At 49.4% G+C, this 56074-nt stretch carries 56 protein-coding genes, 2 pseudogenes and 2 riboswitches; of the genes and pseudogenes, 37 read left to right on the top strand and 21 right to left on the bottom strand.

Features of this window, described 5'->3' with window-relative positions:
* Window positions 1-89 precede the first annotated feature (89 nt).
* The 5 genes from ATH33_RS12135 to ATH33_RS12155 form a co-directional block, all read right to left on the bottom strand.
* Entirely contained in the window at window positions 90-713 is a 624-nt protein-coding gene (locus ATH33_RS12135) for a hypothetical protein (protein WP_147437078.1), read from the bottom strand.
* Between the two features lie 339 nt (window positions 714-1052).
* Window positions 1053-1733, bottom strand: a complete 681-nt coding sequence (locus ATH33_RS12140) for an NTP transferase domain-containing protein (protein ID WP_121874464.1) — start codon at window positions 1731-1733, stop codon at window positions 1053-1055.
* Window positions 1730-2719 (bottom strand): DMT family transporter, encoded by a 990-nt coding sequence (locus tag ATH33_RS12145; protein WP_121874465.1) that lies wholly within the window; start codon window positions 2717-2719, stop codon window positions 1730-1732. The genes ATH33_RS12140 and ATH33_RS12145 overlap by 4 nt, the downstream gene beginning before the upstream one ends.
* Window positions 2716-4581: a phosphotransferase gene (locus ATH33_RS12150; protein WP_121874466.1), complete on the bottom strand. Its 1866-nt coding sequence runs from the start codon at window positions 4579-4581 to the stop codon at window positions 2716-2718. Before ATH33_RS12150 ends, ATH33_RS12145 begins: the two co-directional genes overlap by 4 nt.
* A gap of 293 nt (window positions 4582-4874) precedes the next feature.
* Window positions 4875-5714: a LicD family protein gene (locus ATH33_RS12155; protein WP_062843285.1), complete on the bottom strand. Its 840-nt coding sequence runs from the start codon at window positions 5712-5714 to the stop codon at window positions 4875-4877.
* A 188-nt stretch (window positions 5715-5902) separates the two neighbouring features.
* Here ATH33_RS12155 and ATH33_RS12160 point away from each other — a divergent pair, with 188 nt between their 5' ends.
* The 3 genes from ATH33_RS12160 to ATH33_RS12170 all read left to right on the top strand — a co-directional run bounded on the left by ATH33_RS12160 (window position 5903) and on the right by ATH33_RS12170 (window position 8551).
* Window positions 5903-6130 carry an AbrB/MazE/SpoVT family DNA-binding domain-containing protein gene (locus ATH33_RS12160; RefSeq protein WP_062843286.1) on the top strand — a complete coding sequence of 76 codons (228 nt, stop codon included), beginning with the start codon at window positions 5903-5905 and terminating at the stop codon, window positions 6128-6130.
* A 170-nt stretch (window positions 6131-6300) separates the two neighbouring features.
* Window positions 6301-7554 (top strand): alkaline phosphatase, encoded by a 1254-nt coding sequence (locus ATH33_RS12165; RefSeq protein WP_049720565.1) that lies wholly within the window; start codon window positions 6301-6303, stop codon window positions 7552-7554.
* 145 nt (window positions 7555-7699) lie between these two features.
* On the top strand, window positions 7700-8551 hold the full coding sequence (locus tag ATH33_RS12170; RefSeq protein ID WP_062843306.1) for a DegV family protein: 852 nt from the start codon (window positions 7700-7702) through the stop codon (window positions 8549-8551).
* Window positions 8552-8603: 52 nt separating this feature from the next.
* Here ATH33_RS12170 and ATH33_RS12175 read toward each other — a convergent pair.
* Window positions 8604-9606, bottom strand: a pseudogene (locus ATH33_RS12175) (S66 family peptidase).
* A gap of 211 nt (window positions 9607-9817) precedes the next feature.
* Here ATH33_RS12175 and ATH33_RS12180 point away from each other — a divergent pair.
* From ATH33_RS12180 to ATH33_RS12205, 5 genes and pseudogenes are all read left to right on the top strand, one after another.
* Entirely contained in the window at window positions 9818-10660 is an 843-nt protein-coding gene (locus tag ATH33_RS12180) for an ABC transporter ATP-binding protein (RefSeq protein WP_037993040.1), read from the top strand.
* Entirely contained in the window at window positions 10614-11519 is a 906-nt protein-coding gene (locus tag ATH33_RS12185; protein ID WP_062843287.1) for an iron-hydroxamate ABC transporter substrate-binding protein, read from the top strand. Before ATH33_RS12180 ends, ATH33_RS12185 begins: the two co-directional genes overlap by 47 nt.
* A 64-nt stretch (window positions 11520-11583) precedes the next feature.
* Window positions 11584-12591: a FecCD family ABC transporter permease gene (locus ATH33_RS12190; protein WP_037993036.1), complete on the top strand. Its 1008-nt coding sequence runs from the start codon at window positions 11584-11586 to the stop codon at window positions 12589-12591.
* Window positions 12588-13595, top strand: coding sequence for a FecCD family ABC transporter permease (locus tag ATH33_RS12195; RefSeq protein ID WP_037993034.1), 1008 nt, complete (start codon window positions 12588-12590; stop codon window positions 13593-13595). Before ATH33_RS12190 ends, ATH33_RS12195 begins: the two co-directional genes overlap by 4 nt.
* A 441-nt stretch (window positions 13596-14036) precedes the next feature.
* Window positions 14037-14222 (top strand): annotated as a pseudogene (locus ATH33_RS12205) (phospho-sugar mutase); the annotation flags it as partial.
* 40 nt (window positions 14223-14262) lie between these two features.
* Here the strand turns inward: ATH33_RS12205 and ATH33_RS12210 are convergent.
* Entirely contained in the window at window positions 14263-15393 is a 1131-nt protein-coding gene (locus tag ATH33_RS12210; protein WP_121874467.1) for an NAD(P)/FAD-dependent oxidoreductase, read from the bottom strand.
* A gap of 135 nt (window positions 15394-15528) precedes the next feature.
* On the opposite strand from ATH33_RS12210, the gene ATH33_RS12215 reads away from it, so the two are divergent.
* The 4 genes from ATH33_RS12215 to ATH33_RS12230 all read left to right on the top strand — a co-directional run bounded on the left by ATH33_RS12215 (window position 15529) and on the right by ATH33_RS12230 (window position 19324).
* Window positions 15529-16707: an NAD(P)/FAD-dependent oxidoreductase gene (locus ATH33_RS12215; protein ID WP_121874468.1), complete on the top strand. Its 1179-nt coding sequence runs from the start codon at window positions 15529-15531 to the stop codon at window positions 16705-16707.
* A gap of 2 nt (window positions 16708-16709) precedes the next feature.
* The gene (sigJ, locus tag ATH33_RS12220) at window positions 16710-17600 is read left to right on the top strand and encodes an RNA polymerase sigma factor SigJ (RefSeq protein ID WP_309485141.1); all 891 of its coding nucleotides are present in this window, start codon (window positions 16710-16712) and stop codon (window positions 17598-17600) included.
* Between the two features lie 323 nt (window positions 17601-17923).
* Window positions 17924-18535, top strand: a complete 612-nt coding sequence (locus ATH33_RS12225; RefSeq protein WP_121874469.1) for a nitroreductase family protein — start codon at window positions 17924-17926, stop codon at window positions 18533-18535.
* Window positions 18536-18739: 204 nt separating this feature from the next.
* Complete coding sequence (locus ATH33_RS12230; protein ID WP_052186595.1) at window positions 18740-19324, top strand: N-acetylmuramoyl-L-alanine amidase family protein; 585 nt, start codon at window positions 18740-18742, stop codon at window positions 19322-19324.
* Window positions 19325-19383: 59 nt separating this feature from the next.
* Here ATH33_RS12230 and ATH33_RS12235 read toward each other — a convergent pair whose 3' ends face one another.
* The gene (locus ATH33_RS12235; RefSeq protein WP_049720560.1) at window positions 19384-19821 is read right to left on the bottom strand and encodes a peptidylprolyl isomerase; all 438 of its coding nucleotides are present in this window, start codon (window positions 19819-19821) and stop codon (window positions 19384-19386) included.
* 63 nt (window positions 19822-19884) lie between these two features.
* On the bottom strand, window positions 19885-20154 hold the full coding sequence (locus tag ATH33_RS12240; protein ID WP_121874470.1) for a hypothetical protein: 270 nt from the start codon (window positions 20152-20154) through the stop codon (window positions 19885-19887).
* 217 nt (window positions 20155-20371) lie between these two features.
* Here ATH33_RS12240 and ATH33_RS12245 point away from each other — a divergent pair, with 217 nt between their 5' ends.
* Together ATH33_RS12245 and ATH33_RS12250 are read left to right on the top strand one after the other, a co-directional pair.
* The gene (locus ATH33_RS12245; protein ID WP_062843289.1) at window positions 20372-20815 is read left to right on the top strand and encodes a CidA/LrgA family holin-like protein; all 444 of its coding nucleotides are present in this window, start codon (window positions 20372-20374) and stop codon (window positions 20813-20815) included.
* Window positions 20739-21428 (top strand): LrgB family protein, encoded by a 690-nt coding sequence (locus ATH33_RS12250; protein WP_037993021.1) that lies wholly within the window; start codon window positions 20739-20741, stop codon window positions 21426-21428. The genes ATH33_RS12245 and ATH33_RS12250 overlap by 77 nt, the downstream gene beginning before the upstream one ends.
* Before the next feature lie 37 nt (window positions 21429-21465).
* Here the strand turns inward: ATH33_RS12250 and ATH33_RS12255 are convergent, their stop codons facing one another.
* On the bottom strand, window positions 21466-22686 hold the full coding sequence (locus ATH33_RS12255; protein WP_037993018.1) for an MFS transporter: 1221 nt from the start codon (window positions 22684-22686) through the stop codon (window positions 21466-21468).
* Window positions 22687-22820: 134 nt separating this feature from the next.
* Here ATH33_RS12255 and ATH33_RS12260 point away from each other — a divergent pair, with 134 nt between their 5' ends.
* The 7 genes from ATH33_RS12260 to ATH33_RS12290 all read left to right on the top strand — a co-directional run bounded on the left by ATH33_RS12260 (window position 22821) and on the right by ATH33_RS12290 (window position 32151).
* The gene (locus tag ATH33_RS12260) at window positions 22821-23699 is read left to right on the top strand and encodes a LysR family transcriptional regulator (protein WP_121874471.1); all 879 of its coding nucleotides are present in this window, start codon (window positions 22821-22823) and stop codon (window positions 23697-23699) included.
* A 173-nt stretch (window positions 23700-23872) separates the two neighbouring features.
* On the top strand, window positions 23873-24850 hold the full coding sequence (locus ATH33_RS12265) for a DUF3048 domain-containing protein (protein ID WP_037993201.1): 978 nt from the start codon (window positions 23873-23875) through the stop codon (window positions 24848-24850).
* 82 nt (window positions 24851-24932) lie between these two features.
* Window positions 24933-25250: a YerC/YecD family TrpR-related protein gene (locus ATH33_RS12270; RefSeq protein WP_037993013.1), complete on the top strand. Its 318-nt coding sequence runs from the start codon at window positions 24933-24935 to the stop codon at window positions 25248-25250.
* Between the two features lie 121 nt (window positions 25251-25371).
* Window positions 25372-26082, top strand: coding sequence for a heptaprenylglyceryl phosphate synthase (pcrB, locus tag ATH33_RS12275; protein ID WP_037993011.1), 711 nt, complete (start codon window positions 25372-25374; stop codon window positions 26080-26082).
* A gap of 4 nt (window positions 26083-26086) precedes the next feature.
* Window positions 26087-28270 (top strand): DNA helicase PcrA, encoded by a 2184-nt coding sequence (pcrA, locus tag ATH33_RS12280; protein ID WP_121874472.1) that lies wholly within the window; start codon window positions 26087-26089, stop codon window positions 28268-28270.
* On the top strand, window positions 28248-30317 hold the full coding sequence (gene ligA, locus ATH33_RS12285) for an NAD-dependent DNA ligase LigA (RefSeq protein ID WP_121874473.1): 2070 nt from the start codon (window positions 28248-28250) through the stop codon (window positions 30315-30317). Before pcrA ends, ligA begins: the two co-directional genes overlap by 23 nt.
* 142 nt (window positions 30318-30459) lie before the next feature.
* Window positions 30460-32151: a transglutaminase domain-containing protein gene (locus ATH33_RS12290; RefSeq protein WP_147437079.1), complete on the top strand. Its 1692-nt coding sequence runs from the start codon at window positions 30460-30462 to the stop codon at window positions 32149-32151.
* Window positions 32152-32193: 42 nt separating this feature from the next.
* On the opposite strand, the gene ATH33_RS12295 is transcribed toward ATH33_RS12290, so the two are convergent.
* The 4 genes from ATH33_RS12295 to ATH33_RS12310 are packed head-to-tail and all read right to left on the bottom strand — an operon-like array spanning window position 32194 to window position 34981.
* Complete coding sequence (locus ATH33_RS12295; RefSeq protein WP_082240532.1) at window positions 32194-32943, bottom strand: ABC transporter ATP-binding protein; 750 nt, start codon at window positions 32941-32943, stop codon at window positions 32194-32196.
* The gene (locus ATH33_RS12300; protein WP_037993005.1) at window positions 32940-33704 is read right to left on the bottom strand and encodes an ABC transporter permease; all 765 of its coding nucleotides are present in this window, start codon (window positions 33702-33704) and stop codon (window positions 32940-32942) included. The genes ATH33_RS12295 and ATH33_RS12300 overlap by 4 nt, the downstream gene beginning before the upstream one ends.
* Window positions 33691-33990 (bottom strand): thiamine-binding protein, encoded by a 300-nt coding sequence (locus ATH33_RS12305; RefSeq protein WP_037993003.1) that lies wholly within the window; start codon window positions 33988-33990, stop codon window positions 33691-33693. Before ATH33_RS12305 ends, ATH33_RS12300 begins: the two co-directional genes overlap by 14 nt.
* A gap of 1 nt (window position 33991) precedes the next feature.
* Window positions 33992-34981: an ABC transporter substrate-binding protein gene (locus ATH33_RS12310; RefSeq protein ID WP_037993002.1), complete on the bottom strand. Its 990-nt coding sequence runs from the start codon at window positions 34979-34981 to the stop codon at window positions 33992-33994.
* Window positions 34982-35057: 76 nt separating this feature from the next.
* Window positions 35058-35168, bottom strand: a riboswitch (TPP riboswitch).
* 151 nt (window positions 35169-35319) lie between these two features.
* Here ATH33_RS12310 and ATH33_RS12315 point away from each other — a divergent pair.
* The 3 genes from ATH33_RS12315 to ATH33_RS12330 all read left to right on the top strand — a co-directional run bounded on the left by ATH33_RS12315 (window position 35320) and on the right by ATH33_RS12330 (window position 39121).
* Window positions 35320-36234, top strand: coding sequence for an RluA family pseudouridine synthase (locus ATH33_RS12315; protein WP_062843291.1), 915 nt, complete (start codon window positions 35320-35322; stop codon window positions 36232-36234).
* Window positions 36235-36461: 227 nt separating this feature from the next.
* Complete coding sequence (locus tag ATH33_RS12320) at window positions 36462-38066, top strand: esterase/lipase family protein (protein WP_062843292.1); 1605 nt, start codon at window positions 36462-36464, stop codon at window positions 38064-38066.
* A gap of 293 nt (window positions 38067-38359) precedes the next feature.
* Window positions 38360-39121: an SDR family oxidoreductase gene (locus ATH33_RS12330; RefSeq protein ID WP_037992996.1), complete on the top strand. Its 762-nt coding sequence runs from the start codon at window positions 38360-38362 to the stop codon at window positions 39119-39121.
* 116 nt (window positions 39122-39237) lie between these two features.
* Here ATH33_RS12330 and ATH33_RS13645 read toward each other — a convergent pair whose 3' ends face one another.
* Window positions 39238-39399, bottom strand: coding sequence for a hypothetical protein (locus ATH33_RS13645; RefSeq protein WP_156097693.1), 162 nt, complete (start codon window positions 39397-39399; stop codon window positions 39238-39240).
* 151 nt (window positions 39400-39550) lie between these two features.
* Between ATH33_RS13645 and ATH33_RS12335 the strand changes: the two genes are divergently transcribed.
* From ATH33_RS12335 to ATH33_RS12345, 3 genes are all read left to right on the top strand, one after another.
* Complete coding sequence (locus ATH33_RS12335; RefSeq protein WP_037992994.1) at window positions 39551-42103, top strand: transglycosylase domain-containing protein; 2553 nt, start codon at window positions 39551-39553, stop codon at window positions 42101-42103.
* 90 nt (window positions 42104-42193) lie between these two features.
* Window positions 42194-43237 carry a YkvI family membrane protein gene (locus ATH33_RS12340; protein WP_147437080.1) on the top strand — a complete coding sequence of 348 codons (1044 nt, stop codon included), beginning with the start codon at window positions 42194-42196 and terminating at the stop codon, window positions 43235-43237.
* Between the two features lie 31 nt (window positions 43238-43268).
* Window positions 43269-43826 (top strand): glycerol-3-phosphate acyltransferase, encoded by a 558-nt coding sequence (locus ATH33_RS12345; RefSeq protein WP_037992992.1) that lies wholly within the window; start codon window positions 43269-43271, stop codon window positions 43824-43826.
* Window positions 43827-43832: 6 nt separating this feature from the next.
* On the opposite strand, the gene ATH33_RS12350 is transcribed toward ATH33_RS12345, so the two are convergent.
* The gene (locus ATH33_RS12350) at window positions 43833-44627 is read right to left on the bottom strand and encodes a DUF2797 domain-containing protein (RefSeq protein ID WP_037992990.1); all 795 of its coding nucleotides are present in this window, start codon (window positions 44625-44627) and stop codon (window positions 43833-43835) included.
* A 142-nt stretch (window positions 44628-44769) separates the two neighbouring features.
* On the opposite strand from ATH33_RS12350, the gene ATH33_RS13440 reads away from it, so the two are divergent.
* Together ATH33_RS13440 and ATH33_RS12355 are read left to right on the top strand one after the other, a co-directional pair.
* On the top strand, window positions 44770-44961 hold the full coding sequence (locus tag ATH33_RS13440; protein ID WP_147437081.1) for a hypothetical protein: 192 nt from the start codon (window positions 44770-44772) through the stop codon (window positions 44959-44961).
* A 20-nt stretch (window positions 44962-44981) separates the two neighbouring features.
* Window positions 44982-45857, top strand: a complete 876-nt coding sequence (locus tag ATH33_RS12355) for an SDH family Clp fold serine proteinase (protein WP_052186590.1) — start codon at window positions 44982-44984, stop codon at window positions 45855-45857.
* A gap of 250 nt (window positions 45858-46107) precedes the next feature.
* Here ATH33_RS12355 and ATH33_RS12360 read toward each other — a convergent pair whose 3' ends face one another.
* The gene (locus ATH33_RS12360; protein WP_037992988.1) at window positions 46108-46428 is read right to left on the bottom strand and encodes a metal-sensitive transcriptional regulator; all 321 of its coding nucleotides are present in this window, start codon (window positions 46426-46428) and stop codon (window positions 46108-46110) included.
* Between the two features lie 38 nt (window positions 46429-46466).
* Window positions 46467-47321 (bottom strand): alpha/beta hydrolase family protein, encoded by an 855-nt coding sequence (locus tag ATH33_RS12365; RefSeq protein ID WP_170151265.1) that lies wholly within the window; start codon window positions 47319-47321, stop codon window positions 46467-46469.
* A 74-nt stretch (window positions 47322-47395) separates the two neighbouring features.
* Window positions 47396-47587: riboswitch (cobalamin riboswitch) on the top strand.
* A gap of 137 nt (window positions 47588-47724) precedes the next feature.
* On the opposite strand from ATH33_RS12365, the gene ATH33_RS12370 reads away from it, so the two are divergent.
* The 8 genes from ATH33_RS12370 to ATH33_RS12405 all read left to right on the top strand — a co-directional run bounded on the left by ATH33_RS12370 (window position 47725) and on the right by ATH33_RS12405 (window position 53160).
* The gene (locus ATH33_RS12370) at window positions 47725-48681 is read left to right on the top strand and encodes an ABC transporter substrate-binding protein (protein WP_037992985.1); all 957 of its coding nucleotides are present in this window, start codon (window positions 47725-47727) and stop codon (window positions 48679-48681) included.
* A complete protein-coding gene (locus ATH33_RS12375; RefSeq protein ID WP_121874477.1) occupies window positions 48678-49703 on the top strand; it encodes a FecCD family ABC transporter permease in 1026 nt (341 codons plus the stop codon). The genes ATH33_RS12370 and ATH33_RS12375 overlap by 4 nt, the downstream gene beginning before the upstream one ends.
* A gap of 13 nt (window positions 49704-49716) precedes the next feature.
* Window positions 49717-50517, top strand: a complete 801-nt coding sequence (locus tag ATH33_RS12380) for a heme ABC transporter ATP-binding protein (protein ID WP_037992984.1) — start codon at window positions 49717-49719, stop codon at window positions 50515-50517.
* Window positions 50514-51071, top strand: a complete 558-nt coding sequence (locus ATH33_RS12385) for a cob(I)yrinic acid a,c-diamide adenosyltransferase (RefSeq protein ID WP_037992983.1) — start codon at window positions 50514-50516, stop codon at window positions 51069-51071. Before ATH33_RS12380 ends, ATH33_RS12385 begins: the two co-directional genes overlap by 4 nt.
* 53 nt (window positions 51072-51124) lie before the next feature.
* Entirely contained in the window at window positions 51125-51481 is a 357-nt protein-coding gene (locus tag ATH33_RS12390; RefSeq protein WP_037992981.1) for an arsenate reductase family protein, read from the top strand.
* A gap of 96 nt (window positions 51482-51577) precedes the next feature.
* Window positions 51578-52024: a TlpA family protein disulfide reductase gene (locus ATH33_RS12395; protein WP_231564551.1), complete on the top strand. Its 447-nt coding sequence runs from the start codon at window positions 51578-51580 to the stop codon at window positions 52022-52024.
* 16 nt (window positions 52025-52040) lie between these two features.
* Entirely contained in the window at window positions 52041-52430 is a 390-nt protein-coding gene (gene gcvH / locus ATH33_RS12400; protein ID WP_037992979.1) for a glycine cleavage system protein GcvH, read from the top strand.
* Window positions 52431-52734: 304 nt separating this feature from the next.
* Window positions 52735-53160, top strand: coding sequence for a hypothetical protein (locus tag ATH33_RS12405; protein WP_037992978.1), 426 nt, complete (start codon window positions 52735-52737; stop codon window positions 53158-53160).
* A gap of 28 nt (window positions 53161-53188) precedes the next feature.
* On the opposite strand, the gene udk is transcribed toward ATH33_RS12405, so the two are convergent.
* The 3 genes from udk to ATH33_RS13650 all read right to left on the bottom strand — a co-directional run bounded on the left by udk (window position 53189) and on the right by ATH33_RS13650 (window position 55897).
* Window positions 53189-53869: a uridine kinase gene (udk, locus tag ATH33_RS12410; protein ID WP_329605873.1), complete on the bottom strand. Its 681-nt coding sequence runs from the start codon at window positions 53867-53869 to the stop codon at window positions 53189-53191.
* A gap of 129 nt (window positions 53870-53998) precedes the next feature.
* Window positions 53999-55576 carry a phosphoenolpyruvate carboxykinase (ATP) gene (gene pckA / locus ATH33_RS12415; RefSeq protein ID WP_037992975.1) on the bottom strand — a complete coding sequence of 526 codons (1578 nt, stop codon included), beginning with the start codon at window positions 55574-55576 and terminating at the stop codon, window positions 53999-54001.
* A 180-nt stretch (window positions 55577-55756) separates the two neighbouring features.
* Window positions 55757-55897 (bottom strand): hypothetical protein, encoded by a 141-nt coding sequence (locus ATH33_RS13650; RefSeq protein WP_156097692.1) that lies wholly within the window; start codon window positions 55895-55897, stop codon window positions 55757-55759.
* Between the last annotated feature and the right edge of the window lie 177 nt (window positions 55898-56074).

A 56074-nucleotide genomic window follows, 5' to 3' on the forward strand; every position in this document is an offset into this window, starting at 1 on the left:
GAATTTGGAATTTTTGGCACCCATGATCAGTTTTTGCCCGATGCCGCTGGCCAAGCCCCGGGAAGCTCCTGCCGTGATGCCTCCTCCGATCAATCCCAAGAGGCCGCCAATGGCTGCTTCAAGAAGGTCATTTTGTTAATTTCCCAACCATTCAGGGCCATACTGATCACAAATGACAAAGCCATACCACTGAGTACGGCAATCCCTAACGGTGTGGCAAAGATGCACAAGACAATGCCCAAAATCAGTACGCCGGCAAACGCTATGTATTCTTTAAATTTGACGATCCAGTCCCAAACTGCAGACAGTGTATCAATTACGACTTCTGCTATTTTGGAGCAAATTTCAGTAAACCAATCCCAAAAGGCAGCCGCTTTCTCTTTGGTCCATTCCCATGCTCCTGAAATTTTGTCCCCGAACCAATCCGCAGCTTCTGACAATGGTTCGGTTATGGAATCAAGTAGTCCTTTCTTTTCTTCAACCGGAGGGGACGATACCGGCTGTTCTTTTTGTACGGGAGTTTTTTGTTCAAATTGATTGAAATCATCATTGATTTCAGGAACTTGGATCCCTCCGTCGGCATGGACAATGTCATTTCCCCAGATGCTAAATCCTGCAAAGATGAAAAGCAGGATAAGTATAAGTTGAAAAAATTGTTTTCCCATACGTTCAGTTACGGGTTCCGTAACTCGGTTTCCTCCTTTTTCATTCATAATAAGCTATAAAACAATTATAATTATAAAAATATTATAAATCAGATGCATGTAAAATTTTAAAAAAAATTTAACGATTGGAGGCTTTGTGTTTTTTAGCCAGGAAAAATTACATGACCTAGTTATATTGGAAAGGGTTAAGAGGAAGGAACGGGTGGGGGATCCTCCGGGGTGGCAGTGCCAAAGGGGAGAATAAAACAAATGAAAATGGTGTTTTGGGGGTGGGGGGATAAGCCGGTGAAAAGATGGGTACGGGATTTCCCTGCTCCGGGCGGAAGAAATCTGCATCCGTAAGGTTTTTATCGGGGAATGTCGGGTTCTTGGGTTGAACCCGGCTTTTTAAAATCCTTCCCGGTGCAGACGTTTTAAGTCTTCCAGTCTGTCGATTTCATGGGTGTCCCGGGCATCGATTTCTTGTAAACGGACATTCAAATCCCGGATGTTTTCTTTGACGATATGATCCCAGTATTTGTTTTGGAAATCTCCGTTTGCGACGGTTTCTTCCAGTTTTTTGACCAGTTTCCGGCCGTCTGGTTCGCTCCAATAGGAGATGCCGCACAGGATGTAATCATTTCCTTGTTCCTCGATGGTGATGTTTTGGATCCGGTTTTGCGAGTCCATGTGGAGGACCCATTCGTTGACAAAGGGTTTTTTGGCGCTGAAATACAACGAGGTGGACGGCTTGTCCAAAAGAAAGTTGCGGCGCAGATAGTTGTCGGCGTCGATGACATAAGCGCCGGGCAGGTATTCCCGGGCCAGGTACATGGAATAGAGGTTGTTGTACCGGTCATAGTACGGGTTGCTGATCAGCGTGACGGCAAATTTCTTTTTTAAATAAGTGAATTTTTCGTGCAGGTATCCTGTCACCACCGCGATATCCCGGACACCGGTTTCCCTTAAAAAACGGATTTGCCTTTCCAACAGCGGTTCACCGTTGACGGTGATGAGGGATTTCGGGGTGGTCAGCGTGAGCGGGCGGAGCCGGGTCCCCATTCCTGCCGCCAGCAAAATGGCTTTCATCGTCTCACCTCCTTCACGGGCCGGTTCCGGAATTTTTTCAAAAAGTGCGTGAGATTGAATTCATCTTTTTCAGCCACCGTCAGCACGGAACCCAGGATGATCATGAGGCTGTAACCAATCATCTTCAGAGAGAGGGCTTCACCGAAAAACAGAAAGCCGAAGAAGATGGACCAGCCGGAATACGAGATGTTCAGTCCCATGGCCTTGGCGGGACCGATGGCCCGGATGGCTTTGTAATAAAACAGGTAGGAGACCGATCCGGCCAAAGCAACGAGAGCGAGAAAGAACAGTTCCTTTTTGGCCATGACTCCGGCGGCAAAGTGCCAACCGCCAAAGAACGGAAGAATGACGGAACAGTAGGTGACCGTTGAAACCAGTTGGCGCAGCAGGATGGATTGCTCCGGGGAAATTTGTACTTTTTTCATTCCATAAGCGACCAGGACGCATTCCAATCCCCAGCAGATAATGCACAGCAGGACATACAAGAATCCGAGCCGGGATGGAACGGAAGCATCCTCTGATCCCGAGGAGCCGAGCAGGATGATGAACAAAATGCTGATGCAAAGCCCAAACCAGTTTTTGGGGCGCAGACGGTCTTTCAAAAGCAGAAAAGAGAAGAAGGCCCCGACGGCCGGATAAACCGCGGAGAACGAAGCGGCATAGGAGGAACCGAGGTGGTGGATGGAAAGCACATAAAAGGTCATTCCGAGCGGACCGCCAAGGATCGAGCCCAGAATGACAAACCGTCCGCCGTCCGTTTTGATGTTTGCAAGTGCTTTCTTCAGTTCCCCCTTCAGGGATAAGTATCCGGTGATCCACAAGCCCGATGTCGCGTCATGCAAAAAAGTCCCCACCAGCGGGGCGAGGAACAATGCCTGCCCGGAGGAGACAAACAGATCGCGGGAGAGGATCGCCCCGATGAATACCGTGTCCAACGCCCACATGATCCCCGACAAGAGTCCGTAAGCTGCACCGGCCCGTTTCATGCCGACACCTTCTTTGACAAGAAGAACTCAATGTTGGCAATGGCCCGGTTGTAGCGCATGATGCCGTAATCCCCGAAGTTGTCCCCTTTGGCTTCTTTGTAGATGGTCCACAAACTCCAGATGTAATCTTGGAAAATCTTGTGCATCAGCATGCGCATCCGGATTTTTTCGGTGATCTCTCCGGAGAAATAATAGGACAAGAAGAGATCTTCTTCCCGTCGGGTCAGGGAAGATTCCAGCGAGTAGGCAGCCAAATCCCAGACGGGATCATTCAACCCGGCATATTCCCAGTCGATCAGGTAAAGCCGGTTGTCCCCGCTTTTGATGAAGTTGTCCGGCAAGGTGTCATTATGGCACGGGACGAGCGGAACCTGCATGGCGTCAAACATCAATTTGATCTTCAACACTTCTTCTTTCAATTTGCGGAAGTTCGGATAAAAATAACCTCCGTTCACCTCGTCGACCAGCCGCTCATACTTGGTTTTGACCTGTCCGATGTCAAATTTGTTTTTCATCGGCGCGTTGGAGGTGTGGAGCTTTTTCAAAAGGTTGGCCACCAGCCGCATGTTTTCTTCGCGCCGGGCCATTTTGGGAGTGAGCGTTTCCGCATCCGGAATCATCTCAGAAATTTTCACGCCGTTTTTTTCATCAAAGTAGAGGGTTTTGGCGTTAATTCCGAGATCGCCGGCCAGCATGGCGTTTTCCTTTTCGAGGTGGCGGTCGATCATTTGGTCTGTCCCGGCGCCCGGAATGCGAAGAACATATTCCTTTCCTCCGGCCACGCTGATTTTGTAGTTTTTGTTCGTCATGCCTCCCAACGGGACAGCCCCGGTGATGTCATCCTCCGGAATTCCGATGGCGGATGAAACCGTATCTTTTAATTGATGGATGAAATAGGTTTCTTCTTTCCGCTTCAATCGCGGGTGCACCAAGTTCAAAATGCGGATATAATGCTCCTTCGTGTCGATGTCGGACCAGATCAAATCATTGATTTTCAAATAACCGATTTTGTACTGGCGGGAAACATCCAACAGCAGGTATTCATAATCGAGATAGGGATTCTGGTTGTTTTTGTATTCTTCCAGCATCAGTTGATAGACATCATACGAGATTTTGTTGATGCCCACCATTTCGCCGTCAATCCGGTTCAATTGGTGAAGATCTTTGGAAATTTTGAAGATACTCTGGTTGCGGAGTTCCACATAGGCCTCGTTGCCTTGCCCGCTTTCGGTTGCAATCAGCATGCAGTCGCGTTCTTCATTGTGAATCAGCTGCTTGAAGGCTTGTTCCTCCGCCAGAATATCGTGGTCGAGAACGATGAAATCCCCGGAAACGGCATATTTGGCACAAGCCAGGGAGGACATCGACCCGGTCCATTGGTAACGCGGGTTATCCACGAACACGATTCCTTCTTGATCAGTTAACGATTGGAAGGCTTCCTTTTGGTATCCGGTGACGATGATGATTTTTTCGATTCCGTGCTTTCTCAAAATGTCAATGTTGCGTTGTAACAGCGTGGTGCCGTTCAGCGGCAAGAGACTTACCGGAAGATTGAATTCATCGTTTTCGCCGGCGGCCAAAATGACGGCTTCTTTCACTTTGGTTGTTTTCCCGCCGTGAAGATCCACTTTTTTGTTTTGGTAAGAAGCATACCGGTTTTTCAAAAGGCGGATGCCTTCTTTGGTGAGGTAGTATTGGGTGCTGCGTCCATGTTTCCGTGTGTCGATCAGGCCTTTTTCCATCAAATCGCGGATCAGGTAATTGACTTTGCCGGCGGAAAAATGGCAGAGTTGCCCGATCGATTTTTGATTCACCTGCACATGTTTGTTGATGATTTCAAGCACTTTGAGTTGATCTTCCATGGACATCCCTCCTGCTGGATGGTGTGATGAATCGGTTGTGGCGGAGTGTGGCAGACCGGGATGAAAACGTATGGACAAGATGAATCGAGAAACATATTCAATTTTTGAATACATTTATTTTAGCATAACTCTCTTTTTTTGAGAATTTGATGTGGGATAAATGGGGAGGGATTCAATAGGATCCGGCTTTTAAAAGGAATTTTTTGTGCATTCATGGGCCATGAAAAAAAGAGGGAAGCTTTCGTCGGTGAAAGTCATCCCTCTTTTTTGGTCAAAAAATGAATAAAAAATCTTCATAATTGTAATTCGGTGAAGGTGTGTTTGGGCTTTTGCTTTTCTTCGGGAGGCAATTCCATGTAATGGTCCCCGTAAAGCGTCCGCAAATAGCGGTCACGGTCTTTGATTGCCAGGAAAGAGTGTCCCTCGAACCGGATTTCTTCGAGGTCTTGAAAAATCCTGACGGGCAAAATCATGGATTCTTTAATCTCGGTTGGAACCAAGATGGAATTGTCTCCGTAAGTATATTCAAATTTTGAATGGTGATTGTATTTGGTTTTGATGCGGGTTTCCCATTGATTGAGCCGGTGGACGCCCAGCGCCTTGCCAAGCGGCCGGAGCAAGCGGCTTGCGATTTTTCTCATGCGGCTGTGGCTTTTCTTTTGGAATTTCAGTGTGACCGAATATCGGGTGAAGTAGATGAAAGTGAGACAGATCCGGTCGAGTGTGCGGAGAATCCGGCTTTCGGGGATGCGGTCGATGGGGAAGATATCGATAAAAACACCCCGTTTGATATCCGATTGGGAGGTAGTGTGCTCGACAAGGCGGGTGCGCGTGTCCACAATTTTGATAAAGTTGTGCGGATAATCGCGGTCAGTTTCATAGTGTTGGATGAACAAATAATCCGGCAAGTGTTTTTGGCCTTCTTTCCAAAAGCGTTCGTAATCTTCCCGGAGCATCGCCACATCCGCGTCGTCATCCCATGGGATAAACCCGCCGTGACGGACGGCCCCCAACAGGGTTCCGGAAGAAAGGGTATAGGAGAGGCCCATTTTTCTGGCCGCTTTGTCAAATTCCAGCAAAATCTCCAGTTGTTTTTTCTGCAGTTGTCGGATTGTTTCTGGTGAGAGTTTCACTTGCAACCACCTCAACACTAAATTGTAGCACAGAAGTCCGTTTTTGGGATTCGGGCGGAAGGGTGGAAGGGTTCCGGTTTTGAAAAACGGGAAGAGTTTATTAAGATAATATTGAGGTTCAATGAATGGAAACAAAGTCAATGGTTGATCGTTTGGGATCGGTTTATGATAAAGACAAGGAGGAATCTATGAATCAGAAGAAGAAAGGACCGGTTGGCAAATACGCCGGAACCGCAAAGGTCGGAACCAAGGGCCAGATCGTGATCCCCAAGGAGATCCGGGATATGTTTGACATTCAACCGGGCGAAACCCTGCTTTTGTTTGCGGATGTTGAAAGAGGGATTGCTGTCATGAAATCCGACGCATTGGAAGATGTGTTTGAGACGGTTCCGCAGTGGTCGAAAAAAGATGAGTGAAAGTCTGATGCAGGCACCTCAAAAACGAGGTGCTTTTTGTTTTGAATGGTAAATTTACCGTCATTTAAAAAGGAATTCGTCTCATTTATATATAAATATTTTAGAATATAAATGAATTTTTTGTATAGTGTGTAAACGTAAAACGACTTCTTTGGAAAGGATGATTTACCATGAACAAACGCGGTTGGTTTGGGGCGGCTTTGGCGGTGGTTGTCGCGGTTTCTGCCGTCTCCTTTTCCAAAGTCTGGGCCGGACAGGAGGAAGTGGCAAGAAAGCAGAAGCCGCAGCCGAAGAATGTCATATTGATGGTCGGAGATGGGATGGGCAGGGCCCAACGGGATGCCATCCGGCTGTCCAGTGTCGGTTTGCACGGTAAAACGGCCATGGATGACATGCCGTATACAGGCTTTGTACACACCAATTCCGCAGACCCCGTAGAGTTTGTAACCGACTCGGCCGCAGCGGCGACGGCGATGGCCACCGGCGTGAAGACCTACAATGGAGCCATCGGTGTCGACCTGGATCAAAAGCCGGTGGAAACAGTGTTGGAAACAGCCAAAAAACGGGGGAAAGCGACGGGGCTGGTCACCACCGCCCAAGTCACGGATGCAACCCCGGCGGCATTTGGTTCCCATGTGAAAGACCGGGAGGACCAGAGCAAAATCGCCCGGCAGTTTTTGGAGAAAAGCCGTCCTGACGTGATCTTGGGCGGAGGAGAAGATTACTGGTATCCGAAAGGGAACCCCGGCCGTCATCCGGATCATCCGGCGGAAGACCCCTCTGAAGAAAGCAAAGGAACCGAAGGAAATCTGGTGGAACGGGCCAAAGATCTGGGATACCAGTATGTCGCGAACCGGGAAGAGTTGCAAAAAGCAAACGGTTCCAAAATTCTCGGCTTGTTTGCCAACGAAGAGATGTTCCAATATGATACCGAGGCCGGGGATCGCTATGATCCGTCGGTGTCTTTGACCGAGATGGCGGACAAAGCCCTTCAAACGCTGTCCAAAAACAAAAACGGATTTTTCCTGCTGGTGGAAGAAGAAGGGATTGACGCCATGTGCCATGTGAACAACGCCGAACTGGCCATCAAAGCCGGCAAGGAGTTTGACAAAGCGGTGGCGCATGTCAAAGAATTTGCCAAAAAACGCGGGGATACCCTGGTCATTGTCGTCGGTGACCATGAAACCGGCGGATTTACGATTGAAGGATTGGATGACTCCGACGAGTCGGGGGACGGCGTGTCTGCTGAAGACGGTCCTTTCCCGGTAGCCGGTTCCGATCAGCAGTTTATGGTGGATTGGACAACCGGGGGACATTCGGCGGTAAGCATTCCTTTAACCGCCATGGGACCGGGAGCCGAGTTGTTGCAGGGGGCTTATGAGAACACCCGCATCCATGATGTGATTGTGCAGTTGATGAAATAAGAAACAATAGCTCGGAAGCGCCTTCCGTCCGGGAGGCGCTTTGGTTTTTGACAAGAAAAAACAGGGTATTATAAAATCGTTTTGACTGAATGGTCAGGAAAGAAACCGGTTTGAACGGTTCAGACAGCAAAGAGTGGTGATGAAAATGATTAAGATCACGGCAGACAGCACTTGTGATCTGTCTCCTGAAATCTTAAACGCGATGGATATCACGCTGGTGCCCTTGAATGTTTTGATTGATGACAAGTCATACCGGGACGGGGTGGACATTACGCCGGCCGAGATCTTCCGGTATGTGGGCGAGGAAGGGAAAACCTGCAAAACGGCAGCGGTGAACACCTATGAGTACGAGAAGGTTTTTGCCGAACTGTCCCACAAATATGAAGCCGTCATCCATTTTTCCCTCAGCGCGGAATTTTCCTCGACTTATCAAAATGCGGTGTTGGCGGCAGAGAACTTCTCCAATGTCCATGTGATTGACACACGCAATCTTTCCACGGGCAGCGGACATCTCGTATATGATGCGGCGCTCATGGCCAAGGAAGGTTTAAAAGCGGAGGAGATTTGCGAAAAAATCAAGGAGACCATTCCCAAAGTGGATGCCAGCTTTGTGATTGACCGCCTCGATTATCTGAGAAAAGGCGGACGCTGTTCGGGAGTGGAAGCGTTGGGGGCGGCCTTGCTCCGGATCAAGCCGAGCATTGAAGTGGTCGACGGCCGGATGGAAGTCGGGAAGAAATACCGGGGCAGTTTTGAACGTTGCCTGGAACGTTATGTCAAAGACAAATTATCAGGTAAACAAGAGGATATCGACCGGAGCCGGATCTTTATCACTCATTCCAAGTGTTCGGAAGAAACCGTGGCCAAAGTCAAGGAAGCCGTCCGCCGTTATGTTGATTTTGATGAAATCATCGTCACCGAGGCCGGCTGCACCATCTCAAGCCATTGCGGCCCCAATACACTCGGGATTTTATTCAAACGGAAAAGCAAAAAATAATCGGTTGACCAAAGGAAAACCTGCCTGTGAGGGGCAGGTTTATTGGATTTGGTCATATGAAATGCTGCCGGATACTGCCTTTTCCGTTTTCGGTTTCCACCTCGGCAAAGGCTCCGTTGATGAAGGTCATCTGCGGCGGGACATGGCCGCAATCGACATCGTAAATGACCGGGATTTGAAGTTCCCCGGCAAGCTCTTGGTAAACATCTTCCACGGTGTAGTTTTGGACCGGGTGATTGGCTTGGCTTCGTCCGAACAGGATCCCAGAGCATGCGTCAAACCAACCGGCCAATTTCATCTGCATGAGGGACCTTCTCAAATCCACCGTTGTCAATTCGCAATTTTCCAGATACCACAACACCGGTTCTCCATCCAGATGGGTTTTTCACATCTCCGTAAGGCGTGCCGGCCAAATGCCGGATGGTGTCAATGCATCCGCCGAGCAGCCGGCCTTTGATGATTTCTTTTTGGTTGGAAACGGTTTTCCAGCAAGTCGGCTCCGTCAGATGAAAAACGCAGGGTGTCGGGCGGTCGTGCTGCCATTTCTTTTGATAATATGCGGAAGAGCGCTGCAGGACGGAATTTCCCTTTCCCGCGGCCAAAACGTTTTTCCACATGGCGGTGGTGTCATCCCAGTATTCCCCCCGCAAATCCACAAAGTTGGGGCCGTGGGCCGTGGCGATCCCTGTATTCAAGGTGATGGCCAACAACAAAGTGCTGGTATCGGAATAGCCCATCACCCATTTGTTTTTGATTTTTCGAAAGTCGGTATGTTCAAGCATCTCAATCAAAAGCTCCCCGCCCCATGGCGGGATAATAACGTGGATTGCATCGTTTTGCATCATTTCATGGAATTCCTCCGCCCGTTTCCGGGCAGGGGCTGATTTTGCTTTATGCTGGGTCCGGACGGTTTCCCCGCAATGGATCTGAAAACCTTTTTCTTCCATCTGCCGGCATGAAAGTTCAAACATGGCATGCAATTCCCGCGGCACACCGGATGACGGCGCGGTGACCCCGATGGTTGCGCCTTCGGTCCACAAAGGATATTGAATCATCGGGTTTCCCCCCTTTTTGTTTTATGGAAAGCCAAAACCGGTTGTTATGTATATTTAGGGAGCGGCGCGCTAAATCCTGTTTACAGGAAAGAACTGTTGTGGGAAAAGGTTGTTTTTTTATTGACGCTGATAAGAAAACGATTTATAGTATTATTGGACTTGAATTGATAATCATTATCAATGATAAATTAAAGATGTTGGGGGCATCAGGATGGGGCGCCTTTATACCGAACATTTGCAGGTTGGTTATGGGGAGAAAGCGATTGTCCGTGATTTGACGATTCAAATTCCCGATCATCAAATCACGGTGATCATCGGGCCGAACGGATGCGGAAAATCGACCTTTTTAAAAGCAATGTCACGCATCATCGCATATCAGTCGGGGTCGGTGATCCTGGACGGGAAAAGTATTGTGCAGGAAGACACAAAAAGTTTAGCCAGAAAAATGGCAATTCTTCCCCAAAATCCGGAAAGCGCGGCCGGGCTCACGGCCGGGGAACTGGTTTCTTACGGGAGGTATCCTTACCAAAAAGGGTTTGGACGCCTGAGCAAAAAGGACATCGAGGTGATTGACTGGGCACTTAAAGTCACCGGTACAGAGCGCTTTAAATATCATCCGGTGGATGCTTTATCCGGCGGCCAGAGACAGCGGGTTTGGATCGCTTTGGCCATTGCGCAGGAAACCGATATCATTTTCCTCGACGAACCCACCACTTATTTGGATCTGGCCCATCAGCTCGAGGTTTTGGAGCTTTTGCAAAAGCTCAATAAAGAAGAAGGGCGCACGATTGTCATGGTCCTGCATGATTTGAATCAGGCAGCCCGTTTTGCGGATTTTCTCGTGGCGATGAAAGACGGGAAAATCATAAAAAGCGGAACCGGTGAAGAGGTCATCACCCGGGATGTGCTGAGGGAAGTTTTCCATATTGATGCAGAAATCGGAAAAGATCCGCGCACCGGTAAACCGATGTGCTTGACATATAATCTGATCAAAGGAGAAGACGCTTATGAAGAAAATCTGGCCGTTGCTGCTCGGACTGGCACTGTTTCTTAGCGGGTGCGGCGGTTCGGCGGACGAGAGTGCAACAAACGGTTCATCCAAAACCGTGACTTACCAATCGGAAAACGGACCCGTCGAGGTTCCGGAACATCCCAAACGCATTGTGGTGCTTTCGCAGTTTGCCGGGAACGTGATGGCACTTGGCGGCAATATTGTCGGGGTGGATTCCTGGGCAAAAGACAATCCCCGTTTCAAAGACAAGCTGAAAAGTGCGGAACTGGTCAGCGATGAAGATTTGGAGAAAATCATCGAGTTGAATCCGGATCTGATTATCGGTGTTTCCACAACGAAAAACGTGGATAAACTGAAACAAATCGCTCCCACCGTCACCTATACCTATGGGAAATTGGACTACCTGACACAGCATCTTGAAATCGGGAAGCTTCTCAACAAAGAAGAGGAAGCCCGCAAATGGATTGACCAATTCAAGGCGGAAGCCAAGAAAACCGGAGAGGAAATCAAAGCCAAAATCGGGGAAGATGCAACGGTTTCCGTGATTGAGAACTTTGATAAACAACTGTATGTTTTCGGGGATAACTGGGGAAGGGGAACCGAAATCCTTTATCAGGAAATGGGCCTGAAAATGCCCCCGAAAGTGAAAGAGAAAGCGTTGGGACCGGGCTATTATGCCATCTCTCCCGAAGTTTTGCGCGATTTTGCCGGGGATTATGTGATTTTCAGCAAATACAAAGATGCGGACACATCGTTTGAGAAAACCGAAACTTACCAAAACATCCCGGCGGTGAAAAATCATCGCGTGTTTGAAGTCGATGCGAGAGGTTTCTTCTTCAATGATCCCCTGACTTTGGAATATCAGCTTGATTTCTTTAAAAAGTCCTTTTTAAACCAGTAACATGCGGGGAAGAGGGGCCCTTGGACAGGGTGCCTCTTCCTGATGATAGAAAGATGAGATCAACATGTTGAAAAACCAAAGTTCTTTCCCGTTTGTTTTGAAATTGACGGCCGGGGTGGCCATTCTTTTTCTCTCTTTTGTCATCGCCATGGTGATGGGTGCGGCGGATACCAGTCTCAGGGAAGTGTGGCTGGCGATCACCGGCGGGGAAAAGACGGAGACGGTCACGATGATCCGGGAGATCCGTTTGCCCCGCGAAGTGGCGGCTGTTTTTGTCGGAGCGGCACTATCGGTGGCCGGCGCTGTCATGCAAGGGTTGACAAGAAATCCGTTGGCCGATCCCGGATTGCTGGGCCTGACGGCCGGCGCCAATGCCGCATTGGCTTTCCTGCTTGCTTTTTACCCTTCTGCCGGATACTTTGTCCTTACCATAGCCTGTTTTGTCGGGGCTTTTGCGGGGGTGTGTCTGGTGTTCGGCATCAGCGCGGTGAAAAAAGGCGGTTTTTCGCCTTTTAAAATCGTGTTGGCGGGTGCGGCGGTGACGGCCTTTTTGCAAGGGATTGCGGAAGCCATCGGGTTGTATTTCAAAATTTCCAAAGATGTGTCGATGTGGACGGCCGGCGGACTGATCGGAACTTCCTGGGAACAGCTTCAGGTGATCATTCCGTTTATTGCAGCCGGCATTTTGATCGCTCTTTATCTCTCCCGGCAGTTGACCATCCTCAGTTTGAATGAGGAGGTGGCGGTCGGCTTGGGGCAAAAGACCCGGCAGATCAAAGCGGTTTTGTTCATGGTGGTCACCATCCTCGCCGGCGCCGCGGTGGCGCTTGCCGGCAACATGGCTTTTATCGGCTTGATGGTTCCCCACATCGTCAGGGCGGTGGTGGGCACGGATTACCGTTTTGTTCTTCCCATGTCTGCCGTGTGCGGGGCTGCATTCATGCTTTTGGCCGATACGCTGGGCCGGACGATCCATGCCCCGTTTGAGACACCGGTGACGGCCATTGTATACATACTGGGGCTGCCCTTCTTCCTGTTGATCGTGCGCAAAGGAGGGAAAACCGTTTTATGATCCATCCTTCCGTGTTAAAGAAACAAAAAATCATCATCGGGATCTTGCTTGTCCTGACGGGGATCACCATGGTCCTCAGCCTGGGGCTTGGCCGTTCCTCGGTCTCTTTCGACCGGATTTTGCCGATTCTCTTGGGGGATGGAACCTTTAAAGAAGAATTTGTCTTCTATTCGATTCGCCTGCCGCGGATCGTGGTGACCCTCCTTGCCGGAATGGCTTTGGCTGTGTCCGGAGCCATTTTACAGGGAATTACGCGCAATGATCTGGCTGACCCCGGCATTATCGGCATCAATTCCGGCGCCGGTGTCGGAGTGGCCGTCTTTTTTCTGTTTTTTCCGGTGGAAGCCGGATCGTTAATCTATTTGCTGCCGGTCGTGGCTTTTTTATCCGGCATTTTGACCGCCATCCTTCTTTATCTGTTTTCTTATCAAAAGGGGGCGGGGCTCCAGCCGGCCCGTTTGATTTTGACGGGTGTGGGATTTTACATGGCTTTTTCCGGGGCGATGTTGGTCATTATTTCCTCGGCTGAGCGCGAAAAAGTGGATTTTATTGCACGATGGCTCAACGGGAATATTTGGGGGGACGATTGGCCGTTCATCTGGGCGCTCCTCCCCTGGCTGTTGGTGTTTATCCCGTTTACCTTTTATAAAGCCAATCAATTAAATCTGTTAAGTTTTAATGATCCGGTCGCCATCGGAGTCGGAATGCCCCTGCAAAAAGAAAGGATGTTCCTGCTGCTTGCGGCTGTGGCGCTTGCGGCTTCCGCCGTATCCGTCACCGGCGGGATTGCTTTTATCGGCTTGATGGCTCCCCATTTGGCGAAAGCCTTGATTGGACCGAGAAATCAGCTGTTTTTGCCGATTGCCCTGTTGATCGGAGGCTGGTTGCTTTTGACGGCCGATACTATCGGACGCAATCTGTTGGAACCGGACGGCATTCCGGCCGGAATTGTGGCATCGCTGATTGGCGCGCCTTATTTTGTTTATTTGTTGCTTCGAAAATAGGAGCCATTTTTTCCGTTGGCCTCGTCCTGCGGGCCCGTGAGAGAAACCGTGCTTTTGTCCCGGGAGGGATGAAAGTGCGGTTTTTTTTGAAGGGAAATTTCAGTTTCAGGCCGGATCATGAAAATGATTTGGGGAAAAAGGCGGTGAACCCGCCATGATGAAACCATTGGCGGGAATCAAAATATTGGTTGTGGATGATGAGCCCGACATTATTAAAGATCGGTCTGCAAAATGAAGGATTTGAGGGCCGGACGGCACAGGATGGGATGGAGGCTCTGCAACTCATGAAGTAGTTTCTCCCGCATGTGGTGCTGCTGGATATCATGAAGGGACGGTTCTTTGCCATCTTGAATGGCACGGAAGAAACAGGGCTGCCCCAATTGGAGGGCTGGCGTTATTTGGAGGCTTGGCAGGAGGAAAAGCGGCATCCGGATTACCTGTGTGCTGAAATTTGTGCTGGAGGATGACTCTTGGGTGGCCGCCCGTCCCTCGGGGACCGAGCCGAAGCTGAAGTTTTATTTTGGAGTTAAGGACACCGGAATGGAGAATTGCGAACGGAAAATGGAAAGGTTTAAACAACATCTTTTCCTTCGGGTCAGAGAGGCCATCCAGCAAACAACCGCGTGAGTTTTTTGTGAAGAGGCGATGCCGTTCAGGAGCACCGGAATCAAGGTTCCAGTGCCCCTTTGACATCATACAGGGACAGATCGATGTCCAGTTCCAATCCCAATGCCAGTTTGGCCAGTTGGTTTCCGATAAAAGGTCCCATCGTCAGTCCTGAAGCTCCCAGTCCATTGGCCAACAGGATGCCGTCCCATCCGGGAAGCGGGCCGATGACCGGAAGGAACCCGGGAGTATAGGGACGGAAGCCGACTCTGGTCTCCAGCAAGGTGCTGTGTTCCAGTCCGGGAGCGACGTCCAGCGCTTTTTGAATCACTTCGAACAAGCCGCCGGCAGTGACCCGGGTGTCAAAGTGATCCAAATCATTTTCGTGGGTTGCCCCGACAATGATCCGGTGATCCTCCAGGGTCAGCATGTACTGATCATTGGGCGGCATGATGACCGGCCAATGGTTGGTGGGCGTGTCAGGCAATTGCAAATGGACGATTTGCCCTTTTTGGAAAGTGCCCAAAAAATTTACTCCCAGCGGGGCAAGCAATGATTTTGCCCATGCTCCCGCGCAGACAATCACGATATCCGCCGGAATCACCTCTTTGTCATTTACCCGGACGCCGGTCACCTTTTTTCCCTGGTGCAAGAGCGAGGCGCTTCCCCGGATGAACGATGCACCGTTTTTTTGTGACGCACGGAGCAGGGAGTCGCGGAGGGCGCGGCCATCCACGCGGGCCGCCCCTTCCACATGCAGGGACGAAAAATGGCTGGCAAGCGGAGGAAACCGTTCCCGTGTCTTTTGGGGTGGCAACGGGGTGAGCTTGCCCATTTCCGGTGCGTCCTGCCGGCGTTTTTCGGCCCGTTCTTCCACTTTGGCGAGCCTTTTGGCATCCGTATGAATGCGTAGCGCGCCGACTTTTTTGTAACCAGTTTGTTTTTCCCCGTCTTTTTCCAACCCGGCGATCAGTTGCGAATAAAAACGGGCCCCTTTTTTTGCCAGTTGATACCAGGCTTTGTTTCGCCTCTGTGACAACCAAGGACAAATGATTCCGGCGGCGGCGTCGGTGGCTTGTCCCGGATCTTTGCGGTCGATGATCGTAACCTTCACATCGGCACTCAGTTTGGTCAATTGGTACGCGGCGGAGGCGCCTGAAATTCCGCCTCCGATGACAATCACTTTTTTCATGGTCAACCCTTCTTTTTCAGGATTCGTTTTCCATTATACCGGTTTGGGGAAACAAACTTGAGTCGTGGTGGAGTCTGTCACAAAAACACCGTCTGTTTCGTTTTATTATTAAACAGGGAAAAGGGGATGGGCGGAATGAAGGAAATCACTTGTGTCGTGACAGGGGGCGGGCATGTGGGCCTTCATGCTTTAAAAGAGATCGGTCAGGCGATGAGAAAAGCAGGCAAACCCTTCCGGTTGATTTTGATTGATCCCAAGCCGTTTTATGTACAGAAAGTCCTGTTATTTCAACCGGTTGCCAGAGCTGAAAAGATTGCCTTGGCTTGGGAAGAGGTTCTCCCGGAAAGGGTGGAGCGCATTCAAGGTGAGCTTGTAACCATCGAAAGCCAGGAAAAGCGGATCTTTTTTCGTGATGCAGAGAAAAAGGAGCAATCATTGGACTATGATCTGTTGGTCATTACCGTGGGAAGTGTGGTGAAAAGGCCGGATCCGGAACAAGGCGGAATTTCATTGCACGATTTATCCGCATCGGAAGAGATACGAACCAAGTGGCGCCGGCATTTACAAAAGGCGGTAAACGAGCAAGACCCGGCCGAACGAAAACGATTGCTCTCTGTTGCGGTGGCAGGTGCCGGAATCAGTGGAGTGGAGACATCTGCGGAATTGGCACAGGCCATGCGTTCAGAAGCAGCTCGGTTGGGCATGGATCCCGCGTTGGTCCGGGTTTTTTTGATCAATGCGGAAGAAAGGTTGATGATGAACGGACCAAAGAAATTGGGCCGGAAATTGGAAGCCAAGCTGAACAATTTAGGTGTTACGGTCCTCCATCAACGCAAAGCTTTGTATGAGAAAGACGGAAAGCTGGTACTTTCCGATGGCACGCAACTTTCTGCCGGGTTCACCATTTGGACCTTGGGGCTTGAGCCCCATCCGGTTTTGCGCCAATGTCAACTGCCGCTTACTTTGGAGGGAAAAGTGAAAGTGGATGCTTCTTATCGGGTGTCAGGGAAAAGTGCCATCTACAGTATCGGGGATTGTGCACATGTTATCGATCCGGAGAATGGAAAAGCAGACGGGATGACTTGCAAAGAAGGAATCCTGCAAGCAAAACGACTGGGAGAAGTTATTAAAGCTGATTTGAAAAAAAAGCCTGCTCCGATTCATCGGAGATGCCGAAATTTTTTTTGTATCAGTTTAGGTCAAAAAGAAGGTTTGGTCTGGGCTGAATACTGCGGAATCGATTGGATCCTGGCGGGGAAAATCGGCAGGTTCATCAGAAAATGGACATGGAAGAAAGCAAGTAACGTAAAATAAAAGTGAAATGGGGGCACAGGAGGGGAGAAGGATATGGGGAAACAATAAAACAACTTTATGAAGAATACAAACCTTTGCTTTGCACCATTGCATATCAATTGACCGGTTCGATGGCTGATGCGGAAGATCTGGTGCAAGATCTCTTTGTCAAACTGACCGGTTTGGATCTCAAGCGCTTGTACGATCCCAAGAATTATCTTTGTAAAATGATCGTCAATCGTTGTTATGATTATCTGGGTTCTGCCCAAAAAAGGCGGGAGCAATATACCGGTCCCTGGCTGCCGGAACCGGTCCCCACAGATGTTGCAGATCCCGGTGCCATGTTACTTAAAAAGGATATGTTGTCTTATGGGATGTTGGTGTTGTTGGAACGGTTGACCCCTGTTGAAAGAACGGTTTTTGTTTTGCGGGAAGCATTGTCTTTTGATTATGCCTCAATTGGAAAAATCGTGGAGAAAAGCGAGGGGAATTGTCGCAAAATTTTGAGCAAGGCGAGAAGGAAAGTGGGAAATCCGGGGAAAGCGATTCGCCGCCGGCAAAACCAAAGAGTATGGATTGAACAGTTTCTTGAAGAATTGCGTCGAGGAAATGTAGAAAAAATCCTTTCCCTCTTGGCGGAAGATGTCATTGTAACATCTGACGGCGGCGGAAAAGTGACGGCTGCCCTCCGGCCGGTCATTTCTGCCGAAAAGGTGGCACGGTTCTTGTTGGGATTGTTGAGAAAATATCAGGGTGTGCAATACAGGGTGATCGGGATCAATGCAGAGGACGGACTGTTGATCCGTGCGGGTGGACAAATGACTGTCGCCTTGTTTCAACTGGAGGGAGGGAAAATGAAGAAACTTTATCTGGTGCGGAATCCGGAGAAACTCACATGGTTTAAAAACCTCTAGGCCCCGGCTGCCATTTACCGGCTGGCCGGGGATGTTTTTTCAAATGATATCCGATGTGCCACGATGCCGGCGGTTGTGCCATGGCAGGGAAGATCGGCCATCTGCCGGGCAATGGAGGGCGAAAGGAACGGAGAGATCTGCCGCCATTGCATCCATCAGGGATCAGATGGACATGATATGATTTGTTGGGGGTTGACTGGAATCTTGATGGAAATGGCCTGTTGTCAAGTTGTTTATCTTGACATATAATTTTTTGATATATTAAGTAATATGAAAGTATGTTTATCTGTCTAATTTCTATTTAAATTAATCGGGGTGATTGAATGTCAACAACAAAAACCATGGATGCGATTGAAGTGATGAAAGCGCGTTCCACGGTTCGCAAATATGATCCGAATGCAAACATTCCGGAAGAGGAATTGAATGAACTTCTGGAGATTGCCATCCAGGCTCCTTCTGCCTGGAACTTGCAACATTGGCGCTTTCTCGTCATTACATCCAAAGAGATGAAGGAAAAACTGTTGCCCATTTCATACAATCAAGAGCAAGTGGTCGAGGCGGCAGCCACCGTGGCTGTGTTGGGAGACCTGCAAGCGAATGAAACCGCCAAAATCGTCTATAAGGATGCCGGAAAAGACATTTACGATTTAATGATCGGCCAAGTGGAAAAAGCTTATCAAAATGACCGGTTCGCCCGGGATGAGGCTTTTTTGAATGCCGGATTTGCCGCCATGCAGCTGATGTTGGCAGCCAAAGCCAAAGGGTATGACACTTGTCCGATCGGAGGATTTAACCGGGAAAAATTTGTGGAGGAATTCCGGGTTCCGGATCGTTATGCGCCCGTTATGCTGATCACGATCGGCAAAGCGGCGGCTCAGGCCCGGCCGACGACCCGTTTGCCTTTGGATCAGGTTGTGGTGAAGGAAAGTTTTTAAACCGTATTCCGATGTAACTGAAAACCGGAACACGGGAGGGGTTCGGAAGAAGACCGGCCCCTCCCGTTTTTTATTGCAAAAGAGGCACCGAAACGATCCGGTGTTTTGTTTTTGTTCATATCCTTTTGGGAATCGGTGTTTTTAAAGAAGCGATGTGGGGAAAAAGTATGAACATGGAGCATTGTCTTACGTGAGGTGAGAATCATGCTGGTGTGCCTTGACCCGGGACATGGGGGAGAGGATTTGGGTTCGGTGGGTTATTCTCTGGCTGAAAAGGATGTTTGTTTGGAAATTGCTTTTCGCGTTCGCCGCAAGTTGTTAAATTATGAAGGGTTGTCCGTGACCATGACCCGGTCTGTGGATACCCACGTGAGTGCCCGGGAAAGGATTGAGTGGGCGAACCGTCAGAATGCGGACTTATTTTTAAGCATCCATACCAATGCTTCCCCTGATCCCACCATGTCCGGGTTTGCCTCTTATGTGAGCGTGATTGCAGGATTGGAAGAGAGAAAAATCCAGTGCTGGCTTCATAATCAGCTGACCAGCTTTTTAAGAAAATACGGCGTGATGGATTTGGGAAAGAAAAATGACACAGAGACGGCGGAAGGGAAAATCCAGGAATTGCGCGGGGTGAACATGCCCGCGATCACGGTGGCTTCGTTGTTTATCACCCACATGCGGGAAAACCATCTTCTTTCAGACGCCCGGTTTTTGGATCAATACGCAGAAACGATTACGGAAGGGATTGCCCGGATTCATCAGTGCCAAAAGAAAGAAAAAATCCGGTGAACGAAAGAGGGGCATAAAAAAACTGCCGGCCTTACGGTCAAGGCCGACAGTTTTTTTATTTATTCTTCCCAGACTTTGACTTCTTTCATGACCGTTCCGGGCTGCATGTTCAGCACGTGCTCCATTCCTTTGATCACCATGCCGAAAACGGTGTGCACCCCGTCCAAATGCGGCTGGGATTCATGAACAATGAAAAATTGGCAAGATCCGGTGTCTTTCCCGCGATGCGCCATCGATACGGCTCCGGGCACATGGCGGTGCGGATTGTTTTTCGTTTCGCAAGGAATGGTGTATCCGGCATCGCCGTTTCCCAGCCCGTTGGGGCAGCCTCCCTGGCTGACAAATCCCGGAATCACCCGGTGAAAGTTGAGCCCGTTGTAAAAGCCCTCATTGGCCAGTTTGCGAAAGTTATTGACCGTGATGGGAGCTTCATCCGGGAAAAATTCGATTTCGATGATTCCTCCGTTTTCAAGCAAAATTTCACCTTTGACTGTCATTGGATTCACTCCTCGTTGATGGACGTATTTATTTTACCTTGTTTTTGCAAGGAAAAGAAGCGGTCATTTTTTGTTTTTTGCTTCTTCGGCCAAGCGGGCTCCTTCGTTTTTGATGACTCTTTCCACTTCCGACATTTGCTTGACGGGATCGGGCATGCGCCTGATTTTTCTCAAGTCGGGCTCCAGAAACTGCACTCTTCCCCCTTGCCCGGTATGGACATAACGTGCAACGCTGGCGAGAAGTTCTTCATCTCCGTTTTTGATGACATAACGAATTACGTAAAACGGGTGTTGCTGTTCTTCCACCCCGCGTGTTTCCACTGGATAAGCCATCGAATTCCCCCTGATTTTGAGGTTTCCTTTATTGTACCAATGATGAAAAAAATGTACAGTGAAATAAGTCACCGTCTTAAAGTCCCTTGGGGGAATGAAAACGGGAAGCATATTGCGGGACCGGGATATTTGTGTGATAGTAAAGATAGAAGGTTATTCTCTTGTTATATAACAATCTCTCCCAAAAAAGAGAATACACAGGAAGAAGGGTTCATCCATGTTTGCGCAGATGTTGAAAACCGTCTTGCAAATCGGCGGGATTTACCTTTTTTATGAGACGGGCATGTGGATCCAGCAGAAGTTCCATGTCCCGATCCCGGGCAGTATGATCGGATTGTTTCTATTGTTCATTTGTTTGTCCACCGGCATGGTCCGGGTCAAGCGGCTGCAATCAGGGGCGGATGCATTGCTTTCTTGGTTGCCGCTTTTGTTTCTGCCCTCTGTCATCGGGGTGATCGAATATGGCGGCTTTTTGAAACAACACGGGTTGCAAGCCGTGGCCGTGGTTTTCATCAGTACCGTGCTGGTCATGTGTTTATCCGGATGGCTGGCACAATGGCTTGCCATGCGAAAGGAGGGTGTGGATGAAAGAGTGGATCAGCGGGGGAATATCCATCGGTGTCACGCTCGCGGTGTTCATCGCGATGAAACGTCTGTATAAACGCTTCCCGTCGCCGTTTTTGCTGCCCCTTTTGACTTCGGCAGTGTTTCTGATCAGCTTGTTGCTTTTATTCCAAATTCCTTATGATGTCTATATGACCGGCGGACGGTGGCTGGACGGGTTTCTGGGTCCGGCGGTGGTGGCGATGGCGATCCCGCTGTATCGTCACCGACGGGTCGTGAAACGTTATCTTGCTTCGATACTGGTCAGTGTGATTTCCGGTTGTTTCACCGCCGTGTTGAGCGGATACTTTTTGGCGGAGGCATTCGGGGTGGACCGCCGTCTTCTTTACACGTTGTTGCCGAAATCCGTGACCACGCCGGTGGCCATGGACTTGGCCAAGCTTTCGGGAGGCATCCCCTCTCTGGCCGCCTTATTTGTGATTGTGGCCGGACTGATCGGGGCTGTGTTGGGCCCGTATTTGATGAAATGGTGCAAGATCACCCATTACTTGGGCATAGGCATCGGATTTGGCAGTGCTTCCCATGCGATTGGAACGTCCAAAGCACTGGAGATCGGGGAAAAGGAAGGAACCGCCAGTTTGGTGGCCATGACCCTGTGTGCCATTTTGACTTCCCTCTTGATTCCCGTCTTGCTCCGGTTTTTGCATTAAAAAACAGGAACCCCGTAAGGTTCCTGTTTTTCTGGTTTCAACCGGTCAGGCGGACGGAATTTTCCTTGTGGGAGAGACGAAGCGACCGGGTTAACGTAAGAGTCAACAACACAGTGGCGATCAAGAGGACGGAGATCATGAAAATCACCCCGTACCAACCAAAGCGGGTCAAAAAGAACCCGCCGGCCCATCCCAAGAGGCTGGAGCCGGTGTAATAAAACAACAGGTATAAAGAAGAAGCGTACACTTTGATCCGGGGGTCTGCGATCATCCCGACCCATCCGCTGGCAAGGCTGTGTCCGGCGAAAAATCCGGCTGCAAACAAGATCAAGCCGGCCATCAACAAAAAGAGATTTCCGGTGCAGGTCAAAAGGGCACCGGCCAATGCCATGACCACCCCGCTGATCAAGAGGGAGGATCGCGAGTGGTTTTCTGTCAGTTTCCCGAAGAAATACGAACTCCACGATCCGGAAAGTTGAAAAATAAATAAAAAGCCGATCGCCGTTTGGCTCAATTGATACGGAGGATTGGACAAAGGAAAAGCGATGTAGTTAAACAATGTAATGTAGGCGCCGAGCAGCAAAAAGGCCATGGCGTAAATGGACAACAGATATTTGTTTTTCATTCCGCCGATCATGCCTGAAATCCAGTTGGAAAAAGAGAGTTGTTCTTTTTTGAAATGTTTGGATTCAGGAAGCAAAACGAAAAACAGCGCACTGCATAAAAAACTGAAAATCCCCAGCGCAAGGGCGCCCGCCTGCCAAGAATAAAAGTCGGCAAAAACACTGACCCATATTCTCCCAAAGAAACCGCCCACTGCATTGCCGCTCACATAAATCCCCATGATGCGCCCGATGTGTTTCGGTGAGATTTCTTCATTCAGATAAGTGATGGCAACGGATGGAAATCCGCTCATCGCCAGTCCCTGGAAAACCCGCAAAAAAACCAGGGTTTTGAAATCCGGGGTGAATGCCGTGGCGATTCCCGCCAAGGATGCCAACAACAAAGACACTCCCATGATTTTTTTCCGGCCCCAGGCATTGGAAAAAACTGTGAGAATCAACATTCCGACGGCCAGTGAAAAGGTGGCCAGCGAAACAGACAAACTGGCATGAGACGGGGAGATTCCCATTTGTGAGGCAAACGCATTGATCAATGTTTGCGGATAATACAGCTGGGCAAAAGTCACCATGCTCCCCAACAGCATGCAAACAAAAATCCGGTAATATTCACTGCTGCCGGATTCGACATATTTCATGAAGCACCTCTCCTCATTGTGAAGCTGTTGCTTTGGTTTTTAGTGTACTTCCGGCAGGCTGATGTGTCTATTGCATTATATTTATTTAAATGATAATTTTTTGCTATCAATAAAGAGAAAGAGGTTATCGAAGAATGGAATGGCAGCAGCTGGAATACTTTTGTCAAGTGGCCAAAACCGAGCACTTCCGGAAAGCGGCAAACCGGCTGGGCATTTCCCAACCGGCTCTCAGCCGTTCCATGGCCAAACTGGAAGAAGAGTTGGGGGTGCCGCTGTTTGACCGGGTCGGCCGTTCCGTCAAGCTGAATGCCTTCGGCCGGGTTTTTTTGAAACGGGTGGAAAATGCGCTCAATGAAATTTCCGTCGGGGTTCAGGAGATTGAACAATTGAAAAACCCGGATACCGGGAAGGTTTCGGTGGCCTTTCTCCGCACGTTGGGTGTCACGGTTTTGCCGGAGTTGATCCGCAGCTTTAACCAAAAATATCCCCGGGTGGAAATTCAACTGATCCAAAGCACCATTTCAAGAAGCGTGGAGCTGTTGAAGGCCAGGGAGGTTGATTTGTGCCTGATCAGTTCGTATGCGTTTCCGCCTGGCATTCAGTGGCATCCGCTGATGGAACAGGAATTGTTTTTGTATGTTCCGGCGAACCACCGGCTGGCTGCAAAAGACTCTGTGGATCTGAAGGAGATTGGCGGCGAAAGCTTTGTCGGTTTTCGGCAAGGATTGGAGATGAGGGAACGGATCACCTATTTTTGCCGGAAAGCCGGTTTCACCCCGGTCATGAAATTTGAAGGCGAAGATGTATCGACGTTGGCCGGGTTGGTTTCAGCCGGATTGGGCGTGACGTTGATCCCGGAATACCGGGGCATCAGCGAGGCCAAGATCAAAAAGATTTCCGTCCGGAATCCAAGATGTTACCGGAAGATCGGATTGACTTGGTTGAAAGACAATCCGTTATCCCCGTCCGCTGAGCGGTTTCGTTCCCATGTGATTGAATGGTTTGCAATCTGAGACGCGGCGGTTTTAAAACAGCCGGTTCTCATTTTTGCGGGCTGGCGCCTGGCAGTTTGCCCGTTGCTATGCTTTGCCTTGTTGCATACCCTGTCAGCAGGTTTTCTGAACAGGAAGGGATGAAACCGTTTGAAAAAGAAGAATTCAATATCGATTTCAAGTGGAGGGATTTGGTGAAAAGAAATTTCGGAATTGCGAGTCTTTTAATCGCTGTCTTGCTGGTTGCCTGTCAGCCTGATTCCGCCCCCGTCACCCGGCCAGAAAAACCGGTACGTCTGATGAGTCCCATCACCGGCACTCCTGTTGAGAAAGAGGAACCCAAACCCGTGATCATGGCCATGATCAACAACCATCCAGCGGCCCGTCCGCAATCCGGGCTTCAATTGGCGGATGTGGTGGTGGAGATTTTGGCGGAAGGAGAGATCACCCGGTTCGCGGCTTTTTATTATAACCGGTTGAACGGGGTGATCGGTCCGGTCCGGAGTGTCCGGGATTATTATCTGGACCTGGCGGACGGAACCGGGGCGGTGGTGGCGCATGCCGGCGGTTCCCCGTCTGCGTTAAACCGGATCCGTGAGGAGAAAAAGCCGGCGATCGACGGGGTCCATCAAGACGAAAAACATTTTTTCCGCGTCGATTTTCGCAAACCGCCGCATAACCTGTATGCCCGGTTGGAAGAATTGAGCCGGGTTGCAAAGCAACGGGATTATCCCGATTACAGTGGAAAGCCGGCTTACCAGTTTTCCGGTGAAGCGGTCACCGGCGGGGGAAAGGCCGCCGGGAAGGTCCGCCTCATTTACCATAAATTGTACGAAGCCGGGTATCAATATGATCCGGCCAAGCAGCAATATGTCCGCTACACCGAAGGCGAGATGCAAACCGATAGGGAAACCGGGGAGCCGGTCACCATGCAAAATGTACTCGTGATTTTTGCCAAACACAAGGTATTGGATTATGTGGGACACCGGGCGGTGGATATTACGGGGCAGGGGAAAGGTTATTTGCTCCAGCAGGGGAAGGCGGTCCCGGTCGAATGGAAGTACCGGGACGGATGGATCGTTCCTTACCGTGACGGAAAAGAATGCACGTTGCTGCCCGGGAAAACATGGATCAATGTTTTGCCGGAGACCGGAGAGGTTCTTCTCCAATAACCTCTTATTTTCTGCTATACTTATCAGAGGCATAACTTTAAAGGGCGAAAGGACTTCCTTCTACCTCGAGGAGGAATGATGAATGCAACTGAATAAACTGAACAAAAAAGAAGTGGATCAACTTTTTCAGGCAATCTTGCAACTTGAAACCATTGATGAATGTTACCGTTTTTTTGAAGATTTATGTACTGTCGGGGAGATCAAGTCACTGGCGCAACGGTTGGAAGTGGCCCGGATGCTCGAAGATGGTTGCACTTATAACCAGATTGAAACCGAAACGGGCGCCAGCACGGCAACGATATCCCGTGTCAAACGCTGTCTCCACTACGGTACCGACGGTTATTTGCTCGCCTTGGAACGTTTAAAAGAAGCGAAGGAAGAAAAATCCCCTGAAAAATGATAATACGGATGACTTTTTGCTGAAAGGCTGTGTTTTCCTGTACGGATCACAGCCTTTGTTTTCTTTTCATTTTCTCTGCGGTGTATAATAGGGATTGTAGGTTTCGGGCGGGGGGAAAAGTATGATAAAAAAAGTGAAGAAATGGAGACATGTCTTTAAATTGGACCCCAACCGGCGGCTTTCTGATCTGGCACTGGAAAAGATTTGCCAATCCGGAACTGATGCGATTATAGTTGGGGGAACGGATGGAATTACGTTTCAAAACACATGGCAATTGCTTGAACGGATACAGAAATATCAAGTGCCTTGTGTGCAGGAAATTTCGACGATGAAGGCGATTGTACCCGGATTTGACGGTTATCTCATTCCATCGGTGTTAAACACCGATCAAGCCAAGTGGATTCATGGGGCGCACCTGGAGGCCATCCGGCGTTACGGGAGCAGCATTCCCTGGGAGCAGGTTTTGTTGCTCGGATATGTGATTTTAAATCCAGGGGCCAAGGTGAGCCGCTTGACACAGGCCAAAGCGGACCTGACCGAAGAAGAAGCGGCCGGCTATGCCGATTTGGTGGAAAATTTGTTCCGGTGGCCGGTGCTTTATGTTGAATACAGCGGGACCTTTGGCGAGGAGAAAAAGGTGCGGGCCATTCGCCGAAAATTAAAGCAGACCCGGTTGTTTTACGGGGGAGGCATCACCAACGAAGAGCAGGCGAAAACCATGGCCCGGTGGGCCGATACCGTTGTCGTGGGTAATGTGGTTTACACCAATGTGGAAAAAGCGGTTCAAACCGTGACATGGGTCAAAGAAACAAAGTTGCAGGAGAAAGGGTGAGCTGATGCTTAACCAGTTGTCGACGGAGACGTTGCTTGAGGGCTTGAACCCGATGCAGCGAAAAGCAGTGGAAACCACCGAAGGCCCCGTTCTGATCGTGGCCGGGGCCGGAAGCGGAAAAACCCGGGTTTTGACACACCGCGTGGCTTATCTTCTCAGTGAAAAACAGGTTCACCCCTGGAATATTTTGGCGATCACCTTTACCAACAAAGCGGCGCGCGAAATGAAAGAACGCATCGTCTCTTTGGTGGGGCCCCGGGCGGAAGAGATCTGGATCTCCACCTTCCATGCGATGTGCGTGCGCATTTTGCGGCGGGATATTGACCAGCTGGGGATGTCGCGCAACTTCACCATTCTGGACACTTCGGACCAATTGAGCGTGATTAAACAAGTTTTAAAGGAAGAAAATCTGGATCCCAAAAAGTTTGAGCCGCGTTCCCTTTTGAATCAAATCAGCCATGCGAAGAATCAATTGGCCGGGCCGGCAGAAATGAAACAGGGTGCGCGCAACTTTTTCGAACAGGTGGCAGCAGATGTTTACGAAAAATACCAAGAGAAATTGCGGGCCAATCAATCCTTGGATTTTGACGATTTGTTAATGGAAACCGTCCGGCTTTTCAAATCGCGGCCCGAGGTGAAAGAGTATTACCAGCGCAAATTCAAGTACATTCATGTGGATGAGTATCAGGATACAAACCATGCCCAATATGTATTGGTTCAAATGCTGGCGGAACATCACCGGAATATTTGCGTGGTCGGTGATTCGGACCAATCGATTTACCGTTTCCGGGGAGCGGATATAAGGAACATTCTCCATTTTGAACAGGATTATCCGGATGCGGTGCAAATCAAGCTGGAGCAAAATTACCGTTCCACCAAAAACATCCTCCAAGCCGCCAATCATCTCATTGCCCACAACACGGAACGGAAACCCAAAGAATTGTGGACGGCCAATGAGGAAGGAAGCAAGATTCAATTGTTTGAAGCCGGTACTGAGCAGGAAGAAGCCTTCTATATTGCCGAAACCATTTCAAACGGCATCAAACAAGGAAAACGGTATTCCGATTATGCTGTGTTGTACCGGACCAATGCACAATCACGGGTGATCGAGGAAGTGATGATGAAATCCAACATTCCTTACACCGTGGTTGGCGGCATCAAGTTCTACGAACGAAAAGAGATTAAAGATTTGTTGGCATATTTGCGTCTGATTGTCAATCCCCATGATGATCTGAGCCTTTCCCGCATCATCAATGTGCCCCGCCGCGGTGTCGGAGCGGCTTCGCTGGAGAAAATCCAAAATTATGCAGTGCAAAACGGCATTTCCATGTTTGAAGCGCTGTTGGAGATGGAGCACATCGGACTGTCCAAGCGGACCCTGAAGCCGCTGGAAACCTTTGTCGGATTTGTGCGCGAGCTTCATGCCATGATTGAATATCTGTCAGCCGTGGAAATGACGGAAGAAGTGTTGCAACGAAGCGGCTACAGAGAAGAATTGAAAAAAGAGAAGACCATCGAAGCGGCGAGCCGGCTGGAAAACATTGATGAATTTTTATCGGTCGCCCAAGAGTTCGAGAAAAGAAATGAAGACAAAACATTGATCAGCTTTTTGACGGATTTGGCTTTGATTTCGGATGTGGACCAGCTGGATGAAGAGGAGGAAAAAAATGCGGAATCCGTGGCGTTGATGACATTGCACAGCGCCAAAGGACTCGAGTTTCCGCATGTCTTTTTGGTCGGCTTGGAAGAAGGGATTTTCCCTCACATGCGTTCACTGGATGACGAGTCGGAGATGGAAGAAGAAAGGCGGCTGGCCTATGTGGGGTTGACCCGTGCGGAGAAAGTGCTTCACCTGACACGGGCCCGGACGCGGACGATTTTTGGGCAAACCAGTTCCAATCTGCCTTCCCGTTTTTTGAGGGAAATTCCGGCAGGGTTGTTTGAAGAAGCCGGACAGAAAAAGGAAGCGCCGACGCCAAGCCGAAGCTTCAGGAAAGTGGCACGGCCGGCACCCAATCCGGAAAGTAACTGGCAGGTCGGGGACAAAGCCGTCCACAAAAAATGGGGGGTCGGCACGGTCGTCAAAGTGCAGGGGGAAGGCGACGACATGGAGTTGAACATTGCATTTCCCGCTCCGGTCGGGGTGAAAAAATTATTGGCCAAATATGCTCCCATCACGAAAGAATGATGAACAGGAGGATGAAGTTGGATTGAAGCTGGAAGAGGCAAAGAAACGCGTGCTGGAATTGCATGATGAAATCAATGAACATAACCACCGGTATTATGTTTTGGATGATCCGGCCATTTCCGATGCCGAGTATGACCGGTTGATGCGCGAGCTCATGGCATTGGAAGAGAAATTTCCCGAACTGAAAACCCCGGATTCCCCCACCCAGCGGGTTGGCGGAGAACCGCTTCCTTATTTTGAAAAAGTCGAGCACACCGCCCCTATGCTCAGTTTGGGGAACGCTTTTGACGAGCAGGATTTGCGTGATTTTGACGAGCGTGTGAGAAAAGCGGCCGGCCGCCAAAATGTCCGTTATGTTTGCGAGTTGAAAATCGACGGGTTGGCAGTTTCCGTCAAATATGAAGACGGCCGTTTTGTCTTGGGATCCACCCGGGGGGATGGCATCACCGGGGAAGATATCACGCAAAACTTAAAAACGATCCGGTCCCTGCCTTTGCGCATCAACGAACCGCTTTCCATCGAAGTTCGCGGGGAAGCGTACATGCCGCGGCGGGCTTTTGAACGCTTGAACCGGGAACGGGCCGAAAACGGGGAACCTTTATTTGCCAACCCGCGCAATGCGGCAGCCGGTTCGCTTCGCCAGCTGGATCCCAAATTGGCGGCCCGGCGGACGCTGGATTTGTTTGTTTATGAGATCGGACAATTGGAAGGCCATACCGTCCAAACCCACACCGAAGGGCTTCAATTTTTGGAGACGTTGGGCTTTAAGGTGAATCCGGCCCGGCAGACGGTGGAATCCGTGGAGGAAATGCTGGCTTTCATTGAAAAATGGGGAAAGAACCGCCCGGATCTTCCTTACGAGATTGACGGCATTGTGATCAAAGTCGATGAATTGGCGTTAAGAAAACAGATGGGGAACACCGCCAAAAGCCCCCGTTGGGCCATTGCCTATAAATTCCCGGCGGAAGAAGCCGTCACCCGTCTTTTGGACATCACCCTGAATGTCGGTCGGACCGGCGTGGTGACACCGACTGCCGTTTTGGAGCCGGTCAGCCTGGCCGGAACCACCGTCCAACGAGCTTCTCTGCATAACGAAGACTTGATCCGTGAAAAAGATATCCGGATCCATGATTATGTGGTGGTGAAAAAAGCAGGAGACATCATTCCGGAAGTGGTGGGCGTTCTCACCGAAAAGCGCACCGGCGGAGAAAAAGCGTTTTCCATGCCGGAACACTGTCCGGAGTGTGGCAGCGGGCTGGTCCGCCTTGAAGGTGAAGTGGCGCTTCGCTGCATCAATCCCGAATGTCCGGCGCAGACTCGGGAAGGCATCATCCATTTTGTTTCGCGTGGTGCGATGAATATCGAAGGGCTGGGCGAAAAAGTGGTGACCCAGCTGTTTAACCACGGTTTGGTGCGAAGCGTGGCGGATCTTTATTACCTTGAAAAAGAAGATTTGTTACAGCTGGAGAGAATGGGAGAAAAATCGGTCCAAAACCTTCTGGAAGCCATTGAAAAAAGCAAACGGAATTCGCTGGAACGGTTGTTGTTCGGGCTGGGGATCCGTTTTGTCGGAGCCAAAGGGGCCAAAATTCTGGCGCAACACTTCAAGCATATGGATGCCCTGATGGAGGCGGGCATGGAAGAATTGCTTGCCTTGGATGAGATCGGGCCGAAAATGGCAGACAGCGTGGTCACCTACATGGAAAAACCGGAAGTCCGGGAAACGATCAATCGTTTGAAAGAAGCCGGCGTGAATATGGAATACAAAGGGCCGGGTGCGGATGGAGAAAAAGCCGTTGCATCATCACCGTTGGCCGGAAAGACGGTCGTCATCACAGGAACATTGCAGAAGATGTCCCGCAAAGAGGCAACGGACCTGCTCGAATCGTTGGGGGCCAATGTCACCGGAAGCGTCAGCAAAAAGACGGATTTGTTGGTTGCCGGCGAAAAAGCGGGCTCCAAACTGGACAAAGCGAAAAAATTGGATGTGACGATTTGGGATGAAGAAACGTTGTTGAGCCATTTGCCGGAAGAAGTGCGGGTATAAAAAATGGCCGGGGTCTTGTGTGTCAAAGACCCCGGCCATTTGCTTTTTTTATTTTAAACCGGCGGCGAAAAAGAAGGGTTTTTCACAATGCAAAAGAAAATGGAATAGCAAAGGAAAAAATTGTGAAAGGCCGGAGAAGGGTATGAGTTGGAAGTGGTTTTCGGCAGGTTGTGCGTTGTTGACGGCTTGTCTGCTCGGAGTGGCCGCATATCAGGACAAAGAGGCTTTGGACCGGACCTGGACCCGGGGATCGGAAAAACTGGTGTTCAGCAAACAGGCCAATCCGGGCTCGGATTTTCAAGGCAGAGAAAAAATCCGGTTAGAGGATTATGCCCAAAAACTGAACGCCAAACTGGAACAGCCTCAATGGGAACCGGTGCAGGCCGAATCCGTTTTTACGGTTTCCGGAACCATCGAAAAGACAGAAAACCTGGCGGTTCCATACATATGGGTGCACATCGAGTACCAAGGGGAGCCCAAACAGGGATTGCCCAAAACATTGGATGAATATATTCCCGTGGAAAACGGGCGGTTCGGGAAAAGTCTCCGGCTGTTTCAGGGGAAAGGGGATTATCGCGTTTATCTCCGGCTTCCGGACCGGGAAGAAAAAGATTACTTTTATTTGATGGCGGCTTTTACTGTCCACAATGCTTCCGACACGTTGGCACGGGATGTGGCATACAGCATGCAAGCCCGGGAAGCCGAACTGAATCTCTCTTCCCCGCAGTCAGGGTATGTCCGGTCGGACCAGGCCGTCCCGATCCGCGGAGAGGTCAAAAAATCCGTGAAAAAACTGCTGGTGCAATTGAAAAAAGGAAATCAATCCTGGGAACGGGTCATCCGGGTCACCGACGGCAAGTTTCAGGAGCAGATCCCTTTGTTGTTCGGGCAGGGGGTGCATCAGCTTGATGTGATGGTTCCCGACCCGGAAAAATGGGGTTCGTTCCGGGAAGGAGCCACGCTGTATGTGGAACACACGAAAAACATCAAGCGGGAACCGGTTGCCTATACTGATCTTTATGCCCAAAGGGGCATTCAATTGGAAACGCCGGTGGCCAGCGGCGATACGGCCGGCTTGTCCTACCGCGTTGCCGGACGGATTGATGCGACGGCACCTTATGCAAAAGAGACCACCCATCTGATTGTCAAAACCAAAAAAGATGGAGAAGAGGCAACCTATTTTCTGCCGGTGAACAATTTCCGCTTTGATGACCGGATATGGCTGAGGTTTGGTCCCGGAAAATATGAAGTGAACCTGTATGTTCCGGAAATCACAACGGAGAAACGGGATTATTTCCGTTTTTTTAAAGTGGCCCGGTTTGAGGTGAACAGTTCGGCAAAGCAGGATCTCCGGTATTTGCTTCCGTCCAGAGGCATTGAGTCCGACAGTGCGGAGATTCAAAACCGGTCCGGACAACTGGTGAACGGAGCTTCCACACCGCGGGAAAAGGCGAAGGCGATCTATGATTATGTTGCAAAAAACATGACGTATGACATGGAAAAGTACCGGAAAAATGAATTCCATTGGTCGGACAGCGCGATCAAGTCGTTGCGCACAAAAAAGGGTATTTGCCAGGATTACGTGTTTTTGACGATTGCGCTTTTAAGATCCGCCGGTTTGCCGGCCCGTTTTGTGGAAGGAAAAGCGGGGGGACAACGCCATGCCTGGGTGGAAGTCCGGGTGGATGGGCGATGGCTGGTCATGGATCCGACATGGGGTTCCGGGTACATAACGAAAGAGGGAACGTTCCAAAAAAGATATGATTCCCGTTATTTTGATCCTCCTTCTTCCTTACTGGACAAAACACATCGCCGCACGGGCATTGTTTATTGACAAAACAGGGAACGGATGTGCATGCCGTTCCCTGTCATTTATTTAATCCGTTTCCGCCGGTTCCGGTAACAACCAGTCTTCCAGCTGTTTCCGGAGGGATTCCCATGTTTTATCTCCGCGGAGGGAAAAACGGTTTTCCTTGGGGAATGGAACCTTCAACTCTTGATACACCTGCATCGGGCGTTTCGTCAAAATATAGATGCGATCAGAAAGGAGCAAAGCCTCTTCAATGCTGTGTGTGATGAAAAGGACAGTGCGCCGTTCCTTTTTCAGCAAAGCATCCAGCCATTTTTGCATGTGGGTTCGCGTCAGGGCATCCAATGCGCCGAAAGGTTCGTCCAAAAGCAGCCATTCCTTTCCGCTTGCCAAGGTGCGCAAAAATGCCACCCGCTGTTGCATTCCCCCGCTCAGTTCGTGGGGATACAGCGATTCCGTCCCGCTCAAGCCTGCGTTTTCCAAATACCGGCGGATGTGCTCCGGTTTCATTTTTTGATGGTTCAATTCACTGGGAAGAGCAATGTTTTCCGCCACGGTCCGCCACGGGAAGAGGGACGGTTGTTGCGGCATGTAAGCGAAGTTGCCGCGTTTGCCGACGATGGACTGCCCGTTCCACGTAATTTCTCCTTCTGCCGGTTTTTCCAAGCCTCCGATCAGGTGGAACAGTGTGCTTTTTCCGCTCCCGGACGGCCCGATCAAGGAGACGAATTCCCGCTCTTTCACCCGTAAGGAAAGACCGGAAATGACCGGTCCGTTGCCATAAGAAAACGTGATGTTTTTCACTTCCAAAGTCATCGGGAATCCCTCCTTTGATTTCCATTGCGCACTGTCACCATCCGCTCGAAGAATGTGATCAAAGCGAAAAAGAGAAGGCTTAAGCCGGCGACCAACAAAATGGTCACAAAGACCCGGTCTGTGCGGAAAGTGGACGAAGCCAGCTGCATCATCACCCCGATGCCGTTTTCCGCTCCCAGCCATTCGGAGATGACCGCTCCCATCACGCTGTAAGTGGCCGATAATTTCAAACCGGAAAAAAAGGCCGGTAAAGCCGACGGGCATTCACATTTGAAAAAAATTTGCATCCGGGAAGCGCCGGCCATTTTCATATAGGTCAGAAGGGTGCGATCCGTTTCAGCCAATCCGCCCAACAGTGAGACGGTGACAGGGAAGAAACAGATCAGGGCAACCACCAGGATTTTTGGAAAGACGCCAAACCCGAGCCACATCACAAGCAACGGCGCTAGCGCAATCATCGGGATATTTTGCGACAAGATAATCAACGGATAAACCATTCGGCGCAGAGATGAAAATAAATGAAGCACGCCGGCGGTCAAAAGGCCGATGACGGTCCCCATGAAAAGGCCGCTGATGGCAATGCTTGCAGTTGCCCATACGGGAACGGGCAATTGCCGGGACAATGCGAGGGATTCTTTGCCGATTGCCGAAGGGGACGGAAGCACCCAAGGTTCAATATGAAACAAGGAAACCGACATTTCCCATAAGAACAACAGAAAAAGGACGAACCAGACAGGCATGCCCCGTTTAACAATGCTCATCATATTTTTTCGTCAACTCGCTTATCGAAATGCCGTCCGGCTGATACAAGATTTTCACTTGGGCCAGGACGCTGCCGCAACCCATTTTCACCATTTCTTCATGGACTTTCTCAACGATCTTTAGCAGTTCGGACAAGTCCCCTTCCATGGTGGTCTCCAGAGGGCCGACGCGGTAACGGACACCGGATTGGTCAATCAGTTCAATCGCCCGGTCCACATAAGGAATCACTTTTTCCCCGCGGGGGGTTCGCGGCAGGATTTGAAGGCTGACCAGTGCTTGGGCCAATTCAGTTTCCTCCTTCCGGCAAAAATTCATTGGTAAAGGCTTCGTTGGGTACAAATTTTCCCTCCAAAAGGTGGTGATCGCTCAGCCATTTGGCATAGTCCGCCCAAACTTCTTCTTTTTGCCATCCCCAAACTTTGGCATCATCCTTGTAACGGGGGCTGATCCATGCCTGGCTTTTTTTCACCAGTTCGGGATTTAAATCCGGCACTTCCCGGATCAGAATGTCAGCCGCTTGATCGGGATGGTCAATGGCAAACTGATAACCTTTGCTGACGGCTTTCATAAAGGATTGAACGGTTTCTTTGTTTTGGCTGATTTGTTTTTCGCTGGTGATGAGAACCGGGGTGTAATAGTCCAGAGCACGGTCATAATCTTTCAGGTAGACCATGTTCAGCTTTTCGCCGCGCAATTCGGCTTCAATGCCGGTCCATCCGTAATAAATCCACATAAAGTCGATATTTTGTTTGGACGCTTGGAAAAAGTCGACGTTTCCGGTGTTGATGATTTTGACTTTGTTTGCATCCGCCTGATCTTTTTCCATCAAAGAAGTCAGGATCTGTTTTTCAACCGGCGAACCGAAGCCGCCGTAGACTTTGCCTTCAAAATCTTTCGGCCGTTGAATCTGTTTGTCGCGGAGAGAGGCAAAGCCGGAAGTGTTATGTTGCAACACGGCCGCGATGGAAATGATCGGAATCCCTTGGGTTCGGGCATGGGTGACGTTTTCTTGATAACTGACGCCAAAATCGGCCTGCCCGGAAGCAACCATTTGCTCCGCGCCGCTGTTGCCGGGTTGGATAATTTGGACATCAAGCCCTTGTTCTTTGAAATAGCCCTTTTCTTTTGCTACGTACAGTCCGGTGTGATTGGTGTTCGGGGTCCAGTCGAGCACGATTTTGACTGTTTGTCTGGAAGAGTCCCCGGTTGAGGAACATGCCGCCAGAAACAAGGCGAACAAGGTGAAAAGTGCCGTGAGCACCAGACGTTGTTTCATTTTTGTACTCCTTCCTGGTTGCATGCAAAGGGGAAGACACAAAAAAGCACCCCTGATGGAGGGATGCTTGTGCTTGTCTGAAACCATGCGCAATCCCTACGCCGGCATAATCCGGATCAGGTTGTGAGGGTCAGTGTATCGGTACACTATCTCAGCCGGCCAATCTCCGGCTCCCCTTTGCAGGTATTTTTTTGGTTTTGGCATCATTATAACGAATGGATGAAATCATTGTCTATTATATATAATTACAATTATTTACAAAAGGGATTCTTTCTCGTTGATTTCACCCGTGCTATACTAGAAACGTTTGGAATCATCATGTCTTTTTGAGGTGTTTCATGAATAACCAGATCCAATTCACCCATGTCGTTTCCGGAGAAGAAGACGGGAAAATGTTGAAACAAATTCTCCGGAACAAGTACCGTTTTTCCAAAAGAATGATGACCCGCCTGAAAAGGAACCGGTTGGTCACGGTCAACGGCGAAGTGCGTTATTTTACGAGCCGGGTCAGGGAAGGGGACCAAATTGAAATCCGCTATATGGAAGAGGAATCGGAAACCGTCCTTCCCCAACCCGTTTCTTTTGACATTGTCGAAGAAGATGAAGATTTGATCGTGATTGACAAGCCGCCCGGCTTGGTGGTCCACCCCACGCGCGGTTATAAGGAAGGTACTTTGGCCAATGGGTTGATTTACCATTGGGAACAAAGAGGGGAACGAAGAAAGTTCCGGCCGGTGACCCGGCTGGACCGGGACACTTCCGGATTGATGGTGGTAGCCAAACATGCATACACGCATGCTTTTTTGGCGGCCCAAATGGAAAAAAAGCATTATGAACGAAGCTATCATGCCGTTGTCCATGGCCGGGTGGAAGACGAAAGCGGCACCATTGACAAGCCCATTCAAATGTTGCCGGAGGAAAAAGGGGGACGCGTCGTATCTGAGGAAGGCGTCCGCGCCGTTACCCGCTTTCAAGTCGTCAAGCGCTTCCAAGAAACCACTTTGTTGCGTTTGTGGTTGGAAACCGGACGCACGCATCAGATTCGGATTCATTTGGCATCCATCGGCCACCCCATCATTGGCGATCCGTTGTACGGAATCGGGGATGATCAACATCTGATCGGTCGGCAAGCCTTGCACGCTTCTTATCTCCGTTTGCTCCATCCCCGGTGGCATGAATGGAAAGAATGGGAGTCCCCGCTTCCGGAAGATATCCGGCAACTGCTTGAAACATTGGAAGCTGGAGCGTGTTGAATCATTGAGACTTGACAAGGACAAGGCCGGGTCTGCATGTTCCCCGCTTTGGAACATGCAAACCATTAAATTTTCAAATATTCAAAATTTTATTTGTGGAATTTTATAGAATACGATATAATCAAAATTGAAAAATGGTTTGCAAGACCTTATGTTCTCTTGGAAACGCAAATGTTTCAGAAATAGATGTCGCAATCTTCTGTATATGAAAAAAGGAGGAGATTGTGTTGCGCCGGCCTTGGTGTTTTTTGCTTTGTTTGTTGTTGGCCTTCAGCATGTTTTTGCCCGCCGGATGGGTCGGGGCTGAGAGTGAGGAAATTCCCCCTCCCCAACCGATGGGAAATGTGATCAGCAATCAGTTGCCCCCTCCCTCTGAAGACACCACCCCCGGAACCTGGTTTTTGGGAGCCACTCCGGCAAATGCCGACCCGAACAAACTTCCCATCGTCTTTGTCCAAGGAATGAACGGAAAAGCCCAAAACTGGTGGAACGAGACCAATTATCACGGATTGAATGATATGTATGAAACCGCATACAACAACGGTTACCGGACCGCTTTTGTCCAATTGTATGATGCCGGCGGAAAGCCATCCAGCCAGTGGGATAACGGAGAATTGCTGGCCCGGATGCTGAAGGAAATTTATGACCATTTCGGACAGAAGGTGAATATTGTCGCACACAGCAAAGGTGGTCCTGACACGCAGGCAGCCTTGATTCATTATGGCGCGTATCCGTATGTATCAAAAGTGGTCACCTTAGGCTCCCCGCATCACGGTTCGCATCTTGCGGATCTGGCACACAGTTCCTGGGCCGGGTGGCTGGCAGAGTTGCTGGGACAGCGTTCGGATGCGACCTATTCCTTGCAAACGGGCGAAATGGCAAAGTACCGCGAACAAACCGACAGTCATCCCGATGCGGTTAAAAACGTTTATTACACTGCTGCGGGCACCAATTGGGGACCGAGTTTGTCGGCCTTGTGGTTTGGCGGTTTCTACTTGTCTTCCCATGGAGACAATGACGGGTTGGTGAATGTCTGGAGCACCGATCTTCCTTATGGAAACCATCTGTTTACCAAGGATGTGGATCATGATGCCATCCGGACCGGAACCGTCGCCTTTGCGGAAATCGATTCCGTGCTTCGCTCTGGTCAAGTGGTGCAAACCCGGCAGGATGTTCCCCGGATGAAGGAAGAAAGTGCTGACCATTTTGTCAGAGGGGGACCGTTGACGGCAGGCGAGCAAGCGGAAGAAACGATTTCGGTGGTTGCCGGTTCGGAAGAAATCCTTTTCACCGTGCTTACCAAATCCCCTGAAGTGAAAGTCCGGTTGATCTCGCCATCCGGCAAAGTTTACACCGAAACCAGCGGCGTTTTTTCCAAAGCGACGGATGAAGCCTTCTTTCAAGGGGCGGCTGTGCAAATGTTTCATCTTAATGGAAGCCAGGTGGAAAGCGGAAACTGGACGATGCAAATGAACAGTCCGCAAACCGATGCTTATCTCTTGATCACCACCTATTCCGGAGCGGATACCCTTTCGTTCACGCTTCCGGCCAAAGCCGATTCCGGCCGTATCCCCTTACAGATGAATTGGAAAAACACGAATTTGAAACAACTGCAAGGATCCATCCAAGTGATTTCCCCGCGGGGGGAGAAAATTCGAACCGAAAAAATCACCGCCGGACAAATCCTGAAAAATGTACCGGATCTGGCTGACCGCTTCGGGTTGAAGGAGCCGGGCACCTACAATGTCACCATCGATCTTCAGGGAACCAAAGCCGACGGAACGCCTTTTGCACGCACCATCGTCCGGTCGGTTTACATCGGAAAACAGTGAGCGGACCGACGGCAGAGGGTTGCCACATCCTAAATCCGGCATCCGGAGATTTGCGGCGACGGTTGCCGGGAATGTTTGCAAGCAGACTGTGCAAGACAGCGGGCAATGTATCCAAAGTTGCCTGCTGTTTTTTTTATGAAGCAGTTTACCGGCCGGGAGAATCGGGCAATTTTCGGAGTGGGACTTCCAACGCCATATATTATAATAATAGACAAAATTTGCGACCGGGGATGGTATCATAATTTCCAAATGGCCGGACATAAAAATGTTTTGAATAAGGAGATGAATGTTTGATGGCGCAAAAAGAAAAGCCGGTGGCCTGGGTTGTCGGCGGCCCCAAAGGGCTGGGTGTGATGGTGGCCAAAGGGCTGGCTGAGGACGGTTACCGGATTGTGATCAATTATCGACAAAGTCGGAGTGCGGCGCAAAAATTGAAAAAAGAGATCGAAAAAAATGGAGGAGAAGCGGTCATTCTCCAAGGAGATATCAGCAACAAAGAGGATATCCGGCGCATGGTCGGTGAGGTTCGTGAAGATTTGGGGAGGATCGATGCCCTTGTCTGCACGGCCGGACCGTTTATTTTCAAGAAAACGCCCGTGATCGACTTTACGGATGAACATTGGCGTGACATGATCGACGGCAATTTATCCGGCGTTTTTTATTTGGTGCGGGAAGTGATTCCGATGATGCGCAACCAGGGAGGAGGGCGGATCATTACTTTCGGGTATCCGGAAGCGGATAAAGTGTTCGGATGGACCGGTTACGGGCCCTATGCCGCCGCGAAAACGGGATTGGCGGTGTTGACGCAAACACTGGCCCGTGAGGAAGCGGCCCATCAAATTACCGTCAATATGATCCTGCCCGGGGATATTCGCGATCCCTATAAAGAAGCATCCATTTGCGAAGCGAGGGGGAAGGAAGACCAACGCACCCCGGTCGGAAGGCCGGGCACCGGGGAGGATGTCGCACGCGTGGTCCGCTTTTTGGTCCATCCCGATTCCGATTTTATCACCGGTGCCATGATTCCAGTGACTGGGGGTTTCATCAATGGATGATATTATGTAGAATGAGCATAAGATTCGTGTAATATTGCTGTAATATTTTTTAAAAATGACAAACCATTTTGCAGGCTCTTAAGTTATAATGGGTAAGTATTCGAGAGAAGAAAAGATTACTTCTTTTGGAGGAGCCAACTCCAAGCAAACCAACAACCGGCACTGACCAGTCCGCCGATGAGACCGGTGATTCCTGCAACTTTCCATAAATAAAAGGTAAGGAAAAGGCTGATGATCCCGGTCAACCGACTGGAAAAAACTGCAGCTTTTTTGTGCATGACGACGCTCACCACCTTTTCGTTTATCATAGCACAAAAGCGGATGTGCAGGAATTGGTCAGCCTCATTGTCAAATTATCTATAGGTTTTCGTGCTTTTTTGAAGGTGGAAGCATGGATTGGATAGAACAATGGTTTCGGGAGGGTAATCGATGGATGATTTTCGCAGGGTGAGCATGAAAAGTGGTTATAGCCCGATGCCTCCGCGCTCACGCAGTGAACGAGTGGGTCCCCGTTCGCGTTCCCGTTCGGGTGGCGGCGGCGGACGCAAACCGCCCAAAACCGGGTGGAAGAGATTTCTTTCTTGGAAATGGCTTGTATTGGTATTGGTGACATCTCTGCTCCTGATGGTGGGCGGATGTTCAGCCATTATGTTAAGCGAAGGCACTTATGATTTGAAAAAAATTCAAAAAGAAAATATGCCATTTAGTTCCAAACTGTATGATGCCAATGATGAAGTGATTGCCACCATTGGTACGAAACAGCGTGAGTGGGCGGATATTGAAAAGTTAAAAGCAAAAAACCCGATGCTGGTCGACGCTTTTGTCAAAACGGAAGACCGTCGTTTCTATAAACATATCGGGGTTGACTTTGAAGGTTTGTCCCGGGCTGTGGTCAAAAACATCGTCGCCATGGGTGCGGCCCAAGGGGCAAGTACCATCACCCAACAGGTTTGTAAAAACATTATCCTGGAAAATGCCGAAAAAACCATGACCCGGAAGATCAAGGAGCTGGGTTGTTCGCTGAATCTTGAAAAGAGATACAGCAAGGATGATATTTTGGAAGCCTATTTAAACTTTATCGGATTCGGCGGCCGGGTAGCCGGTGTGCGTCTGGCTTCCAAGGTGTATTTTGGCAAGGACCCGGTTGAAGAAAAACTGGAGCCGCAAGAAGTGGCCATGCTTGCCGGGATGCCCAAGGCGCCCAACAAGTACAATCCGCTTAAACATCCGGATAAAGCAATCGAGCGCCGAAATGTCGTCTTGACGATGGTCATGCCGGTGGATGATGTGATGGAGCCGATGCTTTCGGAAGAAGAGGCCAAAAAGCTGGCGCAAAAGCCACTGGAAACTTGTAAAGAATGTGAACAAGAGTATCTGAAACAAAACGAGTTTGATGCTTATAAAGATTTGGTCATTGATGAATTGGAAGAAATATACGGCTTGAATGAAGAAGATCTGGAACAACTGGGACTCAATATTTATACCGGTTTGAATTTGAAAGCCCAAAAAGCGGTGGAAGAGGCTCTGAAAGATGATTCGCTGTTTACCAATAATGAAGGAAAATCTTTGGAGGGGGCCGACGCCGGGATTACCATTATTGATCCCAAAACGGGGCTGATCCGAGCCGTGGGAGGCGGCCGCGAATATAAACCGGGATACCGAAACCGGGCGGTGGCCGATCCGGTGCAACCGGGATCGACGATCAAACCATTGACCGTCTATTCCCCGGCCATTCAGGATCTTGGTTATAATGAGTATTTCACGGTTGAAGACAAAAAGGTGGACTTTGCCGGCGACTGGAGTCCAAGCAACTACTCGGGAGGTCCCAAAGGTGAGGTCAGCATGAAATACATGGTGGCCAACTCGCTGAACTTGTCGACGATTCACTTGTTGCGAGAAGTCGGACTGGAACGGGCCTATAATTACGGGCAAAAACTGGGGCTGGATTTGCAACCGGCGGATAAAGGATATGCACCCCTTGCTCTGGGAGGTTTGAACAAAGGGGTTACTTCCAAGCAAATGGCGCAAGCGTACTCCGTCTTCCCGAATAAAGGTTCTTATAAGCATGCGTACACCATCCGGAAAGTGGTGCAAGGAGACAAAGAGTTGGAGCCCAAAAAAGAAAAAGATGAAAAAGAAACCAAAGTCTTTGATGAAAAGACCGCTTATTGGATGACCCGCATGTTGAAGAATGTCATTACCGAAGGTTCCGGTAAAAAAGCCGCCTTGCATAACGACTGGGATGTTGCCGGGAAAACCGGTACGATCCAAGGCGGGCAAGCCGGATGGTTTGTCGGGTACACCCCCAATATGGTGATGGCTGTCAACGTGTTCTATCCCCAAGGCGGACAGGACAACCCGTACCTGACCGGGGGAAGCGCACCGGCGAAAATCTTCGGCTATGTGATGAACAAAGCGCTGGAAGGGGAGAAACCTCAGAAATTCCAGTTTAACGCACCTGAACCGCAACCGCCGTTTGAGTTGAAACAACCTCAATTAAGTGCGTCGCAACAAAGTGACGGTATTCTCTTGAAGTGGGGTGCACAGGGAGACCGCGTCAAATTCCAGGTATGGCGTGCAGAGGAAGGGCAAGACTTCCAGATGATTAAAGAATTGCCCGGAACCGTGGGAGAATATAAAGATCCCGTGCAACCGCCTCAAGGAGGAAACTTCCTGGATAATCTCTTCGGCGGAGGAGGGCAACCTGCCTCCAAAACCTACCGCTATAAAGTGGTGGCCATTGACACGGAGAAAAACGATCAAAAAGAATCGGGTGTCGTTTCGGTTACACTGGCCCCGCAAGGGGAAGAAAAACCGGATGACGGGGAAAAACCGGAAGATCCGAATGATCCGGGAAATGGAGACGACAACAATAACTTCCCGTTCCCCGGACCCGGCAACGGCAATGACCAAGGGGACAACGGAAATAACGGTGACGATGGCAAGAAGGATGATGACAAAAAAGGAGGATGGCCCTGGTAATCCAAAGACCAGCCAAAAACTTGGCTGGTCTTTTCTTATGCCCGTGATCATAAACTAGTCCTGACAGTCGGACAAAGGGGTTAGGGTTGTATGTGGTCACTGAGGAGATGGAGTTTGGCTCTCCGGATCAGTTTTGTCTATGCGGGAACCGCTGTTGGAGCCGGATTTGCTTCCGGACAGGAAATCATGCAATTTTTTACTTCTCACGGGAAAGACAGCATTTGGGGAGTCCTGTTTGCCATCGGGATGTTTTCATGGTTGGGAGTCCGCATGCTTCTCATGGGAAGCCGGTTGGGCACCCCGTCCTATGAAGATTTCAACTGTTATTTGTTTGGCGAATATTGGGGGAAATGGATGAGCCGGTTGGTCAGTCTCATGTTATTCGGCATCACAACCGCGATGTTGTCCGGCTCGGGGGCTTTGTTTGAGGAACAACTCGGATTGTCTTTTCATTTGGGGGTCATGATAACGGTCTTCATTGCATATGTCGTCATTTTAAGGGGAATGGACGGCATCTTATCGGTCAACTCCCTTGTCGTTCCCATGATGCTTCTGTTTATCGGGATGGTCGCGATTCATGCTTGGAAGACAGCGGATTGGTCTTCTTATATGCCCTTTGCTTTGGTGCCGTCCCGCTATCATTGGTTGGTGCCGTCCCTCATTTACGTGGCTTACAATTTCTCGTTGATGCAAGCGGTCTTGATCCCGTTGGGGGCTAAAGTGGCCGATGAGCCTGTGGTGATGGCGGGAGGGATGATGGGTGGCTTGGGCTTGGGCTTGATGCTTTTTGCCAGCAACCTCGCCATGCAGATTTATTGGACGGATGTGTCTCATCTGAAGATTCCCATGGCTTTTGTCATCAGCCGGTTGGGCGACGGGCTCAAATACTTCTTTTTATTGGTGATGTGGGCGGAGATTTTGACCACCCTCATCGGCAATGTATACGGGTTGACCGTCAGTTTGAAACCGTGGATTCCGTACCATCCGGCAACTGTGATGGCTGTGATTTTTGGATTGGGCTATCTGTTTTCCTTGTTCGGTTTTCCGGTGCTGATCGGGTTTTTGTACCCTTTTTTCGGTTATGCCGGGCTGGTGACCCTGATCCGGTTGGCACTATGCCGTTTGCCGGCATAATTTGTTAAAAAACAGGGAAGGAGGGGACAGCATGAGTTTTGTTTGTATCTTGGCCGGCGCTTATCTGATGGGAGCTTTGCCGCTTCATCTCTGGGCTTTGGGAAAGTATCCGTTTCGATCCCAATTGCAGCCGCGCGAATATTTTTTAATGATTGTAATTGACTTGGTGAAAGGAATGGCAGCAACTCTTTTCGGCATGGCTTTGGGAGGGTGGCCGGGAGCGTGCTTTGCGGCTGTCCTGGTTGTCGCCGGCAGTATGTATTCTGTGTTCTTGGGTTTTCAAGGGAATTACGGATTGACCGTCGCAGCGGGAGCATTGCTGATTTTAAGCCCGGTGTTGGTTTTGGTGGGAATCATTATTTATTTTTTCAGTTTGCTGTTCACCCGTTATCTGTTTTTGTCCACACTGCTTACGACCATGGCGATGATTATTCTCGGATTGATTCTGGTGACCCATTTTTATGCATGGCTTGTCATTTTGGTTTTGGGAAGCCTCATTCTCTTCCGAATGAAGCCGAATTGGCGGCACATCCGCCGGAATTTGGGACCGCCGTACCGGTTTAAAAACTTCTTTCGCCGGATACATTAAAAATGCTCAAAGCGAAATGGAAATTTTGTATCCGGCATGTTTGCGCACCTGAAATACTCCGGTGTCAAAGATTAAGTATTGTGCTTTGATGCCGATCAATGTCCCGCGGATGGCCGGTTGTTTTTTAAAGTTCAGGGAAGTGATTTTATCGGGAACTTGAAGCTGGGGATAAGTGAATTCATGAATTTCCGTTTCAGGAAGGATGCAAGGCTGGAACCGTTCCGGCAGTTTTTTGATCAGTTCTTTGCGGGTTTGATACAAATCCGCGTCATTGATTTCATTTTTCAGCATTTTGCGCCAGTTGGTTTTGTCCGTAATGAATTGGGAAAGGAACACTTCCGCTTCGCCGGCGTCTTTGCGTGTAGCCACTTCCAAAACGGGCAATGCCTGCACCGCCCCTTGATCGATCCAGCGGTTGAACCGGTTGCTTTTTCGCGTGATGCCGACTTTGATATCGCTGGATAAAGCGAGATAAACAATATGGGGGCACATGCAATGATGCTCGCCGAAGGCGTTGTCCCGGCAAGTTCCCTGATGGAAATGGCACAATTCCGGTTTGACGATGCAAAGATCATTGACCGGGAGTTTTTTAAAACAAGGAAAGCATGAGCTGTTGTTACCGTAAAATTTTTTGGTTTTCCGTCCGCAATACCGGCATCGCAATTCATCCAGAAATCGGATTTCCATTTCCCTGCCCAAAAAATCATTCAAAGGGATGACTTGGTCATCCACTTTCAGCTCATAGTGTACAGGCCGGGCGGGGCGATGCTGAAGCGGCTCTAAAAATCCGGTGTATTTCACTGTAAAACTCCTATCTTTATGGAATCGACTTAATATATTAGTATAGCAAACGGGAAAGTGCCCAACAATGGAAAGTCGGGGGAATCACCGTGATCTTTCGGAAAGGGAATGCATATAGTATACTAAAAAAAGGAGCTTGCGAATGAGACAAGGAGGGAAGCAAGCGATGTTTGACACACTCCTTACAGCCAAAGAGAAATTGTTGCGCGAAAACAACCGGAATGATTTTGAGTGCTTTGCCAAATCGGTGCAAAAGCTGAAAAAGGATATGGAGGCTTTGGGAATCAAGCCGACGAAAGAAAAGTTGTACGGCCGGCCCTATCAAAGCCAATAATGAAAAGAGAAGGAGATTCCATGGATCACCAACAATTTCCAAAGCAAAGTCCTCTTTATCACGCTGTCCATCGCGACCGGTACGAACGGCAGGCATTGATGAGAGAATTGGAAAAGAAGACGGGGCGCCGCATTTTGGTGTACATGGCGAACCTGACCCATCCGGACAGCGCCATTACCCGGGAAGATATTGCTCCGTTTTATGAGATTGTTTCTTCTTTGGAGGACTCGTGTGATGTGGATTTGATCATCGAAAGCCCCGGTGGCGATCCGAATGCGGCGGAAACATTGGTGCACACGCTGTTTTCCAAAACCAGGCATCTTCGGGTGATTGTCCCGCAGGCAGCCAAAAGTGCGGCCACCTTGATCAGCCTGGCTGCGGATGAAATTGTGATGAGCGACACATCGGAACTGGGTCCGATCGATCCTCAGGTTTCGATTCCGACCGTGCTCGGTTATCAATACCGGCCCGCTCAAGCTTTCCTGAACGGACTCGAATTGATTAAAAAAGAACATGCAAATGGACAACCTTTAAATGCAGCCTATCTTCCTTTTTTGCAGGGCGTGGATGCGGCATTGATTGACTTTTGCCATAAATCGATTGAACATTCGAAACGTTTGGCCGTCAAGTGGTTGAGCCGGTCCATGTATAAAAACAATCTGCTGAAGGCCAAGCGGATTGCCGAGACGTTGATCAACATAGACAAATATCCGAATCACGGTTCAGTCATCGGTTATGAGGAGGCCAAAGCGATCGGGCTGAAAGTGGTGTACCAACCGGCCGGGGATGAATTCTGGCAGGGAATGTGGCGTCTTTACACGCGTTATTTGGTGTATATGCGTGAGAAAACCGCCGTAAAGTTGTTTGAAAGTCATGATGTCTCCATCACGGTTTAAAATTTTATTTTTTCATTTTTTGTTGAAACTTTTCCGAAGCATGATCCGTTATAATAGATAGAGAAGCAAACAGACGCAGCATGACGATGCAACAATGGATGGAGCAGAGAAAACAACTTTCCTTTCCAATTTGTAAATGGATGATCTCATGTTCTCACGCGTCACTGATGGCAAGTAGAAATCCAAAACGTTTGACCCCCTTAAGCAGACAGGTTGGCGGGATCCGCCAACCTGTCTGCATTTTCACTGCTTATTTCATCAACTTATTCATGGTCACAAGCAATTCGTCAATCACTTCCATTTCGCCTTCTTGGAGACGTTCCACCACACAACTTCTCAAATGGCCTTCCAAAAGGATTTTGCCCACACTGTTTAAAGCCGATTGGATCGCTGCAATCTGATTTAACACATCATCGCAGTAAGTATCATTGTCGATCATTTTTTTGACACCGCGAATTTGCCCTTCAATGCGGTTGAGCCGGGAAATCAGATTGTTTTTCACTTTGTCGGGGTGGTGGCTTTTCCGGGTTTCCCCCGCCGGGCAATCCGAAGACGGTTTCTGCGTTTGCATTCCATTCACCTGCTTTTTACATGATGCACCTGCTATCATTATACCTGTTCAGGAGACAAATGCTTCAGAAAAAAAGAGGAGGTGGTTTGAATCGCCTCTTCCAGCTGCGGAGTCATTTTTTCAAAAGGATGAACCGCACCCATGGTGTGATTGGCCCCTTCGATGAGACGAAGCGTGGCCTTGTCTGCCAGATCAGCCATTTCTTTTGCTCCTTCCATAAAGCCGGGGAGATCTTCGGTTCCTTGTACGATGAGCAGAGGAAGATGCAGATCCGGCAGACGTTTTTTGATGTCAAACCGTTCCCGGTTCTGCCGGATGTCATCGATGACTTCCCGTCGGACGGGCAATAGTTGTCCGGTGCGTGCATTGGATATATAACCGATTCCCTTGCTCTTGATGTCGTCCATCACTTCAGGAGCAAAGAAGTCGGCCCGGTGAATGCTGTTCCAAACAGCAACCGCTTTGATCCGATCCGGGTGATCCAAGGCATGGATCAGGCTGTTGCCTCCTCCGCGGCTGTGGCCGAAAAGTCCGATTCGTCCCGGATCGATGGCATCCGCATACGGAAAGTCCCCTTCGCGGACCTTTTGGATTAAAAAGGCCAAATCTTCTTGTTCCCGGCTGAAGGTGTTCAATGAAAATTTCTCCAACTCCGTAAAGTTTTCCAAATCCTCGCCGATTCCATTCATGGAAAAGTTAAACGTGACGGTGACAAAGCCGGCTTCAGCCAGTTTTTCGGCCAATACAGGGAAAAATCCCCAATCTTTGAATCCTTTGAAACCGTGACAAATGAAAAGGACCGGCGCAGGTAGTTGCGGTTTTGGCAAACGGATATCTCCGCGGATGACGCGATTTTCTTTTCCCAAATCAAAAGAAAAAGATTTTTTAAGCAAAGTGTGGTCTCTCCCTTCCGCTGCAGGTCTGAAAATTGAAACCCGTTTTCCTTTCTTTTATAATGATAACGAACGAAGTGAATAGAAGAAAAGGTCTTTCTCCGATGGGAGAAAGGTAATAGGGAAGACCGGTTGGAATCCGGCGCGGCCCCGCCACTGTATTTGGGGAGGACGGCTCTTAATGCCACTGTTTTCGCAAGAAAATGGGAAGGCGAGCCTGACGATGACCCATAAGCCAGGAGACCTGCCTTTTCTGTTTACTTACGTTCTCCTTCGGGGGTGAGGAGAGACGTATGCACTTGGCCCGTTGTGTGTCTCATGCCGGGCTGGTGTTTTGCATGCATGTAACTCCTGTGCCCCGTCAGCACGGGTTTTTTTATTGGCCACAGAGAGGAGTTCAAACATGAAACGATTCAAGTGGAAAGTTCTTTTCCTGGGGATCGCACTTCTGGTCTTGATCGGCGGAATTGCCGGTTGTTCCCCGCAAAACCTGGATGATTCAGCCGTGCAATACGGGCCGATGCAAGACAGAAGCGTCCATTATCCGCTGACTGTAAAAGATCAGACGGGCAATCTGGTTCAGATTGAAAAAGAGCCACAGCGTATCGTATCCCTGATGCCGAGCAACACGGAGCTTTTATTCGCACTGGGAGCAGGAAAGCAAGTGGTCGGAGTAACCGATCAGGATGATTATCCGGAGGAAGTCAAAAATTTGCCCAAAGTCAGTGCATTCCAAATCAATGCGGAACAAGTGGTGGCTTTAAAGCCGGATCTGGTTGTGGCAAGTTCCGGAAATGAAAAAGAAGTTCTGGATCAATTGAAAAAAATGGGGATTCCCGTGTTGGTGGCCGATCCCCAAAGCACCAAAGAGATTTATGAGGCCATTGTCATCTTGTCGCAGGCAACCAATCATCTAAAAGAGGCGGATCAATTGGTTGCCAAAATGGAAAAACAATTGCGGACGGTTTATGCCAAGGTGGCTCAAGTTCCGGAAGAAAAACGGGTGAAAGTGTGGATTGAATTGGACGACAACTTGTATACGGTCGGGGGAGACACCTTTATGAATGAATTGTTCCAATTGGCCGGCGGAAAAAATGTGGCGCAAGGGCTGAAAGGATGGCCCAAAGTTTCTCCGGAACAAGTGGTGAAATGGAATCCGGATGTGATTGTTTCGTTGCATGGCAATATCGAAGAAATTAAGAAAAGGGCAGGCTGGCAATCCATCCGTGCCATTCAGGAAGGCCGGGTCTACGCACTGGATCCGGATTTGTTGAGCCGTCCCGGGCCGCGCGTTTACGAAGGGGTCAAACAATTGGCTGAAACATTGTATCCTGACAGGTTTGGTGAGAGTGCCCGATGACGATCGGAAGAAGGAAGTGGTTGTGGGGAGGAGGGTTGTTGGTTGCCCTGATTCTCTCCGTTTCCCTGGGGGTTTTTCTTGGAAGCACGGATGTCGGATTTTGGACGGTGTGGAAAGTTATTTTGCAACATACCGGTTTGGCGGACGGGTTGAACATGGATGAAGCCGATGCCGCTATTATTTGGGAGTTGCGGCTTCCCCGGGTGTTGTTGGTGGGTTTGGTCGGAGCTTGTCTGGCGACGGCCGGAGTGATTTATCAGGGATTGCTCAAAAATCATTTGGCGGACCCGTATATCCTGGGGGTGTCCTCCGGTGCGGCTGTCGGAGCGGCTTTGGTTATCATCACCGGCTGGGGGGACCGGTCCGGTTGGATGCTTCCTCTTTTTGCTTTTCTGGGCGCTTGTCTGGCACTTTTGTTGGTGCTTCAGCTTGGGAGAGGACGGAGAGCATCGCAGGCGAGTTCATTAATTCTGGCCGGCGTGGTGGTCCAAGCGTTTTTCAGTGCGGTGTTGACTTTGGCCATTTCGACTTCCCCGGAGGAAATGCAGCGGATTCAGTTTTGGCTGATGGGCAGTTTTGCTTTTCGCGGGTGGCAACACATCGGTTTGCTGTTGCCATTTTTTCTCATCGGCTTTCTCGTTTGCTGGCGGTTTTCACGGGAGCTGAATTTGATGGTGTTGGGAGAAAGATCGGCTCACCATCTGGGTATTCATGTGGAAAAAATGCGGATATTTTTATTGATCATTGTTTCCCTGATGACCAGTGCGGCTGTTTCCGTTTCGGGAATGATTGGCTTTGTCGGATTGGTGGTCCCCCACATCATGCGCATGTTGACGGGGGCGGATCATCGGTATTTGCTTCCCTTGTCGGCGCTGTTCGGGGCTTCCTTTCTCATTTGGGCCGACGGGTTGTCCCGGATTATGCTGGCACCCCGGGAACTCCCGATTGGTGTGGTGACAGCCTTTGTGGGGGCTCCTTTTTTCGCGGGCATTTTGCGCAGACATCAGAGAAGTCAGGGATGAAAGGAGACAAACGATGTTAAAAGCGGCCGGACTGGCGAAAAAGATGGGGCAACGCTGGGTGTTGAAAGAGATTTCTTTTCAAGTCAAACCAGGAGAAATGTTGGGCATCATCGGTCCGAACGGAAGCGGAAAGAGCACATTGCTGCGCCTTCTCACCGGGGAGGATGCTCCCGATGCCGGCAAGGTTTGGTTGGATGATAAACCGCTTGAATCGTATCCGCTCAAAGAAAGAGCCAAAAAATGGGCGGTATTGACGCAGGAACAGGTTTCGGATCTTTCATTCACGGCTGAAGAAGTTGTTTTGATGGGACGTTATCCCTACCGCCGCCGCTTTTTCGGACAGACCGGGGAAGACCGGCGGGTGGTGGACCGGATCATGCGGGAAACGCAGGTTTACCCGGTCAGACACCGTCCGGTTTCTGAATTGAGCGGAGGGGAACGGCAACGGGTATCCATCGCCCGGGTGATGTCGCAGGAGCCCCGGTTGCTGATATTGGATGAACCAACCACTTATTTGGACATTCATTATCAACTTGCGGTGCTGGACCGGCTGAAAAACTGGCAAAAGACGTACGGATTGACAGTGATTGTGGTCCTGCATGATTTAAACCTGGCCGCCCAATATTGCGATGCACTGCTGGTGCTGAAAGACGGAAAGCTGGTAAGAACCGGAACGGCGTGGGAGGTGATCGAGCCCGGCCTCGTTGAAGAAGTATATGGTGTCAAGCCGGTTGTCATTGATCATCCGACCCTCCATGTTCCGCAAATTCTTTTAACATCCGCCAGGGGTGTTGATCAGGAGGAGATATCATGAAAATTTACACCCGTAAGGGAGATGAAGGAAAAACCAGTGTGATCGGCGGACGTGTGGATAAAGATGACATCCGCGTGGAAGCCTATGGAACCGTAGATGAGCTGAATGCGTTTGTCGGTGATGCCATCACCCGGTTGGATGACGAAAAGTTTTCCGATCTGATCCGGCATTTGACCGAAATTCAACATGAATTGTTTGATGCCGGAGCCGACCTGGCACAGGCGGGGGAAAAGCGGCAATATAAGGTGAATGCGGAGATGGTCCGTCGCCTTGAAAACTGGATTGATCATTATGAGGAAGAGTGCCCGGCGTTAAAACGGTTTATTTTGCCGGGTGGAACCCGGGGAGCCGCCGCTTTGCACATTTGCCGCGTGCTGGCGCGCCGTGCTGAACGCATGGTGGTGACGTTGTGCCGTGAACAAGAGACCAATGAGGAAGTCCGCCGCTACTTAAACCGTTTGTCCGACTTTTTCTTTGTCGCGGCAAGGGTGGCCAATGTGAGGGAAAATGTGGCGGATGTGGAATATAAAAGAGGCGGCCAAGTGTTCAAATAATTTTATTCAGGATAGAATAAGAAATAATGATGTCCACATAAGGAGGGCTGAAATTGGCACTGAAAATGTACTGGTATCCGAAATGCGGGACGTGCCGTAAGGCCAAGAAATTTTTGGAGGAACACGGCGTGCGTTTCACCGAGCAAAACATCGTCGAAAACCCTCCTTCCCGGGATGAATTGGCACAGTTTGTTTCCAAAAGCGGACTGCCCGTCAAAAAGTTTTTCAATACCAGCGGCAAGAAATACCGTGAACTTGGATTGTCCAAAAAGCTGAAAGAGATGAGTGAAGAAGAGCAGTTGGATCTTTTGGCATCGGACGGGATGCTGATCAAGCGCCCGGTCATTACCGACGGGAACCAGGTCACGGTTGGTTTTAAAGAAGAAGAGTTCAAAGAAAAATGGCTGTAATGTTTCATTCGGTCTTAAAAAAGTTTACGGGCAAGCAAGCCGGAAGGCCTGACAATGTGTCGGGCCTTTATTCATACGGAACGGGAGGAATGGCACATGGTTCTGCGGTTGCGGACGGCATTGCCGGACATCGGCGGCGTCACGGAATGGGTGAATCAAGAGGTTTCAAACGACGAGCTCACGGGACAACCCGTGCTGGTTCATTTCTGGTCCGTCAGTTGCGAGTTGTGCAAAATGGGGTTTAAAGAATTGAACAAACTGCGGGAAGAACATCCGCATGTGGAATTTATAGGTATTCATGTCCCGCGTTCGGAAAAAGATACAGATGTAGACGCGGTGAAAGAAACTATCGTAAAATATGAATTGAAACATCCTCAAGGGATCGATAACAAGCATGCTGTTGTGGATGCCTTTGAGAATGAGTATGTACCGGCATTTTACTTATTCGATGCCAAAGGTCAATTAAGACACCGTTTCGCCGGCGCCAAGGCATTGTCCATGTTAAAGCGCCCGCTGGAACGGATGTCGGGAGAAATTCAATAACGGAGGGAATCGAACAATGAACGTGCCAAAAGAACTGCGGTATTCCAAAGAACATGAATGGGTGGAAACTTTGGAAGACAACAAAGTTCGCATCGGGATTACGGACTTTGCCCAAAACCAGTTAGGAGACATTGTTTTTGTGGAATTGCCTGAGGCAGGACAGGAACTGGCTGCCGAAGAATCGTTTGGCAGTGTCGAATCCGTGAAAACGGTTTCGGAACTTTATGCTCCGGTCAGCGGAAAAGTTCTTGAGGTTAACAGCGGACTGGAAGATTCGCCGGAAAATGTGAATGAATCCCCTTATGGAGACGGTTGGATGATCGTGTTGGAAATGTCCGATCCCTCCGAACTGGAGAAATTGTTGGATGCAAGCCAATATGAAGCGATGGTCAGTGAAGAAGACTGATTCTTAATGTGCCGTCACGGCCTGATTTGTCCTCCTGAAGGAAAATCTCGGTGAAAAAGAGATTTTTTACAGGAGGATATTTTTGTGCTTTCCGGCGGCCCGGGCGGCCCCTTCCCCGGATCAGGAGATTTTTAAAAGTGAAGATTTTCGGTGAACAGAAAAAATTGTCATGTTTTTTCTTTGTATAAATATGTTTGGATAATAGTGATTTGTGATAAAATATATAAAAGACGCCTTATCCTTTATAAAACCGAATCGCACCAGGATATGTCGCCGATCATGAGTGGGACAGGGGGGATCGCAGATGAGTTATTGTTGTGGCGCATCAACCATCGGATTTATCGGATCGTATCGTTCAGAGTCCGTCATGGTTCATAAGGTGCCACTGATGTACTGTCCGGTTTGCCATGACGTTCAAGTTCATCCATCGGTGAGAGAAGAGTTCGAGCTAGTGGTGGAGTACGCTCGGGAAGATCGCGTAAGAGAAGTCACCCTCCGAGATACCATTACCCCCGAAATGATCGCTGAATGGAAAGAATATGGCGTAAGTTTTCAAGAGTCTGAAGACTTTGAACCCATCTTGCGCGAACAAATTGATCATTCACTTGACTTGTTGAGAGTATCAAAAGTATTAAATGATAAAGAGTGGGGCGAAGAATTGAAGCATCGTCTCCACGTGTTAAGCGATCAGCTGAAAGAGCTCGAAGAGCAGAAAGAAGAAAGCAAATAAGAAATCCAGCCTAGGTCGTGAATGCGATCTAGGCTTTTTTATTGGAAAAGGAAGGAGCTTTTTGCAAATAAGTCCGGATTTGATTGAGCAAAAGATTGATGGCCACCTGATTGTGCCCTCCTTCAGGAATGATGATGTCGGCATAACGTTTGCTCGGTTCGATGAATTGCATGTGCATCGGACGCACAACGGTCAGATACTGGTTGATCACCGAATCCAGATCTCTTCCTCTTTCTTTGATGTCGCGGTCAATTCTTCTTAAAATCCGGACATCCGCATCCGTGTCAACAAAAATTTTGATATCCATCAGATTGCGCAAACGTTCATCTTCCAAAATCAAAATGCCTTCCAAGATGATGACATCTTTGGGCTCGAGATGTACGGATTCTTTTGCCCGGGTGTGCCGTGCATAATCATAAACGGGTTTTTGAACCGGTTGGTAGGTTTTCAGCTGAAGGAGATGTTGATACAACAAATCGTTGTCAAAGGCCAAAGGATGGTCGTAATTGGTTTTGATGCGTTCTTCAAAAGGCAAATGGGATTGATCTTTATAATAAGAATCTTGTTCCAGATAAACCACGGATTCCGAAAACTGTTCCACCAGTTTTTTGGCAATGGTCGTTTTGCCTGAACCGGTTCCTCCTGCAACACCGATAATGACAGGTTTTGTTGACATGACTGAGCTTCCTTTCTTTCGTCCAAGCTTCACCTTTGCTGATCATACCAATAGATTACATTGATTTCAACAGATAACAGGATGTCAAAAAATATAAAATAAGCGTTTTTGTTAATAAAAAAACAGCTCTTGAAAAATAAGAGCTGTTTTTAAAAGAAAAGTTCAGAGCCGGGGGCCGGCGTTACGAATTTTATCCTTGATATTTTTAAATTTCGCGAAATGGGTGTGGAACCGACGGGACAATTCCCGTGCTTTTTCGTCATAAGCTTTTGGATCGTCCCAAGTGTTGCGCGGATTCAATATTTCATCCGGGACGTTCGGGCAGGTTTTGGGCATGGACAAACCAAAAATGGGATCCGTTTCATAATCCGCTTTTTTCAGTTCCCCGGAAATGGCGGCACGGACCATGGCGCGCGTATATTTCAAATCCATGCGTTTGCCGGTTCCATAAGGCCCGCCGGTCCAGCCGGTGTTGACCAAGTAAACATCGACTTGGTGTTTGTCAATTTTTTCGCCCAACATTTCCGCGTAAACCGATGCTGGGCGGGGCAGGAACGGAGCGCCGAAACATGTGGAAAAAGTGGCTTCCGGCTCCGTGACTCCCCGCTCGGTTCCGGCCAGCTTGCTCGTATAGCCGGACAAGAAATGATACATGGCTTGCTCCGGCGTCAACTTGGAAATCGGGGGCAATACTCCAAAAGCATCCGCCGTTAAAAAGAGAATGACTTTCGGGTGTCCGGCGATCCCCGGAATGACTGATCCAGAAATATGATGAATGGGATAAGCGGCGCGTGTGTTTTCGGTTAACGAAGCGTCCTCGTAATCGGGAACCCCGTCTTGATCCACCACGACATTTTCCAGAACGGAGCCAAAGCGGATGGCACGGTAGATTTGCGGCTCTTTTTCTTCGGTAAGGCCGATGCATTTGGCGTAGCAACCGCCTTCCATGTTAAACACCCCTTGGTCGGACCAGCCGTGCTCGTCATCTCCGATCAACGAGCGTTCAGGGTCTGCGGACAACGTTGTTTTTCCGGTTCCCGACAGTCCGAAAAAGAGGGCCACGTCTCCTTCCTTCCCGATGTTTGCAGAGCAATGCATCGGCAGCACACCATGTTCCGGCAGCAAGTAATTCATGACACTGAATATGGATTTTTTCATTTCCCCTGCATAACGGGTTCCGGCAATGATCACCATTTTGTGCTCAAAGCTGACGGCAATCACCGTTTCGGACCGGGTTCCGTCCGATTTCGGATCGGCTTTGAAGTCCGGGGCACAAACCACGGTGAATTCCGGCTCGTGCGTTTCCAGTTCTTCTTTTGAAGGGCGAATAAAAAGCTGATGTACGAACAGGTTTTGCCAGGCATACTCATTGATGACCCGGATCGCAAGGCGGTAAGCGGGGTCTGCGCCGGCAAAACCGTCAAAAATGTAGAGTTCTTTTTCTGCCAGATAGGTTTGTAACCGTTTTAATAAACGTTCAAACTTCTCCGGTTCCATGGGTTGATTGACGCTTCCCCAGTCGATGTGTCCATCGACGGAAGGTTCCTGAACGATGAATTTGTCTTTGGGTGAACGTCCGGTAAAAGCCCCTGTGGTTGCGCAAATGGCGCCGGATTCTGTCAAAACGGCTTCTTTTCTCAAGATGGCGTGTTCCACCAATTGGCTGACAGGGAGGTTGATGTGCAATTTTCCCCCGAGGTGAAGAGAAGGTTCATTTTTCGTCGGGATAACCATGCTCATATTTACATCCACCTTTTAATGAGATTCCGAATCGATTGTGATATATTAAATCACCGATTAGTATAACATAATTATCCGGATAAGGTGAATAGGATCATTTATTTTTTTGGTAAGGAACAAAAAAAGAAGAACCCGGTACAGGGGTTCTCCTTTTTTGAGAAGGATTCGGCTGGGAATGGTTTATTTTGAATGATGATTGTTTTCGTTTTTCAAATGGGTTTTGGTTGCTTCCCGAACCACCCGGATCGCTTTTCTTTCTTCCGCCTGATCTTTCTTTGCCTTTTCCTCAATGATTTTCACGTCATTCACCGAATGATGCACAAAAGTAGCCTCCCAACAATAAAGTTTGCGCGGCACGGGTTTTTCATGGAGGATGTTGCCGCTTCATCCCCGCCTCAGGTCTGTCCAACAGAATCAGAAAGGGATTATACAATCACATATCCTTTCAAATTCCCTTATAAGAAAAATATTAAACTAAGAAACAGGTGGGAAATCAAG

Source organism: Thermoactinomyces vulgaris (genome assembly GCF_003688725.1).
Classification (GTDB): domain Bacteria; phylum Bacillota; class Bacilli; order Thermoactinomycetales; family Thermoactinomycetaceae; genus Thermoactinomyces; species Thermoactinomyces vulgaris.

Bases quoted from the DNA above. Each gene is read 5' to 3' on its own strand.
- ATH33_RS12135 (WP_147437078.1), bottom strand. From the start codon at position 713: ATGAATGAAAAAGGAGGAAACCGAGTTACGGAACCCGTAACTGAACGT.
- ATH33_RS12140 (WP_121874464.1), bottom strand. From the start codon at position 1,733: ATGAAAGCCATTTTGCTGGCGGCAGGAATGGGGACCCGGCTCCGCCCG.
- ATH33_RS12145 (WP_121874465.1), bottom strand. From the start codon at position 2,719: ATGAAACGGGCCGGTGCAGCTTACGGACTCTTGTCGGGGATCATGTGG.
- ATH33_RS12150 (WP_121874466.1), bottom strand. From the start codon at position 4,581: ATGGAAGATCAACTCAAAGTGCTTGAAATCATCAACAAACATGTGCAG.
- ATH33_RS12160 (WP_062843286.1), top strand. From the start codon at position 5,903: ATGAATCAGAAGAAGAAAGGACCGGTTGGCAAATACGCCGGAACCGCA.
- ATH33_RS12165 (WP_049720565.1), top strand. From the start codon at position 6,301: ATGAACAAACGCGGTTGGTTTGGGGCGGCTTTGGCGGTGGTTGTCGCG.
- ATH33_RS12170 (WP_062843306.1), top strand. From the start codon at position 7,700: ATGATTAAGATCACGGCAGACAGCACTTGTGATCTGTCTCCTGAAATC.
- ATH33_RS12180 (WP_037993040.1), top strand. From the start codon at position 9,818: ATGGGGCGCCTTTATACCGAACATTTGCAGGTTGGTTATGGGGAGAAA.
- ATH33_RS12185 (WP_062843287.1), top strand. From the start codon at position 10,614: ATGAAGAAAATCTGGCCGTTGCTGCTCGGACTGGCACTGTTTCTTAGC.
- ATH33_RS12190 (WP_037993036.1), top strand. From the start codon at position 11,584: ATGTTGAAAAACCAAAGTTCTTTCCCGTTTGTTTTGAAATTGACGGCC.
- ATH33_RS12195 (WP_037993034.1), top strand. From the start codon at position 12,588: ATGATCCATCCTTCCGTGTTAAAGAAACAAAAAATCATCATCGGGATC.
- ATH33_RS12210 (WP_121874467.1), bottom strand. From the start codon at position 15,393: ATGAAAAAAGTGATTGTCATCGGAGGCGGAATTTCAGGCGCCTCCGCC.
- ATH33_RS12215 (WP_121874468.1), top strand. From the start codon at position 15,529: ATGAAGGAAATCACTTGTGTCGTGACAGGGGGCGGGCATGTGGGCCTT.
- ATH33_RS12225 (WP_121874469.1), top strand. From the start codon at position 17,924: ATGTCAACAACAAAAACCATGGATGCGATTGAAGTGATGAAAGCGCGT.
- ATH33_RS12230 (WP_052186595.1), top strand. From the start codon at position 18,740: ATGCTGGTGTGCCTTGACCCGGGACATGGGGGAGAGGATTTGGGTTCG.
- ATH33_RS12235 (WP_049720560.1), bottom strand. From the start codon at position 19,821: ATGACAGTCAAAGGTGAAATTTTGCTTGAAAACGGAGGAATCATCGAA.
- ATH33_RS12240 (WP_121874470.1), bottom strand. From the start codon at position 20,154: ATGGCTTATCCAGTGGAAACACGCGGGGTGGAAGAACAGCAACACCCG.
- ATH33_RS12245 (WP_062843289.1), top strand. From the start codon at position 20,372: ATGTTTGCGCAGATGTTGAAAACCGTCTTGCAAATCGGCGGGATTTAC.
- ATH33_RS12250 (WP_037993021.1), top strand. From the start codon at position 20,739: ATGAAAGAGTGGATCAGCGGGGGAATATCCATCGGTGTCACGCTCGCG.
- ATH33_RS12255 (WP_037993018.1), bottom strand. From the start codon at position 22,686: ATGAAATATGTCGAATCCGGCAGCAGTGAATATTACCGGATTTTTGTT.
- ATH33_RS12260 (WP_121874471.1), top strand. From the start codon at position 22,821: ATGGAATGGCAGCAGCTGGAATACTTTTGTCAAGTGGCCAAAACCGAG.
- ATH33_RS12270 (WP_037993013.1), top strand. From the start codon at position 24,933: ATGCAACTGAATAAACTGAACAAAAAAGAAGTGGATCAACTTTTTCAG.
- pcrB (WP_037993011.1), top strand. From the start codon at position 25,372: ATGATAAAAAAAGTGAAGAAATGGAGACATGTCTTTAAATTGGACCCC.
- pcrA (WP_121874472.1), top strand. From the start codon at position 26,087: ATGCTTAACCAGTTGTCGACGGAGACGTTGCTTGAGGGCTTGAACCCG.
- ligA (WP_121874473.1), top strand. From the start codon at position 28,248: ATGCTCCCATCACGAAAGAATGATGAACAGGAGGATGAAGTTGGATTG.
- ATH33_RS12290 (WP_147437079.1), top strand. From the start codon at position 30,460: ATGAGTTGGAAGTGGTTTTCGGCAGGTTGTGCGTTGTTGACGGCTTGT.
- ATH33_RS12295 (WP_082240532.1), bottom strand. From the start codon at position 32,943: ATGACTTTGGAAGTGAAAAACATCACGTTTTCTTATGGCAACGGACCG.
- ATH33_RS12300 (WP_037993005.1), bottom strand. From the start codon at position 33,704: ATGAGCATTGTTAAACGGGGCATGCCTGTCTGGTTCGTCCTTTTTCTG.
- ATH33_RS12310 (WP_037993002.1), bottom strand. From the start codon at position 34,981: ATGAAACAACGTCTGGTGCTCACGGCACTTTTCACCTTGTTCGCCTTG.
- ATH33_RS12315 (WP_062843291.1), top strand. From the start codon at position 35,320: ATGAATAACCAGATCCAATTCACCCATGTCGTTTCCGGAGAAGAAGAC.
- ATH33_RS12330 (WP_037992996.1), top strand. From the start codon at position 38,360: ATGGCGCAAAAAGAAAAGCCGGTGGCCTGGGTTGTCGGCGGCCCCAAA.
- ATH33_RS13645 (WP_156097693.1), bottom strand. From the start codon at position 39,399: ATGCACAAAAAAGCTGCAGTTTTTTCCAGTCGGTTGACCGGGATCATC.
- ATH33_RS12335 (WP_037992994.1), top strand. From the start codon at position 39,551: ATGGATGATTTTCGCAGGGTGAGCATGAAAAGTGGTTATAGCCCGATG.
- ATH33_RS12340 (WP_147437080.1), top strand. From the start codon at position 42,194: ATGTGGTCACTGAGGAGATGGAGTTTGGCTCTCCGGATCAGTTTTGTC.
- ATH33_RS12345 (WP_037992992.1), top strand. From the start codon at position 43,269: ATGAGTTTTGTTTGTATCTTGGCCGGCGCTTATCTGATGGGAGCTTTG.
- ATH33_RS13440 (WP_147437081.1), top strand. From the start codon at position 44,770: ATGAGACAAGGAGGGAAGCAAGCGATGTTTGACACACTCCTTACAGCC.
- ATH33_RS12355 (WP_052186590.1), top strand. From the start codon at position 44,982: ATGGATCACCAACAATTTCCAAAGCAAAGTCCTCTTTATCACGCTGTC.
- ATH33_RS12360 (WP_037992988.1), bottom strand. From the start codon at position 46,428: ATGCAAACGCAGAAACCGTCTTCGGATTGCCCGGCGGGGGAAACCCGG.
- ATH33_RS12370 (WP_037992985.1), top strand. From the start codon at position 47,725: ATGAAACGATTCAAGTGGAAAGTTCTTTTCCTGGGGATCGCACTTCTG.
- ATH33_RS12375 (WP_121874477.1), top strand. From the start codon at position 48,678: ATGACGATCGGAAGAAGGAAGTGGTTGTGGGGAGGAGGGTTGTTGGTT.
- ATH33_RS12380 (WP_037992984.1), top strand. From the start codon at position 49,717: ATGTTAAAAGCGGCCGGACTGGCGAAAAAGATGGGGCAACGCTGGGTG.
- ATH33_RS12385 (WP_037992983.1), top strand. From the start codon at position 50,514: ATGAAAATTTACACCCGTAAGGGAGATGAAGGAAAAACCAGTGTGATC.
- ATH33_RS12395 (WP_231564551.1), top strand. From the start codon at position 51,578: ATGGTTCTGCGGTTGCGGACGGCATTGCCGGACATCGGCGGCGTCACG.
- gcvH (WP_037992979.1), top strand. From the start codon at position 52,041: ATGAACGTGCCAAAAGAACTGCGGTATTCCAAAGAACATGAATGGGTG.
- ATH33_RS12405 (WP_037992978.1), top strand. From the start codon at position 52,735: ATGAGTTATTGTTGTGGCGCATCAACCATCGGATTTATCGGATCGTAT.
- pckA (WP_037992975.1), bottom strand. From the start codon at position 55,576: ATGAGCATGGTTATCCCGACGAAAAATGAACCTTCTCTTCACCTCGGG.